Below are 56,240 nucleotides of genomic sequence, written 5' to 3' on the forward strand. Positions count from 1 at the left end.
GGGTGGGCGCACCCGGGTGGCGGGTCCCGCCCGCCGCGCTGTCTCCATGGTGTCCGGCGGTTTCCGACGCGCCCGGACCGGGACCGAGTGCCGACGCTGCTGAACCGGGGCCGAGTGCCGACGCAGCGGAACCGGGGCTGAGGCCCGGGGCACCCCCACCGGGACCAAAGGCCCGGATGCCGCGGGGACCTTTGTCATCCCTTGCTGCAAAAGGTCCCTCTTCTGCCGTCCGCGTGGTTTCACCTCGTGTGACGGGGAAAGCCGGAGAAAGCTCCGGCCACCGCCGGGGTGCTTTCGCACGGAGGTTGAATCACTGTGGGCATCATTGCTTGGATCCTGATCGGACTGCTCGCCGGAGCCATCGCGAAGGCTCTGATGCCGGGCAAGGACCCCGGTGGGTGTCTGATCACCATGCTGATCGGCATCGTCGGCGGTCTGCTGGGCGGCTGGCTGGGAAAGGTGATCTTCGGGGTCGATTCCATCGACGGCTTCTTCTCGCTGTCGACCTGGATCGCCGCGGTCGTGGGCTCGGTCATCGTGCTGCTCCTCTACCGGCTGGTCAGCGGACGCAGGGCCTGATCGAGGCCCGGCGGGCCCGGTTCCGTATCCCTCCGGGGGTGCGGAGCCGGGCCCGTCGGCGTGCGAGGGCCCGACGGGAGGGATTCCGGTCTCGTCGCCACACCTGTCGCCTGGGCCCGGCCTGCACGGTATGGCGGGGGCGGATGGGCATGATGAGCGGTTCCGGTTGCCCGATTCGTCCCCGGAGGACGCTGTGCATCTTTCCGCCACCAGGACGGGGGGCGTCGCGGCGTCCACCGCCCTCCTCCTCCTTCTCGCCCCGCTCCCCCATGCGACGGCGGCACGGGAGGTGCCTCCCCGCGGCCTCCAGGAAGAGTTCGCCGCTGCCGCCGCCGACTACCGGGTGCCGCCGAGCGTGCTGCTGGGGGTGTCGTACCTCCAGTCGCGTTGGGACACGCACGGCGGTGCGCCGAGCGTGATCGGCGGGTACGGGCCGATGCACCTCACCGACGCGAGGACCAGGTCACCTCAACTCGCCGCGGGCATGGGCATGGTGGCGCAGGCGGCCGCGCTGACCGGACTGTCCGAGGAACGGTTGCGCACCGATCCGTCGGCCAATGTGCGCGGCGGGGCCGCTCTGCTGGCGGCAGCCCAGCAGCGCCTCGGCCGGAGCCCGAGCAGTGATCCCGCCGACTGGTACGAAGCGGTCGCCGGGTTCTCGGGCAGCGCCGACCCGGCGGCGGCCAGGGCGTACGCGGAGGAGGTGTACGCGGTCATCCGCTCGGGCCTGCGTCGTACCACCGACAGCGGCGACCCGGTCGTCCTGCCCGCCCGGCCGGCCGTGACCGCACCGGCCTCCACCCGGACGGCCACCCCCGCCACGGCACGCGGCGGGCCGCCCGCCGCCCGGGGCGCGGCCGACTGCCCGGCCGCCCTGTCCTGCTCGTGGGTCCCCGCCCCGTACCAGAGGATCCCCGGCAGCGAGGACGGCGACTACGGCAACCACGACCTCGGGGAGCGCCCCGAGGAGCCGGGCATCGACTACATCGTGATCCACGACACCGAGGGGTACTGGGAGTCCGCGCTGCACACGGTGCAGAACCCCAGGTCGGTGTCCTGGCACTACACGCTGCGCCCCTCCGACGGCGCGGTCGCCCAGCACGTGCCGGTGAAGGACGTCGCCTGGCACGCCGGCAACTGGTACACCAACGCGAAGTCGATCGGCCTGGAGCACCAGGGTTTCCTGACCGCCCCCGACACCTGGTTCACCGAGGCGTTGTACCGTGCGTCGGCCCGCCTGGTGCGTCACCTCGCCGCCAAGTACGGCATCCCGCTGGACCGGCAGCACATCATCGGTCACGACAACGTGCCCGGCGCGCTCGCGGGCTCGGTGCGCGGCATGCACACCGACCCCGGCCCGTACTGGGACTGGGCACACTACTTCGAACTGCTGGGCAAGCCCCTGACGGCGACGGCCGGGCCGGACAGCGCGGTGGTAACGATCCGCCCCGAGTACGCGGCACACCGGCCGCCGTACACCCGCTGCAAGAAGAAGCCCGCGAACGCACCGTGCCCCGCGCACGGCTCCGGCGCGGTCCGCCTGCACACCGCTCCGGACCCGGAGGCGCCGCTCGTCGCGGACATCGGCCTGCGCCCCGGCGGCCAGGAATCGACGACCGGGGTGAACGACACGGGGGCGCGGGCCTCGACAGGGCAGAGCTTCGCGGTGGCGCAGCGGAAGGGCGACTGGACGGCGATCTGGTACCTCGGCCGTCAGGCCTGGTTCCACGACCCGGCCGGCCGCCGGACCGCGGTCCCCACCAGGGGCACCCTGGCCACCCCGCGCGAGGGGGTGACCGGCATCCCGGTGTACGGGAGGGCCTATCCGGAGGCGTCCGCGTACCCCGCGGGGGTGCCCGTCCAGCCGGTGGAGCCGCTGCCGTACCGGGTCCCGGCCGGGCAGCGGTACGTCGTCGGGGAGCGGACGCCCGGCGAGTACTTCTACGCGGCGAAGTTCGGCGAGCCGGGGCGGGTGGTGCGCGGCAAGGAGATCTACTACGAGATCCAGTACGGGCACCGCATCGGGTACGTGAAGGCGTCCGACGTGCGGCTGCTGGAGCGGGGGCCGGGGCTCAGCCCTGGAACATCTCCGCCGGCAGCGGCTTCAGCAGCGCGTAGAGGTCGTCCGTGATCGGACGGTCCCAACTGGCGATGGTGACAAGGACGTTGTCGCTGCGGTCGAACTGCACGCAGGAGATCCGGCTCTCGGAGAGCTTGAGGCGGCGCACGATCAGCAGGTTGTCGCCCTGCATGACGGGCATGTCCTCGGTGGAGACGACCTCGACCTCCTCGTCGTTCTCCAGTGCCAGCAGGAGCTGGGCGACCTCGAAGGGGACCTGGCCCTCGCCGAGGTCGCGGGCCGGGGAGCCCTCGGGCAGGTTGCCGATGACCATCGCGGGGCCGCGCCCGCCGAACAGGTCGTACCGGAGGAAGACGCCCTGGCAGCTGCCGTCGGGGGCGGGCAGCAGCCCGGCCCCGAGGTTGCCCGGCCAGTCGCCCGGGTCCATGGCGAGGACGTCGAATTCCGGGCCCGCGGGGGTGGCGGAGGGGCGGCGGCGGAGGAAGGACATGCCGACATGGTACGTGGCTCGGGTGGGCCGCGGAAAAGTGGTGGGCGGTTCGCGGGCGGGCACTTGTGTGCCGTGGGTGGGCGGGGGTGCGGGGCTAGCGGGGGCGGGGCGGGGGTGCGGTGTTCGGCTCCGCCGGGGGCCGCCCCCTTGCCCGCCCTTCCCCAAGCTCTCGGCTTCGCTCGATCAGGGGAGACCCCACACGCCCGGGGGGGGGCGGCCCCGCCGCCCAAGGGGGCGGGGGGGGTGGAGGGGCAGGGGTTGGAGCGGCCCCGCCGCCCGAGGGGGCTGGCGAGTAGAGGGTGCGGGGCCTTGCCGTCAGGCGTCCGTCCGCAGCAGGCCTCGTGCGTAGGCGGCCTGGCCCGCGTGCTGGAGGTCGTCGGACAGTACGCTGATCAGCCGTACGCCCAGGGTGACCGGCGGGTTCCAGGCCTTGTCGACCACCCGGTCGAGGTCCTTCTCGCCGAGCGTGGCCAGGTGGGCGAGGGTGCGCGCCTGGACCGCGTCGTAGTAGCCGAGCAGTTCGGCCGCCGAGGGCACCCGTACCGACGCCATCTGCTCGGCGGTGTGCCCGTAACCCGTGTCGGCCGTGTCCAGCGGCAGGCCGAACCGGTCGGCCCAGCCGTCCGCGGTCCAGGCTTGTTCGCGGTCCGCCACCTCGCTGATGTGGTCGTCCTGCACTCGGGTGAGGTGCCAGACCAGCCATCCGACCGTGTTCGCCCCCACCCGCGGCTGCTGCGCGAGCTGCTCGGGGGACAGACCGTCGACGGCTTCGTGGACCACTTCCCCGATCCGCCCGAATCCCTCGGCAAGCAGGTCGTGGGTACGCATCGGCAGCCTCCGTCGTCTCGGCGCGGCCGGCCGGGTCCGGCCGGCCCCACCCTCAGGTTAGGTCGAAGGCCCCGCTGCGCGCGTTGAGGACGAAGGCGCGCCATTCGGCCGGGTTGAAGATCAGGGACGGGCCGCCGGGGCTTCCTCCGTGGCGCATCGCGATGAAGCCTTCCACGAAGGCCACCTGCGCCCCGCCGGTGGCCCTCCCGCCGGACTGCCAGTCCGCCTTGCTGAGATCGAGTTCCGGCCTGGCCCGTCCCCCCGGCCCCTGCTGCGTGCTTGTCGCCACGTCGCGTTCCTCCCCTTGCCTCGTCGTCCCCGAGCCACATTAGCGAGCACACCCGGGGACCGACAGGCCGCGGCGGAAGTCATCGGACCGGCGGTTCGGCCCCCACCACCCACATCGCGAAGAACTGCGAGCCGCCGCCGTAGGCGTGCCCCAGTGCGGTGCGCGCCCCGTCCACCTGGTGCTCCCCGGCGCGGCCGCGTACCTGGAGGGCCGCCTCGGCGAAGCGGATCATGCCGGAGGCGCCGATGGGGTTGGTGGACAGGACGCCGCCGGAGGGGTTGACGGGGAGGTCGCCGTCGAGCTCGGTGACACCGGCCTCGGTGAGCTTCCAGCCCTCGCCCTCGGCGGCGAAGCCGAGGTTCTCCAGCCACATGGGCTCGTACCAGGAGAAGGGGACGTAGATCTCGGCCGCGTCGATCTGACGGCGCGGGTCGGTGATGCCCGCCTGGTGGTAGACGTCGGCGGCACAGTCCTTGCCCGCCTGCGGGGAGACGAAGTCCTTGCCGGCGAAAAGGGTGGGTTCGCTGCGCATGGCACCGCCGTGCACCCAGGCGGGCGGGTGCGGGGAGCGGGCGGCGCCCGTGCGGTCGGTGAGGATCATCGCGCACGCGCCGTCGGAGGAGGGGCAGGTCTCGGAGTAGCGGACGGGGTCCCAGAGCATGGGCGCTGCCTGGACCTTCGCCAGGGTGAGGGTGGGGTCCTGGAGGTGGGCGTACGGGTTCAGAAGCGCGTTGCGCCGGTCCTTGTACGCGACGAGGGAGCCGATGGTGTCGGGGGCGCCGGTGCGGCGCATGTAGGCGCGGATGTGCGGGGCGAAGAAGCCGCCGGCCCCGGCGAGCAGGGGCTGCTGGAAGGGGACGGGCAGCGAGAGGCCCCACATGGCGTTGGACTCGGACTGCTTCTCGAAGGCGAGGGTGAGGACCGTGCCGTGGATGCGGGCCGCGATCAGGTTGGCGGCGACCAGGGCCGTGGACCCGCCGACCGATCCGGCGGTGTGGACGCGCAGCATCGGCTTGCCGACCGCGCCGAGGGCGTCGGCGAGGTAGAGCTCGGGCATCATGACGCCCTCGAAGAAGTCGGGGGCCTTGCCGATCACCACGGCGTCGATGTCCTGCCAGGTCAACTGGGCGTCGGCGAGTGCGCGCCCGGCGGCCTCGCGGACGAGTCCGGCGATCGAGACGTCGTGGCGTGCGGAGACGTGTTTGGTCTGGCCGATGCCGACGACCGCCACGGGCTCCTTGGTGCGCGCGGTGCTGCTACTCACTTTCCTCCCCCTCCAGGACTGCTACGAGGTTCTGCTGCAAGCACGGACCCGACGTGGCATGTGCCAGTGCCCGACTGGACTCGCCGCGATGGATCCGGGCGGCGGCCTCGCCGATCCTGATGAGCCCGGCGGCCATCACCGGGTTGGCGGCGAGCGCCCCGCCCGACGGGTTGACGACGACCTCGTCGCCGAGCCTCAGGGCCCTGCGCAGGACCACCTCCTGCGAGGTGAAGGGTGCGTGCAGCTCGGCCGTGTCGACGGGGTGTTCGAAGGCTCCGGCCCGCTCGGCGGCCTGCCGGGCGGACGGCGAGTCGGTGAGGTCGCGCACCCCGAGGGAGTGTGCCTCGATGCGGTGGTCCATGCCCCGGATCCAGGCGGGGCGCGCGCAGAGTTCGCGGGCCCTGTCCCCGGCGGCGAGGACGACGGCGGCGGCTCCGTCACCGATCGGCGGACAGTCGCCGGTGCGCAGGGGGTGCACGAGGTACTCGCCCGACGGGACGTCACCGTGCAGTTGGGCGTGCGGGTTGGCCGCCGCGTCGTGCCGGCTGCGGGCCGCGATCCCGGCGAGGCCGCTCTCGTCCACGGCCCCGGCGTCGATCAGTGCCTGGGCCTGGAGTGCGGCCAGGGACACGGAGTCCGGCCAGAGCGGGGCGAGGTAGTACGGGTCGAGCTGGCGGGTCAGCACGTCGCGGACCCGGCCCGCCGAGGACTTGCCGTACGCGTAGACGAGTGCGGTGTCCGCCTCCCCGGTGAGGATCTTCACCCAGGCCTCGTACAGCGCCCAGGCCCCGTCCATCTCCACGTGCGACTCGGAGATCGGCGGCCAGGCGCCGACCCCGTCCAGGGCCATGGTGAAGGAGAAGGCGCGGCCGGCCAGGTAGTCGCTGGATCCGGAACAGGTGAAGTCGATGTCGCTGGTCCGCAGGCCGGTGTCGGCGAGGACCCGGTGCAGGACGGGCATCAGCATCTCGACCTCGGAGAGGTCGTCGGAACGGCGGCGGTGAACGGTCTGGGCGAAGGCGACGACTGCCACGTCACGCACCGGCCGTGCCGCCTGCACCGGCTGCACCGGCTCTGTTGCCTCTGCCTGCTGTACTGTCCGCGGCTGTGTCACCGGGGCCGGTTCGGGCTGCGGTCCCATGTCAGATCAGCTCCTTGTACGCGTCGTAGTCCGCGTCCGGTGCGCCGGTCGGGCGGTAGTGGTCGGGGTAGCGGCCGTCCCCGGTCCACACGGGTTCGACGCGCAGGCCCATCCGGACCTGGTCGTACGGGATGCCGGCGATGCGCCCGTGCAGGGCGAGGTCGGCGCCGTCGAGAGCGATGTGTCCGTAGACGTACGGCACCTCGATGTCGAGATTGCGTGCCTTGATGTTGACGATGCAGAAGGTGGTGACGGTGCCGTGGGGGCCGACCTCGACCTGTTCGTCGGTGGCGACTCCGCAGGTGGGGCAGGCGCCGCGCGGCGGGACGTACACCTTGCGGCAGGAGGGGCAGCGTTCGCCCACGGTGCGGTGGTCGGCGAGGGCGGTGAGGTAGTCGGTGGGGGCGCGGCCGGGGCTGTAGGTGTAGTCGAGGCGGGCGGGGGCGGTGAGGAGGGTGACCATGTCGTCGAAGCGGCCGGTGTGCGGTCCGGTTTCGTGGTGCGGAGTGCTCTCGTGCGGCTCGAAGCAGGCGATGTCGGTGATCGCACCGGTGCGTTCTGCTGCCCAGCGGATCCGGACCCGCATCCCGGTGCCGACGTCGCCGGGCCCCGGTGCGTCGAGGGCGTGCAGGAGTGCGGCGTCGGCCCCGTCCAGCTTGACGAGCACCCAGGCGAAGGGGGTGGCCAGGGGCTGGTAGGGGCGGGGGGCCGGGTTCCACGCCCAGGTGGTCACCGTCCCGGTGGGCGCCACTTCCACGAGGTCGCGGATCTCCTCCGCGGTACGGGGGTCGTACTCGGTGGGCGGCACGAGTATCCGTCCGTCCGCCGCCCGTACGCCGAGAACGGTGCGGTGGCGCAGCCCGGTCAGGAAGGCGGACTGGACCGGTCCGAGGGAGCGGGTGAAGGGGAACTCGACGGTGAGCGGGGCCTGGAGGGGGGCGAGGGGGGTGGGGGCCATGGGCGGAACTCCGATTCGGTGGAGGGGGTGGGGGGCTGGACGAGGGGGTGCCTGGTTCCGCCGGCCGCGTGAGTGGCTCGTGTGCGCGCCGGGCGAGCGGCTCTACGCGCGCCGGTAGACCGGGTCCCGCTTGTCCGCGAACGCGCGCGCCCCTTCCTTCGCGTCGTCCGTGTCGAAGATCGGCCAGCCCCTCTTCAGCTCCGCCGCCAACCCCTCCGCCTCGCTTATGTCCGCCGTCTCGTAGACCGACGCCTTGACCGCCTCCACCGCCAGCGGGGCGCACGCGTTGACCTGTTCGGCGATCGACAGCGCCTTGTCCAGGGCGGTGCCGTCGGGCACCACGTGCCCGATCAGACCGATGCGGGCCGCTTCCCGGGCCCCGTAGCGCCGTCCCGTCAGCAGCATCTCCAGGGCGTGGGTCCTGGCGATCTGCCTCGGCAGGCGCACCGTCGACCCGCCGATCGGGAAGAGCCCCCGGCGCACTTCGAAGAGTCCGAAGGCCGCCGACTCCCCCGCGACGCGGATGTCCGTTCCCTGGAGGATTTCGGTACCGCCCGCCACGCAGTACCCCTCCACCGCCGCGATCACCGGTTTGCGGGGCCGGTAGTGCCGCAGCATCGCCTTCCAGTGCAGGTCGGGATCGGCCTTGAGCCGCGCGCGGTGCGCGTCGTCGTCGCCCATGCCGCGGCGGCCCGCCAGTGCCTTCAGGTCCATGCCGGCGCAGAAGCTGCCGCCCGCCCCGGTCAGGACGACGGAGCGGACCGAGTCGTCCGCGTCGGCGGCCACCCAGCCGTCGTACAGCCCGACGAGCATCGGCAGGGAGAGCGCGTTCTTCGCCTCGGGCCTGTTCAGGGTGAGCACCAGCGTGGCGCCCTCGCGCCGCACGCGGAGATGTTCCGTATCAGCGGACATGACCGTCCTCCCGTCGTGGGACCTGCCGTCGGACCTGGAACAGGTTGCAGGAGAGCCGTCACCACTTCAAGGCTTTTCTGACAGGCCATCAGATTTCTTCGGCGCACACCCTTCCCACTTGACGCGCCCTTTGCTGTGATGACCGGCACACCCACGACAGCACCACCACTCGCCGGACAGCACCTCAACTCACGTACATCCAACCGGGGTTCAGGAGGAACGGTGGAGTACAACCTTGCCGACCTGTTCGAGTCGGTCGTCGACGTGGTCCCCGACCGCGAGGCACTCGTGTACATCGACCACCCCGGAACGGGCGCGGAGCGGCGCCTCACCTATGCCGAGCTCGACGCCGCCGCGAACCGGGTCGCCCACCACCTGCTGGACTCGGGGCTTCGGCCGGGCGAGCATCTGGGACTGCACCTGTACAACGGCATCGAGTACCTCCAGACGGTGCTCGGCTGCCTCAAGGCACGTCTCGTACCGGTCAATGTCAACTACCGCTACGTGGAGGAGGAGTTGGTCTACCTCTACCGCGACGCCGACCTGGCCGCGCTGGTCTTCGACGCCGAGTTCACCGAGCGGGTGGCGGCGGCCCTGCCGCACGCACCGAAACTGCGCCACCTGCTGCGGGTCGGCACGGCGCCGGCCGGAGCGGTGCACCCGGACTGCACCGCCTTCAGCGACGCGGAGGCCGGGGCCTCCGCCGAGCGGGGCTTCGCATCGCGCTCCGGGGACGACCAGTTCATCATCTACACGGGCGGCACGACCGGCATGCCCAAGGGTGTGATGTGGCGTCAGGAGGACTTGTTCTTCGCAGGGTTGTTCGGCGGCGACCCGGCGGGCGAGCCGGTGAAGCGGCCCGAGGAGCTGGCCGAGCGGGTCGCCGCCGGGGGTGCGGGGCTGACCTTCTTTCCCACTCCCCCGCTGATGCACGGCACGTCCACGCTCACCTCGTTCATCGCCTTCCACTACGGCCAGCGGGTGGTGATCCACCGCAAGTACGCGCCCGAGGAGGTGCTCCGTACGATCGAGCGGGAGAAGGTCTCCAGCGTCTCCCTGGTCGGTGACGCCATGCTGCGCCCGCTCGTCGACGCACTGCACGGGCCGCTCCGCGGCACCGACCTGTCGTCGCTGTTCAGCGTCTCCTCGTCCGGCGCGATCATGTCGGACACGGTCCGCGCCCAGTTCCAGGAGCTGGTGCCGAACGTGCTCATCCTGAACAACTTCGGTTCCTCCGAGTCGGGTTCCAACGGCAGGGCGACGGACGACTCGGGCCCGGAGAAGGGTTTCCGGCTGGAGGTCAACGAGCGGACGCGGGTGGTCGATCCAGCCACGTACGCGCAGGTCCCGGTCGGCGAGGTGGGCCGGCTCGCCCAGCGGGGGCACGTGCCGCTCGGCTACTACAACGACCCGGGAAAGACCGCGGAGACCTTCTTCCAGCGCGACGGCGAGCGCTGGGTCCTGCTCGGCGACATGGCGACCGTCGACGCGCAAGGCATCGTCACCGTCCTGGGACGCGGGTCCCAGTGCATCAACACCGGAGGCGAGAAGGTCTACCCGGAGGAGGTCGAGCAGGCACTGAAGTCGCACCCCGAGGTGTACGACGCCCTGGTCACCGGGGTGCCCGACGACAGGTGGGGCAATCGGGTGGCAGCCGTGGTGCAACTGCGCGAGGGAGCACGCGCACCGGACCTGACCACCATTCAGGAGCACTGCCGGACCCGGCTCGCCGGTTACAAGATCCCCCGGAAGCTGGTGCTCACCGACCGGATCCGGCGCTCGCCGAGCGGCAAGGCGGACTACCGCTGGGCCAAGGAGGCCGCTGCCCGGGAGGAGTAGCTTTCCCCCCGGCGGGGCGGGGCGGCCGGGAGGACTGGCTTCCACGGGCCGGGCGGCGGACGGTGCGGTCCGGGCGGCTGCGGGGCGGGACGGTGCGGTCCGGGTGGCTGCGGGGCGGCCGCTCCGGGTTCTCAGCCCCGGAGCAGTGCGCGCATCGCCCGCCCGAACACCACCCGCCCGGCCCCCGCCAGCACCGGGTCGCACCACCGGGGCAGGCCCCACAGCCGCAGGTCCTCGGTCCACACCACACGCGATCCGGTTCCGCCTTCCGGGTCCTCGCGCACGTCGATCTCGGCCCAGCCCCTCACCACCCGGCCGTGCTTCTCCAGCCGGCAGTGGTACGGGGGCTCCCAGGCGGCCACCTCCATCGGGTCATCGAAGCCGAGCCGGCCCAGCTTGGTACGGGCGACGAAACGGGTGCCCTGCCGGGTCGGAGGCGGAGTGGTGACGGTGATGCGGGTGAAGGGCACCTGGGCGGCGTGCCGCTCCCAGGCGGTGAGCCTGAGCCAGGCGTCGGCGGGCGCGAGCGGTGTGCGGGCGGTGATGCGGAAGAGGGCCACAGGGCGACTGTACGAAGACACCTGCGGGTTCTCCCGTAGAAAGTGCCGTGCCGGGGCATGCGTTGCAGGATGGACCGCATGCTCCTGGAGACCCTCGCCCGTGTCTCGCGGGACGTCGCCTCGACGTCCGCGCGCTCGAAGAAGACGGCCCTGCTCGCGGAGCTGTTCCGGGCCGCCGCGCCCGAGGACGTGCCGGTCGTCGTGCCCTACCTCTCCGGGCGGCTCCCGCAGGGCCGGATCGGCATCGGCTGGAACCTGCTGCGCGATCCCGTGCCGCCCGCCGCGGAGGCCACGCTCACGGTGGCCGGGGTCGATGCCGCGCTCACCCGGTTCGCCGAGGTCACCGGGCGCGGCTCCCAGGCCGAGCGGGCCCGGCTGGTGCGGGAGCTCATGGCCGCGGCTACCGAGGAGGAGCAGCGCTTCCTGACGGGCCTGCTCACCGGGGAGGTCCGGCAGGGGGCGCTGGACGCGCTGGCCGCGGAAGGGCTCGCCGCGGCGGCGGGCGCCGCTTCCGCGGACGTCCGGCGGGCGGTGATGCTCGGGGGTTCGCTGACCGCCGTGGGCCGGGCGCTGCTGGCCGAGGGGCCCGGCGCGCTGTCGGGGTTCACGCTTCAGGTGGGGCGGGCGGTGCCTCCGATGCTGGCGAGTCCGGGCAAGACCCTCGATGAGGCGCTGGAGAAGCTGGGCCCGTGCGCGGTGGAGGAGAAGCTGGACGGCATCCGGGTGCAGGTGCACCGGGCCGGGACCGAGGTGCGGGTGTTCACCAGGACCATGGAGGACGTCACCGACCGGATTCCCGAGCTCGTCGAGCTGGTCCGGGAGCTGCCCGGGGACGGGTTCGTGCTGGACGGTGAGGTGATCGCCTTCGCCGAGGACGGCCGGCCGCTGCCGTTCCAGGACGTGGCGGGCCGGGTGGGCTCCCGGCTGGACGTGGCGGCTGCCAGGCAGGCACTGCCGCTGTCGCCGGTGTTCTTCGACGTGCTGGCCGCCGGTGGGGATTCCCTGCTCGACCTGCCCTACCGGGAGCGGCGGCTGCGGCTCGAGCGGCTGGTGCCCGCGCCCCAGTGCGTGCGCCGCGCCGGGGAGGGGGCGGGCGCGGCGCGGGACTTTCTGGCGCGGACCCTGGAGCGGGGGCACGAGGGAGTGGTGCTGAAGGCGCTGGACGCCCCGTACCAGACGGGGCGGCGCGGTGCCTCCTGGCTGAAGGTGAAGCCGGTGCACACCCTGGACCTGGTGGTGCTCGCCGCGGAGTGGGGGCACGGGCGGCGCACCGGCAAGCTGTCGAACCTGCATCTGGGGGCGCTGCGGCCCGACGGCTCGTTCGCGATGCTGGGAAAGACGTTCAAGGGGCTCACCGACGCGATGCTGGAGTGGCAGACGGAGCGGCTGGGGGCGCTGAAGGTGTCCGAGGACGGCTATGTGGTGCACGTGCGTCCTGAGCTGATGGTGGAGATCGCCTTCGACGGGATCCAGCGCTCCACCCGCTATCCGGAGGGGGTGACGCTCCGGTTCGCACGGGTGGTGCGTTACCGGGAGGACAAACGTGCGTCGGACGCCAGCACGGTGGCCGACGTACTCGCGTCGGGGCCGCTTCGGGCGGACGATTGACCCATGCATACGCACCAGCGCCTCTCCGCCGCGGCTGCCGCGGCCGCCGCCCTCCTCCTCACCGCCCCGGCCGCCGCGTCGGCCGTGCCCGTCGTGGACGCCCGTGCACTGCCGCGCTGCGCGGAGCGGGACCTGTCCGTCCGGGTGACCGCGGCGCCCACCCCGGACGTCCTGCACCTGCGCTTCACCCACCATGGCTCCCGCGCCTGCGCGGTGGAACGCATCCCTACCGTCACCTTCGGCAACCTGGACGGTGCCGCGCACACGGAGCCCCCGGTGGGCAGCGGCCCGTACCGGGTGGCGGCGGGCGCCACCGCGTACGCCACGGTCCGAGCGGTGCTTGCGCCGCCCACCCCGGGTGATGTGCGGACCGTCCGGGACATCCGGGTCGCCGCGCATCCCGCGCACCACGGGGTGAAGGTCACGGCCGCCGCCCTGGGACTGCCGAAGGGCGTACGGGTGTACGACCCGGTGACCTCGCTCTGGCAGCCGAAGGCACCCTGATCCGGCCGGTCCGCGCACGGGCGCGGCCGGACCGGCCGGGGGCGCCGCGGGGTCAGCGGCCGGCGTCGCGCGCCACCTTCGCCGCCCAGAGCACCAGCGGCACCTGGAGCGGGATGCGCGCGTAGGCGCCCGCCCGCAGCGCCGTCGGCTTGTCGCGCCAGTCGTACGCCATCTTGAAGTGCGCGGGCAGGATTCCCGCGAAGAATCCGGCCGCGGCGAGGCCGCCCGCCTTCCTGGTCCGCGGGACGGCCACGGCCGCGGCCAGCAGCAGTTCGGCGACGCCGCTGGCGTGGGTCCAGGTGCGCTGCTCGCCCGGCAGGAACTCCGGGACCATGGCGTCGAACAGCTTGGGTGCCACCACGTGGGCGGCCCCCGCCCCGGCGAGCAGGCCGACGAGCAGACGGGCGGATCGGTCGTTCGCGGTCAACGCGGGCCTCCGTGGGGGCAGCTGGGTGTCCTCACCGCCGGACGGGGGTGCGGCTTGTCCGTCCGGGGCGGTGAAGATCGGCACGAGGGCCATCCAAACAGGTGAACGCCTTGCACGCACTCCTCGTTCCCGTCCCGGAGCCCCGGCCGCGCGCATGCGTTCCGCCCGCACGAGGTCCGGGGGCTCGGGTACTCGGAGCCCCGAACCCCGGCACCCCGGTATGTGATCGCCGAACCCCCGTGCTACATCTCCTCACCGCTCTCGTTGGCGGCTTCGACCGCCGCGACGCCGGCCGGGGTCCAGCCGCCGCCGGGGGCGATGTAGCCCTTGCTCAGCCATCTGTCGAACTGCTGGAGCGTGGTCACCGGGTCGTCCGAGTACTCGATCTTGTCCGGGTTCCACCAGCCGGTCTTCTTCAGCCGGGCCAGTTCCTTCACCGCCGCGGCGGGGTCCCCGGTCAGCTCGACGGTGGGCCTGCCGCCGTTCTGCTCCTGCGGTGCGGTGGTCCGCGCGGCGGGCGGCGCCGTGGTCGGGGTGGGGGCGGGGGCGACGGTGGGGGTCGTGGTCACCGTGACGGTCGGGCCCGGGGCGGTCACGGTGGTGGTGACGGCCGGGGCCGCCCCGTCGCCGGCGTCGCACGCGGGCAGCACCACCGATCCGGTCACCGTCAGCAGCACGGCCAGTGCGGTCCTACGGGTTCGACGCTGCATCTATGACGTCCTTGCCTCTGATCCGGTTGTGCGTTGATCAACCGATACCCCATGATTCGCGGTAGTTCGCCCCGACAGGGGCGTAGAGCCACCCGAAAGAGCGCTCGCACACCTCGTACGCCCCCTTGTCAGAGACCCTCGCGCCCTGAATTACTGGCCTCTGGCGAAGATCTACCGAATGATCGGTTGTCCGCTTTGGCTGTGCGCCTCGTGCGCCCGGCCCGGGGCGAGGAACGGGAGAGTGACCCATGACGGCTCTGCTCGACGCGGCGGAGCGGCTCGGCCGCGAGGAGCTCCGGGTGCTGCAGCTGGAGCGTCTGCGCGCCAGCCTGCACCACGCGTACTCGCAGGTGCCGCACTACCGGGCCGCCTTCGACAGGGCGGGGCTGAAGCCCGACGACTGCCGTTCACTGGCCGATCTGGCCCAATTCCCCTTCACCACCAAGGCGGATCTGCGGGAGAACTACCCCTTCGGGATGTTCGCCGTACCGCAGGAGGACATCCGCCGCGTCCATGCCTCCAGTGGTACGACCGGCCGCCCGACCGTCGTCGGCTACACCGAGAACGACCTGTCGATGTGGGCCGACGTGGTGGCCCGCTCGCTGCGCGCCGCGGGCGCCCGCCCGGGCCACAAGGTCCATGTGGCCTACGGGTACGGGCTGTTCACCGGCGGGCTCGGCGCGCACTACGGTGCCGAGCGGCTCGGCTGCACGGTCGTCCCGGCGTCCGGCGGGATGACCGTGCGCCAGGTCCAGCTGATCCAGGACTTCCGGCCCGAGATCATCATGGTGACGCCGACGTACATGCTGACGCTGCTGGACGAGTTCGAGCGCCAGGGCGTCGACCCGCGCTCGACCTCGCTGCGGGTGGGCGTCTTCGGCGCGGAGCCGTGGACCGAGGAGATGCGCGCGGAGATCGAGGAGCGGTTCGCGATCGACGCGGTGGACATATACGGGCTGTCGGAGGTGATCGGCCCCGGGGTGGCGCAGGAGTGCGTGGAGACCAAGGACGGTCTGCACATCTGGGAGGACCACTTCTATCCGGAGGTCGTCGACCCGCTGACCGGTGAGGTGCTGCCGGAAGGCGAGGAGGGCGAGCTGGTCTTCACCTCGCTCACCAAGGAGGCCATGCCGGTGGTCCGCTACCGGACCAGGGACCTGACCAGGCTGCTGCCGGGCACGGCACGCGTGTTCCGCCGGATGGAGCGGATCACCGGGCGCAGCGACGATCTGGTCATTTTGCGCGGGGTGAACCTCTTTCCCACGCAGATCGAGGAGATCGTGCTGCGCACCCCCGCGCTGTCCCCGCACTTCCAGCTGCTGCTGACCCGCGAGGGCCGGATGGACTGTCTGACGGTACGGGCGGAGGCGCGGGCCGGGGCGGACGCGCGGCAGCGGGACGCCGCCGCGTCGCAGGTCGCTGCGGCGGTCAAGGAGGGCATCGGGGTGACGGTCGGGGTCGAGGTGGTCGATCCGGGGACGCTGGAGCGGTCGGTGGGGAAGTTCAAGCGGATCGTGGACCGGCGGCGGGGCTGAGCGCCCGTGGGGCCCGGCCGCCGGTGAGCCGACGCGCCGGTGAGCCGGTGGCGGCCCCGCTCGGAGCCCCGGTGGCTGCCCGGCCCCCGGGAGCCCCGGAGGCGGCCCGGCTCGGGACCCCGGCTGCGGCCCCGCCCCGGCGGCCTGGCCGCTATGCGGTGGGCGGCGGATCGCCGTAGCGGTCGCGCAGTTCCCGCTTGAGGATCTTCCCACTGGCGTTGCGGGGCAGCGCGTCCACCAACAGCACCCGTTTGGGCGCCTGGAAGTGCGCCAGCTTCTCCCGTGCGTACGCCAGGAGACCGGCCTCGGAGACCTCGGAGCCGCGCGGTACGACGAATGCGGTGACCGCCTCGATCCAGCGCGGGTCGGGCAGTCCGACGACGGCCGCCTCCGCGACACCGGGGTGCGTGTAGAGGACGTCCTCCACCTTGCGCGAGGCGACCAGTACTCCCCCGGAGTTGATGACGTCCTTCACCCGGTCGACGATGGTGAAGTACCCCTCGCTGTCGCGCACCGCCAGGTCGCCGGAGCGGAACCAGCCGTCCCGGAAACCGTCCGCCGGGTCCCTCCCCCAGTAGCCCTCGCACAACTGCGGTGAGCGATAAACGATTTCGCCCGCCGTGCCGTCCGGCACGTCCCCGCCGTCCTCGTCGACGACACGGGCCTCGACGTGCCGCACCGGCCTGCCGCACGAGGCCGGCCGCTCCTCGTGCTCCTCGGGGCGCAGCACGGTGGCGAGCGGCCCGATCTCGCTCTGGCCGAAGCAGTTGTAGAAGGCGAGGCGCGGCAGCCGGGCGCGCAGCCGCTGGAGTACGGGTACGGGCATGATCGAGGCGCCGTAGAACGCCTTGCGCAGGCCGCCCAGTTCACGCTTCTCGAGCCCGGGATGGTCGGCCAGTGCGATCCACACCGTCGGCGGTGCGAAGAAGCCGTCCGCGCGGCCCGCCTCCACCAGGTCGAGGACGGCGGTGAGGTCCGGCCCGTCGAGCAGGGTGTTGCGCGCGCCGACGGCGAGGCAGGGCAGCAGGAAGACGTGCATCTGTGCCGAGTGGTAGAGCGGCAGCGCGTGGACGGGCAGATCTGTCTCGGCGAGGTCCAGGGCCTCGACGGCGCTGGCGTACTCGTGCACCAGGGCGCGGTGCGTCATGATCGCGCCCTTGGGGTCGGCGGTGGTGCCGGAGGTGTAGAGGAGCTGGACGGGTTCGCGCGGGTCCCGGGCTGCTTCGTCGTACGGGAGGGGTTCGCCCAGAGCTTCGAGGAGCGAGCCGGGTGCGTCCCGCAGCGGCCACGTCGCGAGGTCCGCCGGTACGTGGCCGGCGAGGTCCGGGTCGGCCAGCACCAGCGAGGCGCCGGACTGCCTGAGGATGTGGGCCAGGTCGGCGCCGGTGAGGTTCTGGTTGACCGGCACGTGGATCAGTCCGGCGCGGGCGCAGGCGAGGTAGGCGATCAGGTAGGTGTCGGAGTTGTGCCCGTAGGCGGCGACCCGGTCGCCCGCGGCGAGGTTCCGGTCGCGGCGCAGCAGGGCGGCCGCGGTGCCGACCGCGGCGTCCAGTTCCGCGTAGGTCCAGGTGCGGTCCCGGTAGCGGAGGGCCGTGCGGTCCGGGACCCGCAGGGCGGTGTGCCGCAGGAGTCCGTCGACGGTGCTGTCGAGGAACGCTGCCGTGCGCTCGGGCGCCCCGGGCCCCGGTGTGTCCGGGCCGGCTGCCCCTGGTGTCCCTGGTGTGGTCATGGCGTGATCCTGCGCGGGGGTGACGAATGCGGTCAAGAGTGGCGCACGACATGTGCGTACCGTGCGGGATGTTGACAGGTACCGGACGGTAATGACTGAGTGGCACGTGACATCACGGAGAATCCTCACAACTGCTGTGTTGTGACGCCCTGTTGGGAGGCACGTTGTCCCTCCGGACCCGTACGAGAACCGTCGCCGTCGCCTGCATCGCCCTGCTCACCGCCGTGAGCACCGTCGCCCCCGTCGCTTCCGCCGACCCCCGCGGGCAGGAGAAGCGGCCTTCGCACGGCGGCCTGTCGGCCGTCGTCCGCTACACCGAGTACGGCATTCCGCACATCCTCGCCAAGGACTACGCGAACCTCGGGTTCGGCAACGGCTGGGCCCAGGCGAACGACCAGGTGTGCACACTGGCCGAGGGCTTCGCGACCGTACGCGGCGAACGGTCGCGGTACTTCGGTGCGGACGGCCGTCCGGACGGCTCACTGTCGTCCGCCTCCACCAACCTGGCGAACGACCTCTGGTTCCGGGGCGTGCGCGAGAGCGGCACGGTCGCGAAGCTGATGGCCAGGTACGCCCCGGTGGGCCCGAGCCGGCAGGTCAAGGAGCTGATGCGGGGATTCGTCGCCGGTTACAACGCCTGGCTGAAGCAGAACCGGGTGAGCGATCCGGCCTGCCAGGGCGCTCCCTGGGTGCGCCCCGCCGCCGTCGCGGACATCCACGCCCTGAGCTACGCGTTCGCGGTGCTGGGCGGGCAGGGGCGCGGCGTGGACGGCATCACGTCCGCCCAGCCGCCCGCCGCGGGGAGCCGTCCGGGGGCAGGCCAGGGAACCGGCCCGGGCCGGGCAGCCGGTGCGGGCGAGGCGGCCCGGCGGTTCTTCGACACCTCGGACGCCGCGATGGGCTCGAACGCGGTCGCGTTCAGCGGGCGCACGACGGCGAACGGGCGGGGGCTGCTGCTCGGGAACCCGCACTACCCGTGGTCGGGCGGGCGCCGCTTCTGGCAGTCGCAGCAGACCGTGCCGGGTGAGCTCAACGTGATGGGCGGCTCGCTGCTCGGCGCCGTGACGGTGTCGATCGGCCACACCTCACGCGTCGCCTGGTCCCACACGGTCGCCACCGGCGTTCCCATGAACCTCCACCAGCTCACCCTCGACCCGGCCGATCCGACGGTGTACGTGGTCGACGGCAAGCGGGAGCCGATGACCAGGCGGACGGTGAGCGTTCCGGTCAAGGACGGCACGCCGGTGACCCGCACCCAGTGGTGGACCCGGTACGGGCCCGTCGTCAGCGGGCTCGGCGCGCAGCTGCCGCTGCCCTGGACGGCGACGACCGCCTTCGCCCTGAACGACCCGAACGCGACGAACCTGCGGGCCGGCGACACCGCGCTCGGCTTCAGCAGGGCGCGCGACGTCGCGGGGATCCAGGGCGCCCTGCGCCGCAGCCAGGGGCTGCCGTGGGTGAACACGGTCGCCGCCGACTCCCGGGGCGGCACGCTCTTCACCCAGTCGCAGGTGCTGCCGCGCCTCACCGACGAGCTGGTGCGGCGCTGTTCGACCCCGCTGGGCGAGGTCACCTATCCGGCGGCGGGAATGGCGGTCCTGGACGGCGGACGGGGCGACTGCACTCTCGGCCGGGACAGGGACGCGGTGGAGGCGGGCATCTTCGGCCCGTCACGGATGCCGACGCTGCGGGACGCACCGTATGCCGAGAACTCCAACGACAGCGCCTGGCTGGCCAATCCGGACCGTCCCCTGACCGGGTACGAGCGGGTCTTCGGCAACATCGCCGCCTCGCGTACGATGCGCACCCGGGGCGCGGTCGAGGACGTGGCGGCGATGGCCGCGCAGCGCGGGCTGACGGTGGCCGACCTCCAGAAGCAGCAGTTCGCGAACCGGGTTCCGGCAGCCGATCTGGTGCTTCCCGAGCTCCTGCGGACCTGCGGCGCCGGTGAACTGGCCGCAGCTTGCGCAGTGTTGGCCAAGTGGGACCGAAAGGCGGACACCGGGAGCCGGGGTGCCCTGCTCTTCGACCGGTTCTGGCGCAAGGCAACCACCGCGGTGCCGCCCGACCAGCGGTGGAAGGTTCCGTTCGACGCGGCCGACCCGGTGCGCACGCCGCGCACCTTCAACACGGCGGCGCCCGGCGTCACTTCGTCGCTTGCTGCCGCGGTGGCCGAGCTGCGGGCGGCGGGCATCGCGCTGGACGCGCCGCTGGGCGAGCACCAGTGGGTGCTGCGCAACGGCACGCGCATCCCCGTCCACGGCGGCACCGAGTCCCTCGGCGTCTGGAACAAGGTCGAGCCGGTGTGGAACCCGGCGGCCGGGGGCTACACCGAGGTGACGTCGGGCTCCAGTTACCTCCAGGCGGTCGGCTGGGACGGCGGGCCCTGCCCGGTGGCCAGGACGCTGCTGACGTACAGCCAGTCGTCGAACCCGGCATCTGCGCACTACCGCGACCAGACCGAGTTGTACTCGGGCGAGAGGTGGGTGACTTCCCGGTTCTGCGAGCGGGACATCCTCACGTCGCCGAAGCTCAAGGTCGTGTGGGCCCGGGAGCGCTGACCGGCCCCTGGCCCACTCACAAGATCGTTAACCGGCTCCGGGCGTGAATTCACCACTTCGGTGATGATCGTCCGGGGCCGGGCTCCTTTCCCGGTCTCCCTGCCTAGCGTGAAGAGGATCCACGCGCGGGTCCCTCTTCCGGGTCCGTGCTGCCGAGCAGGGAAGGCGAATTCCGGAACCATGCCCCAACCTTTCACGCTGCCCGAGTTCTACATGCCGTATCCGGCCCGGCTCAATCCCCATCTGGAGCACGCGCGGGTGCATTCCAAGGCCTGGGCGCGCGAGATGGTGATGATCGAGGGCTCGCAGATCTGGGACGAGCACGATTTCGACAGCCATGACTACGCGCTGCTGTGCGCGTACACCCACCCCGACTGCACGGCGGAGCAGTTGGCGCTGGTCACCGACTGGTACGTGTGGGTGTTCTTCTTCGACGACCATTTCGTGGAGCTGTTCAAGCGCAGCCCCGACCTGAAGGGCGCCAAGGCCTATCTGGACAGGCTGCCGGCGTTCATGCCGGTGGAGGCGGGCGCGGCGGTTCCGGAGCCGACGAACGCGGTCGAGGCGGGGCTCGCCGACCTCTGGGCCCGGACCTGCCCGTCGATGTCCGAGGCGTGGCGGCGGCGGTTCGCGGTGGCCACCGAGCATCTGCTGGAAGAGTCGATGTGGGAGCTGATGAACATCAGCGAGGGGCGTGTCTCCAACCCCGTCGAGTACATCGAGATGCGCCGCAAGGTGGGCGGCGCCCCGTGGTCGGCGGGTCTCGTCGAGTACGCGGCGGGCGCCGAGGTCCCGGCGGCGATCGCCGCGTCCCGGCCGATGTGCGTGCTGCGCGACGCCTTCTCGGACGGCGTCCATCTGCGCAACGACCTCTTCAGTTACGAGCGCGAGATCCTCGACGAGGGCGAACTCTCCAACGGTGTCCTGGTGATGGAGACCTTCCTCGGCGTCCCGACGCAGGAGGCGGCAGAAACCGTCAACGATCTGCTCACCTCGCGGCTCCAGCAGTTCGAGACGACCGTCTTCACCGAACTGGAGCCGCTGTTCGCGGAGTTCGCCGTCGGGCCGCAGGAGCGGCTCGACGTATTGGCGTACGTGAAGGGCCTGCAGGACTGGCAGTCCGGCGGCCACGAGTGGCACATGCGCTCCAGCCGGTACATGAACGGCGCGGGCGACGAGGCGCACGACTCCGCGTCGTACGCCCTCGGCGGGCCGACCGGGCTGGGGACCGCGGCCTCCCAACTGCTCGCCTCCCTCGCGGTCGGTGTCCCCGCACGGGCGAGGAACGTGGCGGTGCACCGCTTCGAGAAGGTCGGGCATCTCGAACTCCCCGATCTGTACATGCCGTACACCACCACCCTGAGTCCGCATCTGGACGCGGCCAGGGAGAACGTGGTGCGCTGGGCGGACAGCATGGGCATTCTGGCGGGCGTCCCCGGCATTCCGCACTCCGGTGTCTGGGACGAGGCCAAGATCCGGGACTACGACCTGCCGTTGTGCGCCGCCGGCATCCACCCGGACGCCACGCTCGCCGAGCTGGACATCAGCTCGGGCTGGCTGGCCTGGGGTACGTACGGTGACGACCTCTTTCCCGTCATCTACGGGCGGACGCTGGATCTGGCCGGGGCGAAGGCGGCCAATGACAGGCTGTCGCTGTTCATGCCGGTGGAGGACGAGCCGATGCCGCCGTCCTTGACCCCGCTGGAGCGGGGGCTCGCCGATCTGTGGGCGCGGACGGCGGGGCCGCTGCCGGCGGAAGCGCGACGGGCGTTCCGCAAGTCGGTCGAGGACATGACGGCGAGCTGGCTGTGGGAGCTGGCGAACCAGGCGCAGGACCGGGTGCCCGACCCGGTCGACTACATCGAGATGCGTCGCTTCACCTTCGGCTCCGACATGACGATGAGCCTGGCGCGGCTCTCGCACGCGAACACGCTCCCGCCGGGGATCTCCGGGTCCCGCCCCTTCCTGTCGATGGAGCGGTCAGCGATGGACTACGCGGCGCTGCTGAACGACCTCTTCTCGTACCAGAAGGAGATCGAGTTCGAGGGCGAGATGCACAACGGGGTGCTGGTCGTGCAGCACTTCCTTGGGTGCGGGCCGGAGCAGGCGCGGGACGTGGTGGTCGATCTGATGAAGGCGCGGATGACCGAGTTCCAGCACGTGGTGGACAGCGAACTGCCGGATCTGTGCAGTGATCTGGGGCTCGACGCGGCGGCCAAGAAGGCGGTGGCGCATTACGCGCAGGAGCTCAAGCACTGGATGGCGGGCATCCTGATCTGGCACGAGGGCTGTGTCCGGTACAAGGAGGCGGACCTGCTGCGGCACCAAGCGGCCCCGGTGCCCGTACTGTCGCCCGGCGCGCCGGCCGTTCCCACGGCCCGGCCGCACGGACCGGGAGCCCCGGGTCCGACCGGCATCGGCACCTCCGCGGCGCGCATCGCGGAGCTGTGGTCGCCACGGGCCCCTGCCTCTCCGGGTGCGGGGGCGACGGCGCTCGTCGGGTAGCGGGGGCCGCGGGGGTTTTCCCTCCGGAAGCGGGGGCAGGCGCTCGTACGTCAAGGAAACGCCTCAACACGCAAGGGAGTGCGAACCCCATGACCGCGCAGAAGAAGACGAAGGCCAAGTCCGACCAGGCGGTCGGTGCCGCCAAGGAGACCGTGGGTCGCGTGGTGGGCAACGAACGGCTGACTGCGGAGGGACGCGCCCAGCGCGCCAAGGGCGACGGCCGGCAGTCCGTGGAGAAGGCCAAGGACGCCTTCAAACGCTGACCGCCCCCCTGCGGAAGCCCGGGTGACCGCCACGGTCACTCAGGGCCGCCGCAGCAAGACAACAGGACGCCGCGTCCAGCGCAACGCGGCTGCACAAGGGCCGCGGCCCGGCGGGTGATCCCCTTCCCCGCCGGGCCGCGGTCCTGTCCGCATGCCGTCACAGCGCGCTGTCGCGCCCTTCCCAGTAGGGCTCGCGCAGACGGCGTTTGTAGAGCTTTCCGTTGGGGTCGCGGGGCATGACCGCGATGAAGTCCAGGGTCCTCGGGCGTTTGTAGCCGGCCAGGCGGTGGGCGCAGTGGGCGAGGATCTCGGCGGCCAGGGCGTCCGAGGGGGCGTGGCCGGGCGCCGGTTCGACGACGGCCTTGACCTCTTCGCCCCGGTCGGTGTGCGGGATGCCGAAGGCAGCCGCGTCCGCGACGGCCGGGTGGGTCAGCAGAGCGGCCTCGATCTCGGCCGGGTAGATGTTGACGCCACCAGAGATGATCATGTCGATCTTGCGGTCCCGGAGGAAGAGGTAGCCGTCCTCGTCGAGGATGCCGAGGTCTCCGACGGTGAAGAAGTCACCGATGCGGTTCTTCCGGGTCTTGTCCTCGTCCTTGTGGTAGCTGAATCCACCGGTGCTCATATGCAGGTAGACCGTGCCGAGTTCGCCCGGCGGGAGCCGGTTGCCGTCGTCGTCGAAGACGGCGAGCTCACTGATGGGCCAGGCCTTGCCGACGGTGCCTGGCTTCTTCAGCCAGTCCTCGGCGGTGGCGAACGCGCCGCCGCCCTCGCTCGCCGCGTAGTACTCCTCGATGCAGTTCCCCCACCAGTCGATCATGGCTCGTTTGACGTGCTCCGGGCAGGGTGCGGCCCCGTGGATCGCATGCCGCATCGTGCTCACGTCGTACGCCCGCTTGATGTCGTCGGGGAGCGCGAGCAGGCGGTGGAACTGGGTCGGGACCATGTGGGTGTGGGTGCAGCGGTGACTGTCGATGAGGCGCAGCATGTCCTCGGGTGCCCATTTGTCCATCAGGACGAGGGGGTGTCCGATGTGCAGGGCGGCGCCCGCGAACTGGAGTACGGCGGTGTGGTAGAGCGGTGAGCAGACCAGGTGGACGTTGTCGTCGAAGGGCCTGATGCCGAAGATGCCGAGGAATCCGCCGAGGTGGGACTCCTCGGGGAGCCTGCCGGAGAGCGGGCGGCGGATGCCGCGCGGGCGCCCCGTCGTGCCCGAGGTGTAGTTCATGACCCAGCCCAGCGCCCGGCCTTCGGGGGCCGACTCAGGCTGCCCGTGGAGGAGTTGGGCGTAGGGGCGGAAGCCGGGTACGGCGCCGACGGCGTAGCGGTGGGAGGCGGGGAGGCCCGCTTCGGCGGCGGCGGCGGTGGCCCCTTCGGCGAAGCGTTCGTGGGCGATCAGGACCTTGGCCGCGGAGTCGGAGACGATCCAGGCGATCTCGGGTCCGGTGAGGTGGTGGTTGACGGGCACCAGGTAGAGGCCGGCCTGCACGGCGGCGAGGTAGGCGGTGAAGAACTCGACGCCGTTGGGCAGGACCACGGCGAAGGAGTCTCCCTCGGTCAGCCCTGCGGCCCGCAGCCCGTGCACCAGCTTGTTGCACGCCGCGTGGAGCGCTCCGGCGGTCCACTGCTCGCCGTCGGGGGCGACGAGGACGGTGCGGACCGGGTCGGCGGCGGCCTGGGCCCAGAAGCCGTTGGGGGGCGTCTCGCTCATGACTGTCCCTGCTCCCTTCCCGCGATGCGGTTGATGCGGCTCACCGCGCGCTCGAAGTCGCGGGTGAGCTCGTCGAAGACTGCCTGGACGCCGCGCCGGGAGTTCATCCGGCCGACGATCTGCCCGACCGGGGTGCCGAGCAGCGGTTCCACCTCGTACTTCTGGATGCGGGAGTTGGCCTCGGCGACCAGCAGGCCCTGGAGGGGCATCGGGAGGGCGCCGGGGCCGTTCGGGTCGTCCCAGGCGTCGGTCCACCCGGTGCGCAGCTGACGGGCCGGCTTGCCGGTGAGGGCCCGGGAGCGGACGGTGTCGCCGGAGCCTGCGGCGAGAAGTTTCGCGGTGAGTGCGGCGGAGTGGAGTTCGGCCTCCTCGGTGGTGAGCCAGAGCGAGCCGAGCCAGGCGCCCTGCGCGCCGAGGGCGAACGCGGCGGCGATCTGCGCACCGCTGCCGATGCCCCCGGCGGCCAGCACCGGCAGCGGGTCCACCGCGTCGACCACCTCCGGCACCAGGACCATGGAGGCGATCTCGCCGGTGTGTCCGCCGGCCTCGTACCCCTGGGCGACGACGATGTCGATGCCCGCCTCGGCGTGCCGACGGGCGTGCTTGGCGCTGCCGGCGAGGGCCGCGACCAGCACGCCGTGCTCGTGGGCCCGGGTGACGACGTCGGCGGGCGGCGAGCCGAGGGCGTTGGCCAGCAGCTTGATCGGGTAGTCGAAGGCGACGTCGAGCTGGCCGCGGGCGACCTGCTCCATCCAGCCGGTGATGCGCCAGCCCGACACCTCGCCCTCGGCGAGTGCGGGCACACCGTGCTTGGCGAGGATCTCCGCCACGTATCTGCGGTGGCCGGCCGGGATCATGGCCTCCACCTCGGCCTCGGTCACACCCTCCACCTTCTTCGCGGGCATGACGACGTCCAGGCCGTACGGCTTGCCGTCGGTGTGCTCCTGCATCCAGTCCAGGTCACGGGCGAGGTCGCCGGGGGCGGTGTAGCGCACCGCGCCCAGGACGCCGAACCCGCCCGCCCTGGTGAGCGCGGCGGCCACCGCGGGGAACGGCGTGAAGCCGAAGAGGGCGTGCTCGACTCCCAGTTGCTGGCTCAGCTCCGTCTGCATGGGCGGCAGGATGCCGCAGGGCGGCTGCGAGGGGAAGAGTTTTTCTGATGATGCGTCAGTTATTTGGCGGCGGGCGGGGTGGTTGACACCGGCGGTGCGCTTTGGCCTGCTGGGGTCATGACTGAGGACGGTGCGCACCGAGGTATGGGCCGAAGGCACTTCGCGGGCGGGGTTCTCGCGCTGGGAGGTGCGCTGATGCTGGGTCCGGTACCCGTCGCGGGTGCGGCGGAGGGCGGCGGCTCCGCCGGCGGCGGCCGGCATCCGACGCTGCGTTACGGTTCCCCCGCGCGGGCCGGGCTGCTCCCCGGCCCGCTGGACCAGCTCGTCGCGGACGCGGAGAAGTTCCTGGGCCCCTCCCCCAAGTACCCCTGGTACGCCGGTGCGGTGCTGCTCGCCGGGCGCGGCGGTACGGTCGCCCTGCACGAGCCGATCGGCATGGCCGTGCGGTACGCGGCGTACGACGAGACGAGGGACACGGCGGTGGAGTTCCCGCCGGAGCAGCAGATCGCCGCCGCTCGGGACACCGTCTTCGACCTGGCGTCGGTGTCGAAGCTGTTCACCTCGATGCTGGCCGTGCAGCAGATCGAGCGGGGTGCGCTGGAGCTGGAGGCGAAGGTGGCCTCCTACCTCCCGGAGTTCGGGGCCTCGGGCAAGCACGGCATCACGGTGCGCCAGCTGCTGACGCACACCTCGGGCTTCCGCGCCTGGATTCCGCTGTACTCGCAGCCGACCCGGGAGGGGAAGCTGAAGATGCTGTGGAACGAGAAACCGGCCACCGAGCCCGGCACGGCGTATCTGTACTCGGACCTCAATCTGATCTCGCTCCAGCTCGTCCTGGAGAAGATCACCGCACAGCCGCTGGACACGCTGCTCAGGGACGGGATCACCGCCCCGCTCGGCATGCACCGCACCCGCTTCAACCCGCCTGCCTCCTGGAAACCGGAGATCGCCGCGACCGAGGACGCCCGCAAGCCCTGGTCGGGGATCGACCGCGGGCTGGTCTGGGGCGAGGTGCACGACGAGAACGCGTACGCCCTCGACGGTGTCGCGGGCCACGCCGGGGTGTTCTCCACCGCCTGGGACCTGGCGGTGCTCGCCCGTACGCTGCTGAACGGCGGGGTGTACGGGCGCGCCAGGATCCTGGAGCCGGAGTCCGTGGAGCTGATGTTCACCGACTTCAACACCGCGTTCCCCGGCGACGAGCACGGTCTCGGCTTCGAGCTCTACCAGCACTGGTACATGGGCGCGATGGCCACGCCGCGCACCGCGGGCCACACCGGGTTCACCGGCACCAGCATGGTCATCGATCCGACGACGGATTCGTTCCTGATCGTGCTGGGCAACTCCGTGCACCCGGTGCGCAGTTGGCGCTCTGGCTCGGCGCCCCGGGTGGCGACGGCCAACGACATGGCGCGCGCGGTCGCGGTGCGGCCGGCGCGGAGCAGGACGGCCTGGTTCTCGGGGATGTCCTCCCCGGCGGCGGCCACCCTGACGCTTCCCGCGCTGCCGGTCGGCTCGGACCGGGCGGTGTTCCACTGCGATCTGTGGTGGGACACCGAGCCCGCCGCCGACACGCTGACTCTGGAGGCGTCGGCGGACGCGGGGGCGAACTGGGCGGCCGTGCCGTTCACGACCGTACGAGGGGGCGAGGCACCGCGACCGCGTGCCGGAGGCGTCGTGAGCGGGTTCTCCGGGCGGGTCTGGCACCGGGTGGGCGCGGACCTCGCCGCGTTCCGGGGGAAGGAGATCGCCCTGCGCTGGCGGTACACGACGGACGCACGCCATGTGGGGCGCGGGGTGTACGTCGACGGGCTGCGGGTGCGGGACCGGGGCCGGACGGTGTTCGACGAGGCCAGGCCGCGGGACGCGGCCCGCATCACGGCGGCGGGGTGGACGGCGTCCGCGGACTGACCTCCCGGCGGCGCGGGACCTCGGGTCCGCCTACCGGCGACTGGCACCCGCAGCCGCTACCGGCTACGGCTACCGGTCCAGCAGGGCCATCGCCGCGTTGTGGCCCGGCACGCCGCTGACGCCGCCGCCCCGGACCGCCCCCGCCCCGCACAGCAGGACATGGGGGTGGGCGGTCGCCACGCCCCATCGCTCGGCCGCGGTGGGCACGGCTCCCGCACCGCCCGTACTTTCCCGGGAGGCCGCGGTCTCCTCGGCGTACGGGAAGGACAGGTCGCCGTGGAAGATGTGCCCGCCGGGCATGCGCAGGTCGCGCTCCAGGTCCAGCGGGGTCCTGGCCTCGATGCAGGGGCGGCCCCCGGCATCCAGGGCGAGGCACTCGGCGATCGGTTCGGCCAGGTGCGCGTCGAGCTGTCCCAGGGTGCTGCGCAGCAGCTCCGCCCGGACCGCGTCGTGGTCGGCGGCGAAGAGCCGGGCGGGGGTGTGCAGTCCGAACAGGGTGAGGGTCTGGTAGCCCTGCGCCACCAGCTCCTGGCCGAGGATCGTGGGGTCGGTCAGCGAGTGGCAGTAGAGCTCCGAGGGCGGAGCAGCGGGCAGCCGGCCGGCCGCCGCCTGCCGGTACGCGTCGGCCAGCGCGTCGTACCCCTGCGCCACGTGGAAGGTGCCGGCGAAGGCCTGGCGCGGGTCGACGGTGCGGTCCCGCAGCCGCGGCAGCCGGTGCAGGAGCATGTTGACCTTGAACTGGGCACCCTCGGGGGCGGGTCCCGGCGCCGGCTCGCCGAGGAGCCCGGCCAGATGGTGGGGTGCGGCGTTGACGAGGACGTCGCGGGCGGCGACGTCGGCCTGGCCGCTCTCCGTACGGAACGAGACCTCGACGCGTGGTCCGCCGGTGCCGATGCGGGTGGCCTCGCACCCGGTGAGGATCTCGGCGCCCGCCGCCCGGGCGGCCGCCGCGAGGGCGTCGGTGAGTGCGCCCATGCCGCCGACGGGGACGTCCCAGTCGCCGGTGCCGCCGCCGATCACGTGGTAGAGGAAGCACCGGTTCTGCACCAGCGACGGGTCGTGGGCGTCGGCGAAGGTGCCGATCAGCGCATCCGTCAGGGCCACGCCGCGTACCAGATCGTGGTCGAAGGTCTCCTCGATCGCGGCACCGATCGGCTCCTCGAAGAGCATCCGCCAGGCGACCGCGTCGTCGATGCGGCGGCGCAGGCCCTCTCGGGTGGGCAGGGGTTCGGTGAGGGTCGGGAAGACCCGCTCGGCGACCTGGCGCAGCCGTCCGTAGAAGTCCTCCCAGGCCCGGAACTCCTTCTCTCCCCCGGTGAGTTCCGCGAAGGAGTGCCGGGTCCCGGAACCGCCGACCAGCAGCCCACCGTCTCCCTTGGGGGTGTACGAGGAAATTGTCCGCTTCCGTACGGCGAAGGACAGACCGAGGTCCCGCACAATAGTGCGAGGGAGTAGTGACACGAGATACGAGTACCGCGACAGCCTGGCGTCGGTACCGGCGAAGGGGCGCGTGGAGACCGCCGCTCCCCCGGTGCCGGCGAGCCGCTCCAGCAGCAGCACCGAGCGGCCGGCCCGGGCGAGATAGGCGGCGGCCACCAGTCCGTTGTGGCCGCCGCCGACGATGACGGCGTCGTACGAGGAACGCTTCGGCACTGCCGGGGCAACAGTTTCGGGCATGGCGGGACCCTACGCGTCGCGCCGCGGGTCCGACAGGGGGAAGACGGAAGCATGGCGACCGAGTGGAGAAGCGCGGACCGGGCGCGCGGGGACGGGGGGCGGCAGGAAGAAGGGGGTCGCTTTGTGCCGTCTCGTCCGTATAGGGAGAATCGGGAGGTGACCTATCCGGAGCCCGCCATCCGCCCGGCCCCCGTCGACGGGCCGCCCGACCCGCCGCGCGCCGACGACGACCGGCCCGAGCGGTCCCCCTCCGGCGCGCCGCACCTGAACCCGCCGCACCCGAGTCCTTCGCACCTGGACCCGCCGCACCCGGGTTCTTCGCACCTGGACCCGCCGTACGCGAGTCCTTCGCACCTGGACCCCCCGCACCCGGGTCCTTCGCGCCTGGACCCGCCGTACCCGGGCCGTGCGGCGCTGAACCCGCCGCATCAGGGCCCGCCGCAGCTCGGTACGCCGTACCCGGGCCCTGCGCACGCCGGCCCGTTCGAGACCGGCCCCGACGGCACCGGTTCCTCGCATCCCGGCGCACCTCACGGCGGGCGCTCCGGCGGTGCCGGGCTCTGGCGGCGGCGCGCGAAGGCGTACACCACTCCGGCGGCGGCGGTGGCCGTGCTCGTGGTGGTCGCCCTGGTCGGCATGGGCATCGTGTCCCGGGACACGGGCGAGCTGCACATACCCGGGGCCGGGACCACGACGCTGCTGCGTTCGGTGTTCCTGGCCGTGCTCTTCCTGCACCTCGGCGAGATCTTCGGGCACCGGCTGGCGCGGACGGTGCCGGGTGCCCCTGCGGTACGGCCGGCCGAGTGGGGGATCGCGCTGTCGCTGGCCGGGGCGGCGGCCTCGTTCGGGCAGATCGTCCAGCTGGCCGACCTGGGCGGCATGACCCTCACCGAGACGTACGCGACGGACCCCGGGGGGATGCTCCTCCTCCAAGCCAACGCCTTCCTCTCGGCGGCCGCGTGCGCGTGGCTGAAGCGGCCGTCCTGGGCGGTGCTGCCGCTCGCGGTGGTCATCCTCTCCGAGGCGGTACGGGCGCACCCCGAGCTGGACACCCCGGAGATCGGCATCGCGCTGACGACCGTTCACCTGACGGCGTCGGCACTGTGGACGGGCGGACTGGTGTACGCGCTGCGGGCCATGCACGTGTGGCGGGGGCGCCAGGGGGACGGGGGCGACGGTCCCGCCGGGCCGCCGGGCGAGGGCGCTGCGGGCCGGACGCTGCTCGCGAGGTATGCGCGGATGGCCGCGTTCCTGTACGTGGCGCTGGCCGTCACGGGGACGTTCAGCACACTGCGCAGGCTGCCCCTGGACGACGTCCTCGTGACGGCGTACGGGCGGACCCTGCTGGTGAAGCTGGCACTGTTCGCGGTGGTGAGCGTGCTGGCGCTGGTGGCCAGGGCGCGGCTGCACCGGGCGCGGCGCCGGCACTCGGCCCGCGGCCGGAGGGACCCGGAGGGGGCTGTCCGGGCGGCAAGGGCGGAGGTCGTGATGCTGGTGGGAGTGGTGGCGGTCTCCGCCCTGCTGACGGTCGTGCCGACGCCGACCTGGTAGACGGGGCACGGGCGCGCCCGCCGGGACGGCTGTGCCCCACCCCCTTGCTGCGCGCCCCCTGCCCCTCGGGCGGGGCACGCACCACGACCACCCGCGCGGGGCCGTAAGGCGGGCTTCAGCTCCGCCCCCTCCGCAGGGCCGCCACCCGGCGGTAGATCTCCGCCGCTTCCGCGCCCCGCCCCAGCTGCTCCAGACACTGCGCCTCGTCGTTGCGGCTGGCCAGGGCGTCCGGGTGGCCCACGCCGAGCACCCGCTCCCGCTCACGGGCCACCTGCCGGTAGACGGCCAGCGCGTCCGCCCACCTGCCCAGCCATCCGAGCCCCACAGCGACCTCGCGGCGCGAGACCAGGGTGTCCGGATGGCCGGGACCCAGCACCCGCTCCCGGATCGCGCACACGTCCCGCGCCTCCGCCAGCGCTTCCTCCCAGCGGGCCAGCCGGCCGAGGTTGACGCCGAGCCCGTGCCGGGCACGCAGCGTCTCGGCGTCGGCGGGCCCGCCCGTCCGCGTGCGGTCGTCGACCAGGTCCCGGTACAGCTCCAGCGCCTCCGCGCTGCGTCCCAGCCGGCCGAGGCAGATGCCGACCTCGTAGCGGGCGGACAGGGTGTCCGGGTGGTCGGCGCCCAGTGCCGCGGCCCGGGCCCCGGCCACGTCGCGGTACGTCTGGAGGGCTTCGGTCCACCGCCCGAGCTGCCCGAGTGCGTACGCCACCTCGTACTGGGTGACCAGCGTGTCCGGGTGGCCCGCGCCGAGCACCCTGGCCCGGGCGGCCGCGACGTCCCGCGCCATCCGGTAGGAGTCCTCCAGCCGGCCCAGCCTGCTCAGGTTGAAGGCGAGGTTGTGGCGGCAGCGCAGGGTGTCCACGTGCTCGGCGCCCATCGTCCGCTCGCGGGCGGCCAGCACCGCCGAGTACACCTGGTGTGCCTCGAAGTGCCGCCCGAGCTGGCCCAGTACGTAAGCGGTCTCCTGCTGGGCTGCGAGGGTCTCGGGGTGTTCGGCGCCCATGGTGCGCGCCCGTCCCTCGGCGACCCGGGTGAACTCGCGCAGCGCGTCGGCGGCGCGGCCGGTGCGGCTGAGGGTGAAGCCGACCTCGTAGTGGCTGGCGAGGGTGTCGGGGTGGTCGGGGCCGAGCGCGTGCTCGCGTTCGGCGGCGACCGCGCGGTGCACCTCGCCGGCCTCCTCCCAGCGGCCGAGGCGGCCCAGGCTGAGGCCCGCGTTGTGCCGGCCGTCCAGGACGTCGAGGACCTCGGGTGCGGGTGTCGGCCGCTCCGTGGCCGCGGGTACGGGGGCACCTGCAATGCGCAGTCCGGACCCGCTGGTCCACTCGCCGGTCAGCCCCGCGACCGGTTCGCCGTGCGCCGGGACCAGGGTCCCGGTGCCGCCCGCCTTGTGGCCGGTGGTCATGCCGCGTGTCCAGGACGGCAGCCGGGGCGATCGGCCGGCCGGCTGCTCGGTGCGCCCGTGGGGCCGGCGCGGCCCCGGGGCGGCGGCGAGCACCGTCGCGGGGTGCCCCGGTACGGCCGGGAACAGCCGGCCGCTCGCCGGGGTGAGCCGTCCGTCGGTGAGCCTGCGGCCGAGGTCCTTGGCGTCGGTGGGCCTTTCGTCGGGGGTCTTGGCGAGCAGGTCCAGCACTATCCGGTCGAAGAACTCCGGGAGTTCGGCCCGGTGGGTGCGCGGCGGCCGGGGCATGGTGTCCCGGTGTCCGACGAGCACCGCCCAGGCGTCGTCGAGGTCGAAGGGCGGCACGCCGGTGGCGATTTCGTACAGGACGCAGCCCAGCGAGTAGAGGTCGCTGCGGTGGTCGACATTGACGCCGCTGATCTGCTCGGGCGACATGTAGTGCGGGGTGCCCATGGCGATGCCGGTGCCGGTGAGGCGAGAGGTGAAGCCGATGTCGTGGCCGAGGCGTGCGATGCCGAAGTCGCAGATCTTCACGGTGCCGTCGGTGAGCCGCATGATGTTGGCGGGCTTCAGGTCGCGGTGGACGATGCCCTGTTCGTGGGTGTAGGCGAGTGCCCAGGCAACTTGCTCGGCGATGTCGACGACGTCGTGGACGGGCAGCGGGTGCTGCTTGTTGTCCTCCAGGAGCTGGCTGAGGTTGCGTCCCTCCAGGAGTTCCATCACCAGGTAGAGCACGCCTTCATACTCGCCGAAGTCGTGCACCACGGTGACGCCCCGGTGCTGGAGCGCCGCGGCCACCCGCGCCTCGCGGCGGAAGCGTTCGCGCAGCACCCCCGAGATCGACTGGTCGTGCTGGGCCCCCATCGGCTTGAGGCACTTGACGGCGACCCGTCTGCCGAGCGACTCGTCACGGGCCTGCCACACCTCGCCCATGCCCCCGCGCCCGATCAGATCGAGCAGCCGGTACCGGCCTTGGATCAGCCTGGTGTCCGCCATCTCGTACTGTCGCCCCCGTCATTCAGCTGCGCCCTCCCCGGCCCGTCCAGTATGGCCGCCCCCCGGTCGCGTGTGTACGGGGCCGCGCAGCAGCAGGGCGGCCAGTGCCAGAGCGCTGGCGCGCGCGGAGGCGATGTCGAGGCCGGTGAGCCCGGTGATTCTGCCCAGCCGGTTGTCCACGGTGTTGGGGTGCAGGCCGAGGTGGCGTGCGGTGGCACGCCGGTCGTGCCGGTGTTCGAGGTGGACGCGCAGGGTCTCGATGAGCTCGGGCCGGTCGCCGACCGGGTCGAGCAGGGCGGCGATGCGGTCGCTGCTCGCGTCGCGGCGGGAGAGGTGGTACTCCAGCAGGACGTCGTCCATGCGGTGCGATCCGGCGGGGAGCCCGCAGGCACGGGCGACGCGGACGATCTCGCCGGCGGTGCGGGCGGCGACCGGTACGTCCCCGGCGGTGGCGGCGACGACCCCGGCCAGCCGGACCTCGTCCCCGCAGACCTGCCGCAGCCGGGTGCACAGTTCCTCGCAGGTACGGACTCCGTCGGGGTCAACACTGGATCAATCGCAGGCAGTTCGGCGTCCCGTGCCTGGAATGGCCGACGGAGTACCGCTACCCGGACACGACGTACCGTGACCACCTCTCGCTCCAGCGCGGGGAGTTGACCTTCGAGCTGGTGCACGCCCGGGATGAGACCGACGACCACACCTACGTGTGGATACCTGGACTGCGGACCCTCTGTACGGGCGACCTCTTCATCTGGAACTCGCCCAACGCGGGCAACCCGCAGAAGGTGGAGCGCTATCCGGTCGAGTGGGCGCGGGCGCTGCGCGACATGCAGGAACTGGGAGCGGAGGTGCTGCTCCCAGGGCACGGTGTGCCGATCCTGGGCGGCGACCGGATCCGTCAAGCCCTCGGCGACACGGCGGAGCTGCTGGAGTCCCTGTGCGGCCAGACGCGCGACCTGATGAACGCGGGCGCGCGCCTCGACGAGGTACTGCACGGGGTGAAGGTTCCGCCGGGCCTCCTGGAGAAGCCGTACCTTCACCCGGCGTACGACGAGCCGGAGTTCGCCGTACGCAACCTGTGGCGGCTGTGGGGCGGCTGGTACGACCAGAACCCGGCGCACCTCAAGCCCGCCCCCGAAGCCGCGCCGGCCGCCGAACTCGCCGAGGCCGCCGGCGGCGCGCGGGCGCCGGCGGACCGGGCGCAGAAGCTGCTCGGCCGCGGGGAGCTGCGCCTGGCGTCGCATCTGGCCGAGACCGCCGCGCTGGCCGCACCGACCGACCGTGACGTGGCCCGGATCCGGGCCGAGGTCTTCGGCCGCCGGGCCGGGAGCGAGACCTCGACGATGGCGCGCGGCGTCTTCCACTGGGCGGCCGCGGAGTCCGCAGCCGTGGCGGCGGGCACGGACGTCGCCACCGAGCTGACGCGCAGTGAGGGGGCGGCGGCGGGCGGCGGGATCCATCGGCGTGGGTGTCGTCGACGACGACAGCTGCGGGTGCGGCGCCCCGGGGACGAGGGCGCGGAGCAAGGGGCGCGCCCGTGGGAGCGGTGAGGGCGGCGCCCGGGCGCCCGGTGCGCTCGCACGCACCGGCATCCGGCTCCGGCGGGCGCGGTACGTCAACGCCGTACGCGCGGCATGCCGAGGCCGATCCACGAGATGATCTCGCGCTGGATCTCGTTGTTGCCGCCGCCGAAGGTGAAGATGACGGCTGAGCGGTAGCCGCGTTCCAGTTCGCCGTGCAGGACGGCACCCGCCGAGCCCTCCTTGAGGGGGCCTGCCGCGCCGACGATCTCCATCAGCCAGCCGTAGGCGTCCCGGCGTGCCTCCGAGCCGTAGACCTTGACGGCGGAGGCGTCCTGGGGGGTGAGGGTGCCGTTCTGCACGGCGTTCACCATCTGCCAGTTGAGAAGCTTCAGCGCGTGCAGTTTGACGTGGGTCCGGGCGAGGCGGCCGCGCACCCAGCCGAGGTCGGCGACCCGGCGGCCGTCGGCCAGCTCGGTGTCCATGGCCCAGCGCTGTACGTCGTGCAGGGCGCGCACCGCCATGGTGCCGTGGGCGGCGAGGGTGACGCGTTCGTGGTTGAGCTGGTTGGTGATGAGCCGCCAGCCCTTGTTCTCCTCGCCGACCCGGCGGGAGACGGGCACCCGGACGTTCTCGTAGTAGCTGGCGGTGGTGTCGTGCGAGGCGAGGGTGTTGATCAGGGTGCAGGAGTAGCCGGGGTCGCTGGTGGGGACCAGGAGCATGGTGATGCCCTTGTGGGGCGGGGCGTCCGGGTCGGTGCGCACCGCGAGCCAGACCCAGTCGGCGGTGTCGCCGTTGGTGGTCCAGATCTTCTGGCCGTTCACGACGTACTCGTCCCCCTCGCGCACCGCGCGGGTCCTGAGGGCGGCGAGGTCGGTGCCCGCGTCGGGTTCGCTGTAGCCGATGGCGAAGTCGAGCTCGCCGGAGAGGATCTTCGGCAGGAAGTACGCCTTCTGCTCGTCGGTGCCGTACTGCATGATCGTCGGCCCGACGGTGTTGAGCGCCATCAGCGGCAGCGGCACGTTCGCCTGCGCGGCCTCGTCGAAGAAGACGAACTGCTCCATGGGGGTGAGCCCTTGGCCGCCGTACTCCTTCGGCCAGCCCATGCCGAGCCGGCCGTCCGCGCCGAGGCGGCGGATCGTCTCGCGGTAGAAGCGCTTCTGGGCGGCCGGTTCGGCGTACCGGGCGGAGGCGTCGTGGGGGACGAGGCCGGCGAAGTAGGCGCGCAGCTCGGTGCGCAACTGCTGCTGCTCGGGCGTGTATGCGAGGTGCACGGGACCTCCAGGCATCGTGCGGCGGGTCGCTGTGGGCTGGTCGCCATGGGGTGGTTGCTGCGGGCGGGTCGCGGTGGCGGTGGCGGCGCACAGAGTAGAACGTGTTGCAGGAATGGGGAAGGGGTGCGTGGGCCGGCCGGCCCGATAGGGGGCCGAGGGCGCCGCATCAAGGGGCTGCCCCGGCCGGACAACGTCCGGGAGCGCTACGTGGGCAGCTGCCCCCGGGGGTCCCGCACGTCCTGGCGCAGCAGCGTGTCCATCATGTGCGCCGCGTTCACCGAGGCGTCCGCGCAGCAGTTGTTGAACAGGACGTGCACCCGCGCCGACCGTTCGGCGAGCGCCCGGATGCGCGGGACCCAGGGCCGCAGTTCGTCCTCCGTGTAGCGGTGCCGGTAGCTGTCCTCCTTGCTGCCCGTCCCCCACTGCGGGCTGCGCCCGTGGAACCGTACGACCGCCAACTCGGACGAGGTCGTCTCGGCGACCGGCGGCATCGATCCCGGCAGGCCCTGCGCCGTGTCGACGGCGACCAGCGGAATGCCGCGCTCCCGCAGCAGGGCGAGCGTGCCGGGGAGGCGCTCGGGGGTGAACCAGCCGGGATGGCGGAACTCCACACTGATCGGCACTTCGGCGCGTTCGGCGCACTCCGCGACGTACTCCGTGGCGCGCGCCTCGGGCCGGAACCACGGCGAGAACTGGAACAGCACGCTGCCCAGGCGCCCGGTGTCGCGGAGCGGAGCGATGCCCTCGTGGAAGAGCTCCCACACCTCGGTGACCATGGCGGGCGTCAGGTCGCGTTTGCGCAGCCGGTTGCGGCCCTCCGCCGCCGGGCGCAGTTGCGGCGGGAGCGCGGCGGTGCGGGCGCTGTGCCCGGTGAGCAGCGCGAACGCCTTGATGTCGAAGACGAATCCGTCCGGGGTGCGCTGGGCCCACAGCTTGGCGACGCGCTCGGACGGCAGTGCGTAGAAGGTGCTGTCGGCCTCGACGACGGGGAACCGGCGGGCGTAGTGCCGCAGCCGGCCTTCGGCGTCCTTGGCGCCCGGCGGGTACCACCCGCTGGCGACCAGGGCGGGGTCCGTCCAGGAGCAGGTGCCCACCCGGATGCCGGATCCCGGTCCGGCGGGGAGGGCGGAGGCGGTGGCTTCGCAGTGGTCGCTGATGGCGCTTCCTTACGGTGGCGGGCCTTCGCGACGCGGGTACCTCGCAGCACTGGGGACGAAACGCTCCTCTGGAGGAGTGACGTGGGAGTGGACACGCGTTCGGCACACCGCGGTGCCTCGCCCGACGCGGTCGACCCGGCGCCTCACCCGTGCGGCACACCGCAGTGCCTCACCCGACGCGGTCGACCCCGTTCCTCGCCCGACGCAGCCGCCCCGGCGCCTCACCCCTGGCGGCCGGTCCAGTGCCTCGCCCGGTGCGGCCCCGGCCCCTCACCCGGACGGTGCCGCCTCGATGATGCGCAGGGCCGCCGCCAGGTCGCGCGGCCGGTGCACGCCCTCGCTCGGGGAGGTGCGGGCCCAGCCGGGTCCCGCGGCCAGCACCACCGGCCGGGTGCGGGCTCCGCGGACGCCGCGCGCCGTGGAGCGCACCCCGGCCACGACGGAGCGGTCCGCGGTGGGGCGGGTCTGGGACCAGAGCACGACGGCGCGCGGGCCGGTGCGGCGGACCGCTTCGGAGAGGGCGCGCAGGGGCACGGCCGCACCGAACATCCGGGTGGGCAGGCCCCGTTCGGCAAGGGCGGCGGCCAGGGCCTCCAGCGCGAGGGTGTGCAGTTCGCCCGGGAGGCAGGCCAGCAGCACGGGCTGGTCGTCGTCCGCCTCCCTGGGGCGGGTGCCGCACCGCAGGGCGGTGGAGACGTGCCAGGAGAGCAGGTGTTCGGCCTCGACGTACCGCTCGCCCGCCGCGTCCCCCGAGGCGGCCCAGGTACGGCCGATGGCGCGCAGCGCCGGTGCCATCGCCTCGTGCCAGCCGTCGACGAGGCCGTGCGTGCGGACCGTGCCGCCGAGCAGCCGGTCGAGGGTCGGCGAGTCGAGCCGGACGGCGGCATTGCGCAGGCCCCGTACCGTGCGGGCCGGGACGCCGGACTCCGGGGGACGCGGGCCGGGCACGGGGAGCGACGGCGCCCAAGCCCCGTACCCCGGTACCTGATCCGCTCCCTGGGTCGCCCCCGCCCGGTCGGCGGGGACCCTGGCCAGCCGGGCGGCCTCCGCCGGGGGGACACCGCGCGCGGTCAGGGCGCACATCCGCTCCAGCAGTGCCACGTCGGCGGCGGTCCAGCGGCGGTGCCTGCCGTCGCCGCGGACGGCGGGGCCGATACCGTAGCGGCGGTCCCAGGAGCGCAGGGTGGTCGGTGCGACGCCCAGACGGCGGGCGACGGCGCCGGTGCTCAGCCCGGCGGAGGCGGTGTGCCGGGGCTCCCCCGGCCGGTCGCGCGGCAGGCCCTGCGGGTGACCCTCGGTGCTGTCCTGGCGGAGGCCGCTCGCGCTTTCCCGCCGCCGCTCGCCGGCAGTGGCCGTGCTCCGGAAGCTCTCCGGGTTCCCGTTCATGGGCCGACGATACGACGCACGACCGACGCGGGTTGCCGGGTTCGCGCAACTCGTCACAGAGTGGTCGGCGCAGGATGAGCGGCAGGGGCGCGGGCCCGGGCCTCCTCCCCCGTAGGCGTGCGGAGGCCGTAGGGCGACGGAACGGACAGCGGTCGATCGTTTCGGCCCGCGCCCCGTCGTACGGGCGTCACGGACAGCTGAAAGGCAGTCCGTGACGCCCGGACACAGCCAGTCGCCCGGTCCACCACAGGTGGCTCCCCCGGGCCGGGCGGCTTCCCGCGCGGACGTCCTGCGGACCTCCCGCGGGCGACCGGCCCCCGCGCAGTGGCGGCCCGGACCCCGCTGCCGCTGCCCGGGGGGGCGTCGGCGGTGCGGGGCAGGAGCAATGGCTCTGCGCAGATCCCGTACCCCCGCACCGGTTACCCGGCTGAGCGGCGCGCCCTCACCCGTACGACCTTGTGCGCTCGCCGCCGCGCTCCGGCGCGCCCAGCATGACGGTGGCCGCATCCGCAGATTCCGGAGGACCCCCATGACCACCGTCCGTGACCTGATGACCCCCGACGTCCGCTGCATCCCGGCGTCCGAAACCCTCGACCGGGCCGCCCAGCTCATGCGCGAGCACCACATCGGCGCCCTGCCGGTGGAGAGCAGCGACCGGGAACTGACCGGCATCATCACCGACCGCGACATCGTCGTGAAGTGCATCGCCGCGGGTCACGACCCGGCGAAGAAGACCGCGGGCGAGCTGGCCGAGGGCGAGCCGCTGTCGGTCGAGGTGTCCGCCGACGCCGACGAGGCGGTGCGCGTGATGAGCGACGCCCGCATCCGCCGTCTGCTGGTCCTGGACAACGGTGCCCCGGTCGGCATGGTGACCGAGGCGGACCTGGCCCGGGCACTGCCCGCCGACCAGCTGGTGGCCTTCGTCAGCGCCGTGTACGCGGGCCGCTGAACATACCCGCACCCCCCGCACGCAGGTGCCCCGCCCGGTCGTCGATCCGGGCGGGGCAGCTGTGTGCGGTACGGGGAGAGATCACCTGGCGAGGCACCTGTGCGTGCGGTACGGGTAGAGGTCACCTGGCGGCCGCACGGCGGGAGGTCACGGCAGCTGGGACTCGATGGCGCCGCGCCCCTCCTTCTCCAGCCGCTTGCGCGCCCACTCCAGGGTTTCCGGCGTCACGTCGCGGCCCGAGGCCAGCACGAGGTCCTCGGGGGTCACGTCGTCGCTGCCGCCACTGTGCAGTTCGCTGTCCGGGGTCACTTCGGACGGGTCCGGTCGCTGGTCGCTCATGCCGCCTCCTCGGTTCGTCCGGTGGTTTCCGGCTCGTCCCGCAATTCTTGTGCCCGCCCGTGCGGACCGCACCTCCGGCGCGGCGCCCGGCTCCGGGATGCGTGTGCGGCCCGCATGCGGCAGCGTGTGGTCATGAGTGACAACTACGGCGACACCGGCGATCTGCCCGAGGACGACGGCGTCCTGGACGCCGAGGACACCCTGATCACGGACGACCTGAGCTACGACCCCCTGGATTCCGGCATCGACCCGCCGGACCACTGGTCACCCGCCGAATCCTTCGGTACGACGGCGGAGGAGGCCCGGCGCGGCGAGTCCCTGGACCAGCTGCTCGCCGAGGAGGAACCGGAGGCCGACGAGCCCGCCGGGGACGAGACCGGCGAGGAATACGCGGACGATCTCGACCTGGACCCGACGGACGACTTGTAGCGGCCTTTCCCGGCCGTGACCGGGATACGGGACACCCGGCCCCTCGGTGGATCCGGCACATTCGGAACTTCGGCACGGAGGAGAGACGGCTTCGCGGCCGGCGTGGAAGGTCACTCACCGCGCCGGCCCGGTCGATCCACTGTGGCCCGCCGCTGCGAGGAAGTGCTGGAGCGCGCGCCGCGGCGCCGCTGCGACGGAGTACTGGAGCGCGGCCGCGGCGCCGCTACGACGGAGTACTGGAGAGCGCGGTGCCGGGTGCGCGCCGGGCACGGTCCTCCACGTCACGCCCCCGTGTCAGTGCGTGTTCTCCGTCGGCCGGAGGTCGCGCGGGATCCACGCCCAGGCGACCGCCGCCGCGCCCAGCGTCAGCACCGCGCCGGCCAGGAAGGCCGGGGTGATCGCCGTCGTGTAGGCGGTCGAGACGGTGTCCATCAGGGCCCGGCCGACGTCGCCCCCCACCCCCTGTGCCAGGTGTGCCGCCTCACCCACGGAGCTGCGTACGGACGCGGCGGCCGCTGCGTCCAAGTCGAGCGCCGGCAGGTTCGACCGGTACAGCGCGGTCGCCAGACTGCCCAGGATGGCGACGCCGAGTGCCGCGCCCAGTTCGTAGCAGGTCTCCTCCACGGCCGCGGCACCGCCGACGTCATGGGCGGGGGTCGCCGCCATCAGCGTCACCGAAGCGACCGTCGTCGCGATGCCGACGCCCATGCCGAGGACGGCCAGGGCGAGGGCGACCGCCGGGTAGCCGATGCCCGCGAACTGCTGGACGGTCCACGGCAGGGCCAGACCGGCCGTCATGACCACCAGGCCGAACCCGAGGAGGTGCCGGATCTCGAAGCGCTGCATCAGCGAAGGCGTCAGCATGGAGGTGAGTACGAGACCCAGTGACGCGGGCAGCAGCCGGATGCCCGCATCCAGCGGGCTGTACCCCTGTCCGTACTGGAACCACTGCGTGACCAGGAACAGCACGGCGCCCATGCCGACCATGCCGAGGAAGATCGACACTGCCGCGATGGAGAAGGACCGGTTGGCGAACAGGCGGACCTGGAGCAGCGGACTCTCCAGCCGGAGCTGGCGGCGTACGAACACCGTCAGCGCCACCGCGGCCAGTACGAGCAGCGCCCACGGCAGCGGGTCGGCGAATCCGCTCTTGCCGAGCTGCTTGATGCCGCCCGCGAGGGCGAGCATGCCGACGATCGACTGCCCCACGCCCCACCAGTCCCAGCGGCCGCTGCGGGGCGAGTGCGACTCCGGCAGGAACCACGCACCGAGCGCGATCACCACGGCGGCCACCGGCAGGTTCAGCAGGAAGGCCGAGTGCCAGCCGAAGTCCTCCACCAGGAGCCCGCCGATCACCGGGCCGAGCGCCATGCCGCCACCGAACACCGCTGCCCACACCGCGAAGGCGAAGGCCCGCTCGCGTGCGTCGGTGAACACGTGCCGCAGGATTGACAGGGTGGAGGGCATGATCGCCGCGCCGCCGACGCCGAGGAGCGCGCGGGCGGCGATCACGTGCCACGCCTCGGTGGCGAGCACCGCGAGCAGTGAGGCCAGGGCGAACACCGCGAATCCGGTCAGCAGCATCCGCTTGCGGCCGAGCCGGTCGCCCAGGGCGCCCGCCGTGACGAGCAGGCCGGACAGGGCGAGCGCGTAGACGTCGATGATCCACAGCTGTTCGACGGAGCCCGGATTCAGGTCGGAGACCAGCGAAGGGAACGCGACGTTCAGGATCGTGGTGTCCATCGCGATCAGCAGCAGGCTGCCCGACAGGATCGCCAGCACGATCCAACGACGGGGATCCAGGGCCTGGACGCCCGACCCGGCGTCGGGCCGGGTGGCGGCGGGGGAGGACATGGGACATCCATTCCGAGACTAGTGAGACTCAACTGAGACATCAGTGTCTCACAAGAAGAGTCTATGTCCCACCCCTGTGGTGCGTCAGGTACAGCGGGGTCAGGAAAAAGGAGTGGTGTCCGGGGGTCGGAAGCCCCACTCTGTCCGGATGCTGATCAGAGAAGCCACCGCCGACGACTGGGCTGCCATCTGGCCCTTCTTCCACCGGATCACCGCGGCGGGCGACACCTTCACGTTCCCCCTGGACCTGGATGAGGAGACCGGCCGGGGCTGGTGGATGTACTGCGCACCGCAGCGCACGGTCGTCGCTGTCGCCGCCGACGGCACCGTCCTCGGCACGGCCAAGATGAACAACAACCAGAACGGCAACGGCGCCCACGTCGCCAGCGCCAGCTACATGGTCGACCCCGCGCACGGCGGCCGGGGGGTGGGCCGCGCCCTCGTCGAGTACACCCTCGACTGGGCGCGCGCCGAGGGCTTCCGCGCGATGCAGTTCAACGCCGTCGCGGCCTCCAACACGCACGCGGTACGCCTCTACGAGCGGCTCGGGTTCGCCGTCATCGGCACCGTCCCCGACGGCTTCCGCCACCCGGAGCAGGGGTACGTGGGACTGCACGTCATGCACCGCGCGCTCTGACCGCGCGCGGCAGGCCCCCCGGGCCCCCGGCCGGGACGTCCCTGCGACGCCCCGGCCGGGCCGGAGGGGCTCAGCCCAGGTCGCGGCCCTTGCCGCGGCCGAGGTGCAGGCCCCGGTCGCGGTCGCGGTGCAGGCCCCGGTCGCGGGCCGGGGCCGCCGCCTGCCGCTCCCCCGCGGGGGCGGCCGGGTCCGGCGACTCGCGGCGGGCGGGGGGCTGCGCATCCGGCTCCGCGGAGCGGGCCACCTCGGCGCGGATCATCGCGTTCAGGGCGAGGAAGGGGTCGATCGGCATGGCTTTGACGTCCTTTGCGGTACGGAGAGACCCCGCGCGCACCGGTGCGGGCAGGGGACGGGCGCGGCGCTCCGGCGGGGAACCGGGGCGGGGCCTCTCAGCAGCGCAGGACCGCACTGCGCGCCGCGTGCGGGGCGGGGCCCCGGGCCGGTGCGGTGCGGGCGGGGACCGCGGGCCGGGTGCGGTCCGGCCGGCCGGTGGGCGGGGTCTTCGCGTGGGGCGGGCAGGCCGACGAGCGGCGGGCCGGTCCTGGCGGGAGCCGCAGCTCCGTCTCCGTGGAGGCGTCGGGAACGCCCTCGGCCTCGCCGGGCGGGCCGGGCATCCCCGAGGACAGGGCGCCGGTCCTGACCTCCGTGCCCGGCCCGCCTTCCGCGCCCGCCGACAGCACCAGCACCGCGGCGAGGCTCAGCAGTGCGGCGAGGAGGCGCGGGAGCACCGTGCGGTGCGGGTGGGGCGCGGCGGGCATGGGGCACAGGTGCCCGGAACCGGGGCGCACGGCTGCCGTCCGCCCCGGGATTCCCCCCACCGTGGTAACCCATTCGGCAGCACGGACACCCGTCGGCCGGGGAGAAGCCCAGGGGGCGACCGGCGGCACGACCGGCCCTGTGCGGCCCCGTCGGCCCTACGGCGCTCCGCCCCACATCCCACACCCCACACCCACACCCGGGCCCCCGCCCCGACGGCAGCCGCCCGGCTCCCCCTGCCTACCCTGACGGTTCAGCAACGCGGCAGGCCGTCCGGCTGCCCGGGTCCGACTGCCCGTCGCCGTCCCGCGCGCCGTCCGCCCGTATCCCGCCACCCCCCACCCGCCGCCGGCACGAAGGACTGACCATGCACCCCCAGCACTCCGACGACCCGGTACTGGTACGGACCGAGGGCCGTGCCGGACACCTCGTCCTCAACCGCCCCCGCGCGCTCAACTCCCTCACCCACCCCATGGTCCGCACCCTCGACGCCACCCTCGCCGCCTGGGAGTGCGACCCGTCCGTCGCCACCGTGGTGATCTCCGGTGCGGGCGGGCGCGGGCTGTGCGCGGGCGGTGACATCCGGGCCATCCACGACGACGCCCGGGACGGCGACGGGCGGGCGACGGAGGCGTTCTGGCGGGACGAGTACCGGCTGAACGCGCGGATCGCCGGTTACCCGAAGCCGTACGTCGCCCTCATGGACGGCATCGTGATGGGTGGCGGCGTCGGGGTGAGCGCGCACGGCGGCGTCCGGGTCGTCACCGAGCGGTCCCGGATCGCCATGCCCGAGACGGGCATCGGCTTCGTACCGGATGTGGGCGGTACGCATCTGCTCGCCCGCGCCCCGGGTGAGCTGGGCACTTATCTCGCGCTGACCGGTGCGGCGGTGGGAGCCGCCGACGCCCTGCTGTGCGGGCTCGCCGACCACTTCGTGCCGTCCCAGGGTCTGCCGGCGCTCCTCGCGGACCTGGCCGGCCTGCCGGCCGGGGAGGCCGTACGACGGTACGACGCCGAGCCGGGGCCCGGCGACCTCGCCGCCGCGCGCGAATGGATCGACGCCTGCTTCTCGGCGGAGACGGCCGAGGAGATCGTGGACCGGCTCAACGGCACCGGGGCGCAGGCGGCGAAGGAAGCCGCCGAGACGCTCCTCACCAGGTCGCCGACCGCCGTGAAAGTGACCCTGGAGGCAGTGCGCAGGGCGCGTGCGCTCGGCTCGCTGGAGGAGGTGCTGGTGCAGGAGTACCGGGTGTCCTGCGCGGCGCTGCGCGGCCCCGACCTGGTGGAGGGCGTACGCGCGCAGATCGTCGACAAGGACCGCAATCCGCGCTGGTCACCGGCGACGCTCGCCGAGGTGCCCGCGGGGGCCGTCGGCCGGTGGTTCGTCGCTCCCGACGAAGGGGACCTCACCTTCCAGGGCGGCGGCACGGGTGCCGTCGGCGGTGTGGACGGTGGCACAGCCACCGGTGTCCGCGGCGAGGAGCGGCACCTGCCGTAGCAGGCCGAGGAAGGCCCGCGCGGCGGGCCCGGCAGGCCCCGCCGCCGGCCAGACGAGGCCGATCCGGCCGCGTGCCCGGGGCTCGGTGATCTCCAGGGCGCGCAGTCCGTGCGCCCCGAGCGTGGCGGCCGGGATCCCGGGGAGCACCGCCACCCCGAGACCGCGCGCGGCCAGTTGCACGAGCACCGGCGGCGCCGCGGCCTCGAACGCGACCCGGGGGCGGAATCCTGCCTCCGCGCAGACGCGTTCGAGCACGCCGCGCAGGCCGGTGCCGCGCGGCAGGCTGATCAGCGGCAGCTCGCGGAGCTCGGCCAGGGCGACGGTGGACCGGGTCGGTGCATCGCCGGATCCGGCTCGTGCCCCGGACCCGCGCTGCCCCGCCCCGGCGCCCCCGGCCAGGGCATGTCCGGCCGGAACCACCGCGACCAGGGGCTCGTCGACCACCACCTGGACGGCGACTCCCGGCGGGGCGTCCTGCGCCAGACCGACCAGGGCAACGTCCAGTTCGCCCCGGCGCAGGGCGGCGAGCATCCGGTCCGAGCTGTCCTCGGTGAGGGAGATCTCGACGCCGGGGTGGGCGTCGTGGAAATCGGCCAGGACGGACGCCACGTCGAATGCGTCCGGCGGGGCGCCCGAGACCATGCCGAACCTGACCCTGCCGCGCAGCAGCCCGGTGAACTCGTCCGCGGTGTGCCGGACCGCATCGGCGGCGGCCAGCGCGGCCCTGGCGTAGGGCAGTACGGCCTCGCCCGCCTCGGTGGTGGTCACCGTGCGGCCGCTGCGGTCCAACAGGCGCTGGCCCAGCTCCCGTTCGAGCTGCCGCACCTGGGCACTCACCCCGGGCTGGGCCAGATGGAGCCGGGCCGCGGCCCGGGTGAAGTTGGCTTCTTCGACGACCGTGACGAAGTACTGGAGCTGCCGGAGTTCCATAACTGATCATGCTAGTGGCGAGAAGAACCCGCTCTTGGACTTGTGGTCGGGCCGCCCACACCCTTGTGCCCATGGGGAAGACGAGGAATGCGACGGGTACGGGGGCGGACGCGGCGGGCGTCAACAGGGCAGCGGTCAGGGCCGCCGTGGCGGCGGAGCGGTGCGAGCTGGCGGACCTGCTGGACGCGCTGCCCGCCGAGCGGTGGGACGAGCCGACGCTGTGCGCGGGGTGGCGGGTGCGCGAGGTGGCGGCCCACCTGTCCTTCGGTTTCCGGTACCCGCTGCCCAAGGTGCTGAAGGAGCTGGTGAAGGCGCGCGGCAGCCTGGACCGGATGACCGACCGGGTCGCCCGCCGGGAGGCTTCCGTGCTGTCCACGCGGGAGCTGACCGCCGCCCTGCGGGACAACGCGCACCATCCGTGGACGCCGCCCGTCGGCGGGTACCCGGCGGCGCTCGGCCACGACGTGGTGCACGGCCTGGACATCTCGATCCCGCTGGGCCTGGACCGCCGGATACCGCAGGAGCGGCTGCGCATCGTGCTGGGCACGGCCAGCCCCTTCGGCACCCGGTTCTTCGGGGCGAAGCTGGACGGCGTGCGGCTGGAGGCGGACGACCTGGACTGGTCGTACGGCACGGGGAGCGTGCTGAGCGGTGCGGCGCAGGACCTCGTGGTGCTGCTGTTCGGGCGGCAGGTGCCGCCGGGGCGGCTGCGCGGCGCGGCGGCCGCCCGGTTCACCAGCCCCTGAACGGACCGCCCCGCGCGGGCTTTCCCGGTCTTTCGTGCCCCGGGTGCCCCGGCGGCGTTTCCCGGCCGCTTGCGGGTAACCGTCGTCACGAGGCGCCGTAGGGCGGCGCGCACTGCGGCAGCGAAGGCGGGACAGAGTCATGGCGGTGGAGAAGCGGAGCGTACTGGTACTGGACTGCGCGGAGGCCGAGGAACTGGCGGACTTCTACGCCCAGCTCTTCAACGCGGAGACACGCCGGGGCGAGGACATGGATTTCGTCGAGATCGTCGGCCACGAAGGGGTGCACCTCGCGATCCGCCGCGACCACGGCTATGCCCCGCCGAGCTGGCCGCGCCCGGACGACTCCCAGCAGGCACATCTGCGGATCCTGGTCGCCCAGGACGACATGGACGAGGCGGAACGCGAGGTGATCGGTCTGGGCGCCCGCCCGCTGGAGACCCAGAACAACTCCGTCGGCACCCGGGACATCCGCCGCTACTCCGACCCGGCGGGGCACCCCTTCTCCCTGGTGGGGACCCCGATCGGCAGCGACGGGGACCGCTCCCCGGGCGAACTGCGGCTCGCCTGAGTGCCGTTCGGCCCACTCGCCGCTCCGTACCCGCGGGACGTGCTCAGTAGAAGAAGCCGACCACTCCCGCCCCTTCCTTCTCCTGCGCCCGCTCCAGCCACTCCACGACCGACTCGACGGCGGCCAGCACGTCCGGGTCCAGCGTGTCCCGCTGCTCCGGCGTGCTCGCCCGCCACTGGGTGAGCGCGGTACGGCACTCCTCGGCACTCCACTCGCCGTAACCGGGTACGAAGTCGGGCCGGGGCAGCGGTCCGGGCAACGAGCCACAACTGAACTCGGAGACCTCCACGGCCGTGATGCCCAGCTCCGCCAGCCCCTTGTCGACCTCCTCCAGCCAGCCGCTGCGGAACGGCGAGAAGTGGTTGTTGCAGAGGTGGCGTCCGAAGAACCGGCAGACCATCTCGTACGCGTAGCCGTACTGCCAGGCGAACTCCTCGGCGAACGGGCCGCCCGCGACGACCGCGCACAGCGCGTCGTACCGCTGGGGCGCGCCCCGCTCGATCTCGTCGGCGAAGTAGTCGTCGTCGCGCGGGAATTCGGCCTTGTAGGCGCCGCCCATCATCCGGCGCAGCTTGTCGTCGCCGGAGCCGATGACGGACCGGACCCTGGACGGGTCCACCAGGTAGAGGCTCAGTGAATAGCTCATGCCCCGAGGCTAGGGGGCGGCACTGACAGCGCCGCGGGGCCGTCGTCCCGGCCCGCGTAGGTTACGCGCCAGTAGGGCATCCGGGTGAAGGGATCAAGGCAGGTCAGGAGAGGTTAAGGTCACAGCGATTACCCCTGCTGCACCTTTGGCGCACTGCCCTAGCATCTGAGCATGACGGTCCTGCCTGACGACGGGCTCTCCCTGGCCGCCGAGTTCCCTGATGCGACCCATGAGCAGTGGCAGCGCCTGGTGGAAGGCGTGCTGCGCAAATCGGGTAAAGACGTCACGGGAGCTGCGGCGGAAGACGCCCTCTCCACTTCCCTCGACGACGGGCTGACGACGCGCCCGCTGTACACCGCCGATGACGGCGGCGTTCCTCCGGACGGTGCCGGGCTGCCCGGTTTCGCCCCGTACACCCGGGGCTCCTCGCCCGCGGGTGCGACGGCGGCCGGCGGCTGGGACGTACGGCAGCGGCACGAGCGCCCCGACCCCGCCCTCACCAACGAAGCCGTTCTGGGCGACCTGGAGAACGGCGTGTCCTCGCTGTGGCTCGCGGTCGGCGGTGCGGGGCTCCCGGTGTCCGGCCTGGAGCGGGCCCTGGACGGGGTCTATCTGGACCTGGCCGCGGTGGCGCTGGAGGCGGGGGCGGACGTGGACGCCGCCGCCCGGGAGTTGCTCCGGCTGTACGAGGCCCGAGGGGTGGCCCCCGAGGACGCCCGGGGCAACCTGGGCGCCGACCCGCTGGGACACGCCGCCCGCACCGGCACCCACGACCCCGCGCTCGACGCGTCGGCCGTGGCCCTCGCCCAGTTGACGTCCCGTCAGTACCCCGGCGTGCGCGCGCTGGTGGTGGACGCGCTCCCGTACCACGAGGCCGGCGGCTCGGCCGCGCAGGAACTGGGGTGCTCCCTGGCGACCGGCGTGGCGTACCTCCGTCTCCTCACCGGGGCCGAGGCCGCTGCGGACTCCGGCTCCGGCCTGGACGTCGGCGCGGCTCTGCGCCAGCTCGAATTCCGCTACGCGGCCACCGCCGACCAGTTCCTCACCATCGCCAAGCTGCGTGCGGCCCGCCGGCTGTGGGCCCGCGTCGCCGAGGCGTGCGGGGCCGCCGACGCGGGCGGGCAGCGGCAGCACGCGGTCACGTCGTCGGTGATGATGACGCGCCGCGACCCGTGGGTGAACATGCTGCGCACCACGATCGCCTGCATGGCGGCCGGAGTGGGCGGCGCGGACGCGGTGACGGTCCTCCCCTTCGACCAGGCCATCGGCCTGCCCGATGCCTTCGCGCGGCGTATCGCCCGCAACACCTCCACCATCCTCGTCGAGGAGTCCCACCTGTCCCGGGTGGTCGACCCGGCGGGCGGCTCCTGGTACGTCGAGCAGCTGACGGACGAGCTGGCCGCGGCGGCCTGGGAGTGGTTCCAGGAGATCGAACGGGCGGGCGGCCAGGCGGACGCCCTGCGCACCGGCCTGATCGGCGACCGGATCGCCGCCACCTGGGAGCGGCGCGGCAGGGCGCTGGCCAAGCGGCGCGAGCCCATCACCGGCGTCAGCGAGTTCCCGCAGCTCACCGAGCGGACCGTGGAACGCGACCCGGCCCCGCAGCGGCCGTCCGGGGGCCTGCCCCGGGTGCGCCGCGACGAGGCGTACGAGGCGCTGCGCGCCCGCTCGGACGCACATCTGGCCGCGGCCGGCGCCCGGCCGAAGGTCTTCCTCGCCGCGCTCGGCCCGGCCGCCGCGCACACCGGGCGGGTCACCTTCGCCGCGAACCTCTTCCAGGCGGGCGGCGTGGAGCCGGTGCACGACCCCGTGACGATCGGCCCGGACACGGTGGCCGAGGCCTTCTCGGCGAGCGGTGCGAGTGTCGCCTGCATCTGTTCCAGCGACGCGCTCTACGCCGAGCAGGCGGCGGACGTGGCGGCCGCCCTGAAGCAGGCGGGTGCGCGCACCGTGTTCCTGGCGGGCCGCCCCGGGGAAGCCGAAGAGTCGTACCGGAGTGCCGGGGTGGACGAGTTCGTCTTCGCCGGCTCGGACGCGGTGGCCACCCTCACCTCCGTCCTCGACCGTATGGAAGTGAAGTGATGGGCAGCATTCCCGACTTCTCGCAGATCGAGCTGGGCACCCCGGCCGGCGGGGGCTCCGAGGAGCAGTGGCGGGCGGCCGTGAAGGAGTCGACCGGCCGCAGCACCGAGGACCTGGCCTGGGACACCCCCGAGGGCATCCCGGTGAAGCCGCTCTACACCGGCAGGGACACCGAGGGCCTGGACTTCCTCGCCACGTACCCGGGTGTGGCGCCCTACCTGCGCGGCCCGTACCCGACGATGTACGTCAACCAGCCGTGGACGATCCGCCAGTACGCGGGCTTCTCCACCGCCGAGGAGTCCAACGCCTTCTACCGGCGCAATCTGGCGGCCGGCCAGAAGGGTCTGTCCGTCGCTTTCGACCTGCCCACGCACCGCGGGTACGACAGCGACCACCCGCGGGTGACCGGCGACGTCGGCATGGCGGGCGTGGCGATCGACTCGATTCTCGACATGCGCCAGCTCTTCGACGGCATCCCGCTGGACAGGATGTCGGTGTCGATGACCATGAACGGCGCCGTGCTGCCGGTGCTGGCGCTCTACATCGTGGCGGCCGAGGAGCAGGGGGTTCCGCCGGAAAAGCTGGCCGGGACCATCCAGAACGACATCCTCAAGGAGTTCATGGTCCGCAACACCTACATCTATCCGCCGAAGCCCTCGATGCGGATCATCTCCGACATCTTCGCGTACACCTCGCAGAAGATGCCGCGCTACAACTCCATCTCGATCTCCGGCTACCACATCCAGGAGGCCGGTGCGACGGCGGACCTTGAGCTGGCGTACACCCTCGCGGACGGTGTGGAGTACCTGCGGGCAGGGCTCGAAGTGGGCCTGGACGTGGACGCGTTCGCACCCCGGTTGTCCTTCTTCTGGGCGATCGGCATGAACTTCTTCATGGAGGTCGCCAAGCTGCGGGCGGCCCGGCTGCTGTGGGCGAAGCTGGTCAGGCAGTTCGATCCCAAGAACCCCAAGTCCCTCTCGCTGCGCACCCACTCGCAGACCTCGGGCTGGTCGCTGACCGCGCAGGACGTCTTCAACAACGTGCCGCGGACCTGCATCGAGGCGATGGCCGCGACCCAGGGCCACACCCAGTCGCTGCACACCAACGCCCTGGACGAAGCCCTCGCGCTGCCCACGGACTTCTCGGCCCGCATCGCCCGCAACACCCAGCTGCTGCTCCAGCAGGAGTCGGGCACCGGCCGGGTCATCGACCCGTGGGGCGGCTCGGCGTACGTGGAGAAGCTGACGTACGACCTGGCGCGGCGCGCCTGGCAGCACATCGAGGAGGTGGAGGCGGCCGGCGGCATGGCGAAGGCGATCGACGCGGGCATCCCCAAGCTCCGTATCGAGGAGGCCGCCGCACGCACCCAGGCCCGGATCGACTCCGGCCGCCAGCCCGTCATCGGCGTGAACAAGTACCGGGTGGGGACGGACGAGAAGATCGACGTCCTGAAGGTCGACAACTCGTCCGTGCGCACGCAGCAGATCGCCAAGCTGAAGCGGCTGCGCGAGGAGCGCGACGAGGCGGCCTGCCAGGAAGCGCTGCGGGCGCTGACGGCGTCCGCCGAGCGCGGCAGCTCCCAGGGCCTGGACGACAACCTGCTCGCGCTGGCCGTGAACGCCGCGCGGGCGAAGGCGACCGTCGGGGAGATCTCGGACGCGCTGGAGACGGTGTACGGGCGGCACGCGGGCCAGATCCGTACGATCGCCGGTGTGTACCGCAACGAGGCAGGAGAGTCCCCTTCCGTGGAGCGCACCCGCGCGCTGGTCGACGCCTTCGAGGTGGCGGAGGGACGCCGTCCGCGCATCCTGGTCGCCAAGATGGGCCAGGACGGGCACGACCGCGGCCAGAAGGTGATCGCGACCGCCTTCGCCGACCTGGGCTTCGACGTGGACGTCGGCCCGCTGTTCCAGACGCCGGCGGAGGTGGCGCGGCAGGCCGTGGAGGCGGACGTGCACATCGTCGGTGTCTCCTCCCTCGCCGCCGGGCACCTCACGCTGGTGCCGGCGCTGCGGGCGGAGCTGGCGGCGGAGGGCCGGGAGGACGTGATGATCGTCGTCGGCGGAGTGATCCCGCCGCAGGACGTTCCCGCGCTGCACGAGGCGGGTGCCACGGCAGTCTTCCCGCCCGGCACGGTCATCCCGGACGCCGCCCACGACCTGGTGACGCGGCTCGCGGCGGACCTGGGGCACGAGCTCGCCGCAGCGGCCGACGCCACGGAGGACTGACGGCACATGCCCGCGAAGATCGACCTCGATGCGTACGTCAAGGGTGTGCTCGACGGCAAGCGGGCCTTCGTGGCCCGGGCGATCACGCTCGTCGAGTCGTCCCGCCCGGACCACCGCAGGCTGGCCCAGAAGCTGCTGACCGAGCTGCTGCCGCACGCGGGTGCGGCACGCAGGATCGGGATCAGCGGGGTGCCGGGGGTCGGCAAGTCGACGTTCATCGACGCGTTCGGCACGATGCTGACGGGGCTGGGGCACCGGGTCGCGGTGCTCGCCGTCGATCCGTCGTCGAGCCTGACGGGCGGCTCCATCCTGGGTGACAAGACCCGGATGGAGCGGCTGTCCACCGACCGCGCCGCCTTCGTCCGCCCCTCCCCCTCGGCAGGCACCCTGGGCGGCGTGGCACGGGCGACGCGTGAGGCGATGGTGGTGGTGGAGGCCGCCGGGTACGACGTGGTCCTGGTGGAGACGGTGGGGGTCGGCCAGTCGGAGACGGCCGTCGCCCAGATGGTCGACTCCTTCCTGCTGCTCACCCTGGCCCGCACCGGTGACCAGCTCCAGGGCATCAAGAAGGGCGTCCTGGAGCTGGCGGACGTCGTCGCGGTCAACAAGGCGGACGGCCCGCACGAGCGCGATGCCCGTTCGGCCGCCCGCGAGCTGGCGGGCGCCCTGCGTCTGATGCATCCTCCGGCCCCCCACTCCGGCCGGACAGGAAAGGCCCCGTCCGCCGACGCGGTATGGACTCCCCCGGTGCTGAGCTGCAGCGCCCGCGAATCGGCCGGCCTCGACACGGTGTGGGAGCGCCTGGAGCAGCATCGCGCGCTCCTCGAATCGGCGGGCCGTCTCGCCGGCAAGCGGGCGGATCAGCAGATCGACTGGGCGTGGGCGATGGTCCGCGACGAGCTCCTGGACAGGCTGCGCGCGCACCCGGGGGTGCGCGGGGTGACTCCGGAGGTCGAACGCGCTCTGCGCGAGGGGGAGTTGACGGCGACGCTGGCGGCGGAAAAGATCCTCGAGGCGTTCGGCGACCAGCTCGGCCGGTGACCTGGCGCGCGCCTGATATCCGGGCCATCGGTGACTACGCCGTGCGGCCCGGCGCACTTCGCGCCGGGTCGCACGCTGCTTCGACGGTCTCGAACTGCTCGCCCCGGCCCGGCCTTCTTCTGCAACCGCCGGCGGCCCGAGGGAGCGGACGCGGCCCCGCCGCCACCCAGGTCGCGGTGTACGGCGGCGTGGGACGCGAGCCGTAGCCGTCGGGCCGGCGGGCGGGCCGGCCCGACGCCCTACGCCAGTTCCAGGTGCAGCCGCAGGACGAGCCCGCGCTCCGTCGCCCGGATCTCCACCAGGTCGCAGAGCTGGTGCATGATCCACACCCCCCGGCCGCCGCTCGCCGCGAAGGGGTCGGGGCGGCGGCGGCCCGTCAGGGGGTCGGCGAGCAGGCCCTGGTCGCTGATCTCCGCGATCGCCGCACGCCCCTCCCGCCACATGCGCAGGCGCCCCCGGCCGCCTCCGTGGCGTACCGAATTGCTGAGGGCCTCACCGATGGCGAGCAGCCAGTCCGCGCGCCGGGACGCCGTCAGCCCGGCGGCCGCCGCCCAGTCGTCGGCCCGGTCGCGCGCCTGGGCCAGGGCGTCCTCGTCGAAGACGAACTCCTCGGCGTCGGCGCCGGGCTCGGGCAGCGGAAGGTCGCAGTCGCGGCAGACCTCGTGCGGGTCGCTGTAGAGATCGCTGGCCCGGTAGGGCTCGGGGCCGCCGACGACGGGGTGCGTGCGGTACGCCTGGGCCAGCACGTCCTTGGGCAGCGCCGTGTCGTACGGGCACAGGATGCCGACCTCGCGGCCCTCGAAGGCCAGGTTGATCAGCGCCTCGTGCCGGGTCGCCTCCAGGGCCTCGGCCTCGGTGCGGCCGACCCAGATCGGTTCGCCCACGATCGAGACCCGGGTGCCGGTCCCTTCCGTGCGGTCGGCGAATTCCTGGAGCATCGACAGGATGCGCCCCGGGTTGCGTCCCGCCAGGGTCATGTCGACCCAGGTGACGTCCGCGGCGGCGGCGCCGATGAGCTCGCGCAGCAGTGCGAGGCGGACGGCGGGCACCGCCACCAGCACGGGCTGCCCGTCGGCCAGGGCGTCGCTGATGAAGCCTCCGACGCCGGCGAGGTATTCGTCCGGGGTGCCGTAGAAGAGGGCCGGGTGGAAGAAGGGGGCCCGGCTGCCGGGTTCGGCGGCCGTGCGCGGCTGAGTGGTCATCGTGCGACGACCTCCATCGAGGAGCTGAGCTCCGGGAACAGATCCAGCAGCCGCCGCAGGGTGGGCGGTGCCTCCCGGATCCGTAGGGGGACGTTCCCCGGGCGGCTCGCGGCCGCCTGCGCGAGAGTGACCAGCGAATCCGCGTCGAGGTGGTGCAGGGTGGAGAAATCCAGTTCCAGGTGGGTGCCCGGCGCCGTCGCGACCGCGGCGGCGGTGGCGGCGACGATGCGCCGCGTGTCGTAACCGGCCGAGCCGCGCAGCAGGAAGCCGGGGGATCCGGACAGCGGCGCCACCTGCAGGGTGGGTTGGGCGACGGTGTTGCCCCGGTGCGTCAGATGGGCGCCCGCCAGCACGTTCACTCCCTCGTCGGACACCAGTCTGCGGTCGTAGAAGCACCACGCCGTCAGCGGCAGCCGTTCGAAAACTTCGTGGTGTATCCGCAGTTCGTACTCCAGCAGGCGGTCGACGCCCGCGTTCTCCCGCATGCCCCAGGACATTTCCTCGATCACCCGCAGTCCGCGGTGGCCGCGGCCGAGGGCCGTGTCGACCGCTTCGTACCACAGGGCGATCATGGCGTCCGGGTCGAAGCCGGAGTCCGCGAGGTGCGTCCGGGCCTCCGGCAAGGACAGCTGGCCCCGCCGGACGGCGCCCTGTGCGTCGATCCCGGCGTCGGTGAGCGTGCGCAGCACCCGGGCGGGATCCGTGGCGTCCGCGAAGTAGAGCATCGCCTCGTCCCGTTCCAGTCCCTCCCGGACGAACGCGCGCAGGTGCCCGGCCCACTGGTGGTCGTCGGAATAGACGATGCTGGAGTGCCGCTCCGTGCGCTCGGGAAACACTCCCCCCATCGGCACTTTCTCCACGCTTTTCGTCCCCTGCCCGCCCTGTCCGGCTACCGCCACTTCCTTCATGTAAGCACACAGTCCGCACAACCGTGGAGTCCCCTCCGTCCGGCGTCTGGGCCGAGGGCTCCGACTCGCGTCGGCGCGAGAGCGATATCAAGATGTTTGTGGGGCACTGGTACACCGTCACGCCGCTGTCACCCCGAGCCGCCGTCCTGCGACGGCGGAGCGGTGCAGCGGTCCGAGCGGCGGAGCAGAGAGGAAGCCACCTGTGGGCGGCCCCGGAAAAGAACCGGCCAGGAAGACACCGGCAAGGGAGTCGGGGGACGCGCACCTGTCCCCCGCGGCGGAGGAGCTGCTGGCCGGCCTCCAGGTGGATGAGCAGCGGCCGGAACAGCCGGTGCTGTTGGACGAGGACGGCAAGCCGCTGCGGACCTGGCAGGAGAACTATCCGTACCCGGCGAAGCTGCGGCGCGACGCGTACGAGCGGCAGAAGCGCATCCTCCAGATCGAACTGCTCAAGCTGCAGAAATGGGTCCGCGACACCGGGCAGCGGGTCGTCGTGCTGTGCGAGGGCCGGGACGCGGCCGGCAAGGGCGGCACCATCAAGCGCTTCACCGAACGCCTCAACCCGCGCGGCGCGCGCGTCGTGGCACTGGACAAGCCCACGGACCGGGAGAAGGGCCAGTGGTACTTCCAGCGGTACGTGACGCAGCTGCCGGCCGCGGGGGAGATCGTCTTCTTCGACAGGTCCTGGTACAACCGGGCCGGCGTCGAGCGCGTCATGGGCTTCTGCACACCGGCCGAGTACCGGCACTTCTACTCGCAGGCGCCGGTCTTCGAGAAGATGCTCGTGGACGACGGGGTCGTGCTGGTGAAGTTCTGGTTCTCGGTCTCGCAGAGCGAGCAGCGCACCCGGTTCGCGATCCGCCAGGTCGATCCCGTACGGCAGTGGAAGCTGTCCCCCACCGATGTGGCGTCACTGGACCTGTGGGACGCCTACACCGCGGCAAAGGTCGA

Annotated in this window: 48 protein-coding genes and 1 pseudogene (1 of these 49 running past the window's edge); 22 read left to right on the forward strand and 27 right to left on the reverse strand. The window is 72.8% G+C overall.

Going from position 1 to position 56,240, the window contains the following annotated elements; all coding sequences use genetic code 11:
• The first annotated feature begins 315 nt into the window (after positions 1-315).
• Positions 316-579, forward strand: coding sequence for a GlsB/YeaQ/YmgE family stress response membrane protein (locus ACFWVV_RS06765; RefSeq protein WP_384359142.1), 264 nt, complete (start codon positions 316-318; stop codon positions 577-579).
• A 193-nt stretch (positions 580-772) separates the two neighbouring features.
• Positions 773-2,710 carry an N-acetylmuramoyl-L-alanine amidase gene (locus tag ACFWVV_RS06770; RefSeq protein WP_384359144.1) on the forward strand — a complete coding sequence of 646 codons (1,938 nt, stop codon included), beginning with the start codon at positions 773-775 and terminating at the stop codon, positions 2,708-2,710.
• Here the strand turns inward: ACFWVV_RS06770 and ACFWVV_RS06775 are convergent.
• From ACFWVV_RS06775 to ACFWVV_RS06805, 7 genes are all read right to left on the reverse strand, one after another.
• Positions 2,652-3,149: a hypothetical protein gene (locus ACFWVV_RS06775; protein ID WP_384359146.1), complete on the reverse strand. Its 498-nt coding sequence runs from the start codon at positions 3,147-3,149 to the stop codon at positions 2,652-2,654. The two genes, ACFWVV_RS06770 and ACFWVV_RS06775, sit on opposite strands and share 59 nt — an antisense overlap.
• Before the next feature lie 315 nt (positions 3,150-3,464).
• The gene (locus ACFWVV_RS06780; protein WP_384349075.1) at positions 3,465-3,977 is read right to left on the reverse strand and encodes a DUF664 domain-containing protein; all 513 of its coding nucleotides are present in this window, start codon (positions 3,975-3,977) and stop codon (positions 3,465-3,467) included.
• Positions 3,978-4,029: 52 nt separating this feature from the next.
• A complete protein-coding gene (locus ACFWVV_RS06785) occupies positions 4,030-4,266 on the reverse strand; it encodes a DUF397 domain-containing protein (RefSeq protein WP_384349072.1) in 237 nt (78 codons plus the stop codon).
• A gap of 79 nt (positions 4,267-4,345) precedes the next feature.
• The gene (locus ACFWVV_RS06790) at positions 4,346-5,497 is read right to left on the reverse strand and encodes a thiolase domain-containing protein (protein ID WP_384349101.1); all 1,152 of its coding nucleotides are present in this window, start codon (positions 5,495-5,497) and stop codon (positions 4,346-4,348) included.
• Positions 5,498-5,522: 25 nt separating this feature from the next.
• Positions 5,523-6,572 (reverse strand): thiolase domain-containing protein, encoded by a 1,050-nt coding sequence (locus ACFWVV_RS06795; RefSeq protein ID WP_384349069.1) that lies wholly within the window; start codon positions 6,570-6,572, stop codon positions 5,523-5,525.
• Positions 6,573-6,672: 100 nt separating this feature from the next.
• Positions 6,673-7,629: a Zn-ribbon domain-containing OB-fold protein gene (locus ACFWVV_RS06800; RefSeq protein ID WP_384349067.1), complete on the reverse strand. Its 957-nt coding sequence runs from the start codon at positions 7,627-7,629 to the stop codon at positions 6,673-6,675.
• Positions 7,630-7,731: 102 nt separating this feature from the next.
• Positions 7,732-8,541 (reverse strand): crotonase/enoyl-CoA hydratase family protein, encoded by an 810-nt coding sequence (locus tag ACFWVV_RS06805; protein ID WP_384349064.1) that lies wholly within the window; start codon positions 8,539-8,541, stop codon positions 7,732-7,734.
• A 222-nt stretch (positions 8,542-8,763) separates the two neighbouring features.
• Between ACFWVV_RS06805 and ACFWVV_RS06810 the strand changes: the two genes are divergently transcribed.
• Positions 8,764-10,380, forward strand: a complete 1,617-nt coding sequence (locus ACFWVV_RS06810) for an acyl-CoA synthetase (protein WP_384349062.1) — start codon at positions 8,764-8,766, stop codon at positions 10,378-10,380.
• Positions 10,381-10,511: 131 nt separating this feature from the next.
• Here ACFWVV_RS06810 and ACFWVV_RS06815 read toward each other — a convergent pair whose 3' ends face one another.
• Complete coding sequence (locus ACFWVV_RS06815; protein WP_384349059.1) at positions 10,512-10,940, reverse strand: SRPBCC family protein; 429 nt, start codon at positions 10,938-10,940, stop codon at positions 10,512-10,514.
• Positions 10,941-11,018: 78 nt separating this feature from the next.
• On the opposite strand from ACFWVV_RS06815, the gene ACFWVV_RS06820 reads away from it, so the two are divergent.
• Together ACFWVV_RS06820 and ACFWVV_RS06825 are read left to right on the forward strand one after the other, a co-directional pair.
• Positions 11,019-12,548, forward strand: coding sequence for an ATP-dependent DNA ligase (locus ACFWVV_RS06820; RefSeq protein WP_384349056.1), 1,530 nt, complete (start codon positions 11,019-11,021; stop codon positions 12,546-12,548).
• Between the two features lie 3 nt (positions 12,549-12,551).
• Complete coding sequence (locus ACFWVV_RS06825) at positions 12,552-13,052, forward strand: DUF4232 domain-containing protein (RefSeq protein ID WP_384349053.1); 501 nt, start codon at positions 12,552-12,554, stop codon at positions 13,050-13,052.
• A 52-nt stretch (positions 13,053-13,104) separates the two neighbouring features.
• Here ACFWVV_RS06825 and ACFWVV_RS06830 read toward each other — a convergent pair whose 3' ends face one another.
• Positions 13,105-13,572 (reverse strand): hypothetical protein, encoded by a 468-nt coding sequence (locus ACFWVV_RS06830; RefSeq protein WP_384349050.1) that lies wholly within the window; start codon positions 13,570-13,572, stop codon positions 13,105-13,107.
• A 149-nt stretch (positions 13,573-13,721) separates the two neighbouring features.
• A complete protein-coding gene (locus ACFWVV_RS06835) occupies positions 13,722-14,189 on the reverse strand; it encodes a hypothetical protein (RefSeq protein ID WP_384349048.1) in 468 nt (155 codons plus the stop codon).
• A 248-nt stretch (positions 14,190-14,437) separates the two neighbouring features.
• On the opposite strand from ACFWVV_RS06835, the gene paaK reads away from it, so the two are divergent.
• Positions 14,438-15,724: a phenylacetate--CoA ligase PaaK gene (gene paaK / locus ACFWVV_RS06840; RefSeq protein ID WP_384349045.1), complete on the forward strand. Its 1,287-nt coding sequence runs from the start codon at positions 14,438-14,440 to the stop codon at positions 15,722-15,724.
• A gap of 151 nt (positions 15,725-15,875) precedes the next feature.
• Here the strand turns inward: paaK and ACFWVV_RS06845 are convergent, their stop codons facing one another.
• Entirely contained in the window at positions 15,876-17,453 is a 1,578-nt protein-coding gene (locus tag ACFWVV_RS06845; RefSeq protein ID WP_384349042.1) for a fatty acyl-CoA synthetase, read from the reverse strand.
• Between the two features lie 164 nt (positions 17,454-17,617).
• Here ACFWVV_RS06845 and ACFWVV_RS06850 point away from each other — a divergent pair, with 164 nt between their 5' ends.
• The 3 genes from ACFWVV_RS06850 to ACFWVV_RS06860 all read left to right on the forward strand — a co-directional run bounded on the left by ACFWVV_RS06850 (position 17,618) and on the right by ACFWVV_RS06860 (position 22,782).
• Positions 17,618-20,014, forward strand: coding sequence for a penicillin acylase family protein (locus ACFWVV_RS06850; protein ID WP_384349039.1), 2,397 nt, complete (start codon positions 17,618-17,620; stop codon positions 20,012-20,014).
• A 180-nt stretch (positions 20,015-20,194) separates the two neighbouring features.
• Positions 20,195-22,519, forward strand: coding sequence for a germacradienol/geosmin synthase (locus ACFWVV_RS06855; RefSeq protein WP_384349036.1), 2,325 nt, complete (start codon positions 20,195-20,197; stop codon positions 22,517-22,519).
• Positions 22,520-22,608: 89 nt separating this feature from the next.
• Positions 22,609-22,782 carry a CsbD family protein gene (locus ACFWVV_RS06860; protein ID WP_384349033.1) on the forward strand — a complete coding sequence of 58 codons (174 nt, stop codon included), beginning with the start codon at positions 22,609-22,611 and terminating at the stop codon, positions 22,780-22,782.
• A gap of 157 nt (positions 22,783-22,939) precedes the next feature.
• Here the strand turns inward: ACFWVV_RS06860 and ACFWVV_RS06865 are convergent, their stop codons facing one another.
• Both ACFWVV_RS06865 and ACFWVV_RS06870 read right to left on the reverse strand, forming a co-directional pair.
• Complete coding sequence (locus ACFWVV_RS06865; protein ID WP_384349030.1) at positions 22,940-24,493, reverse strand: acyl-CoA synthetase; 1,554 nt, start codon at positions 24,491-24,493, stop codon at positions 22,940-22,942.
• The gene (locus tag ACFWVV_RS06870) at positions 24,490-25,605 is read right to left on the reverse strand and encodes an NAD(P)H-dependent flavin oxidoreductase (protein WP_384349027.1); all 1,116 of its coding nucleotides are present in this window, start codon (positions 25,603-25,605) and stop codon (positions 24,490-24,492) included. Before ACFWVV_RS06870 ends, ACFWVV_RS06865 begins: the two co-directional genes overlap by 4 nt.
• 117 nt (positions 25,606-25,722) lie before the next feature.
• Between ACFWVV_RS06870 and ACFWVV_RS06875 the strand changes: the two genes are divergently transcribed.
• Positions 25,723-27,516, forward strand: a complete 1,794-nt coding sequence (locus ACFWVV_RS06875) for a serine hydrolase (protein WP_384349024.1) — start codon at positions 25,723-25,725, stop codon at positions 27,514-27,516.
• Positions 27,517-27,585: 69 nt separating this feature from the next.
• On the opposite strand, the gene ACFWVV_RS06880 is transcribed toward ACFWVV_RS06875, so the two are convergent.
• On the reverse strand, positions 27,586-29,193 hold the full coding sequence (locus ACFWVV_RS06880; RefSeq protein WP_384349022.1) for a phytoene desaturase family protein: 1,608 nt from the start codon (positions 29,191-29,193) through the stop codon (positions 27,586-27,588).
• A gap of 156 nt (positions 29,194-29,349) precedes the next feature.
• On the opposite strand from ACFWVV_RS06880, the gene ACFWVV_RS06885 reads away from it, so the two are divergent.
• Entirely contained in the window at positions 29,350-30,744 is a 1,395-nt protein-coding gene (locus ACFWVV_RS06885) for a CopD family protein (RefSeq protein ID WP_384349020.1), read from the forward strand.
• Positions 30,745-30,859: 115 nt separating this feature from the next.
• Here ACFWVV_RS06885 and ACFWVV_RS06890 read toward each other — a convergent pair whose 3' ends face one another.
• Both ACFWVV_RS06890 and ACFWVV_RS06895 read right to left on the reverse strand, forming a co-directional pair.
• Positions 30,860-33,139: a tetratricopeptide repeat protein gene (locus ACFWVV_RS06890; protein ID WP_384349017.1), complete on the reverse strand. Its 2,280-nt coding sequence runs from the start codon at positions 33,137-33,139 to the stop codon at positions 30,860-30,862.
• An 18-nt stretch (positions 33,140-33,157) separates the two neighbouring features.
• Complete coding sequence (locus ACFWVV_RS06895) at positions 33,158-33,499, reverse strand: helix-turn-helix domain-containing protein (RefSeq protein ID WP_384349015.1); 342 nt, start codon at positions 33,497-33,499, stop codon at positions 33,158-33,160.
• Between the two features lie 308 nt (positions 33,500-33,807).
• On the opposite strand from ACFWVV_RS06895, the gene ACFWVV_RS06900 reads away from it, so the two are divergent.
• The gene (locus ACFWVV_RS06900; protein WP_384422630.1) at positions 33,808-34,689 is read left to right on the forward strand and encodes an alkyl sulfatase dimerization domain-containing protein; all 882 of its coding nucleotides are present in this window, start codon (positions 33,808-33,810) and stop codon (positions 34,687-34,689) included.
• 65 nt (positions 34,690-34,754) lie between these two features.
• Here ACFWVV_RS06900 and ACFWVV_RS06905 read toward each other — a convergent pair whose 3' ends face one another.
• The 3 genes from ACFWVV_RS06905 to ACFWVV_RS06915 all read right to left on the reverse strand — a co-directional run bounded on the left by ACFWVV_RS06905 (position 34,755) and on the right by ACFWVV_RS06915 (position 38,476).
• The gene (locus ACFWVV_RS06905) at positions 34,755-35,933 is read right to left on the reverse strand and encodes an acyl-CoA dehydrogenase family protein (RefSeq protein WP_384349010.1); all 1,179 of its coding nucleotides are present in this window, start codon (positions 35,931-35,933) and stop codon (positions 34,755-34,757) included.
• Between the two features lie 203 nt (positions 35,934-36,136).
• Entirely contained in the window at positions 36,137-37,033 is an 897-nt protein-coding gene (locus ACFWVV_RS06910; protein WP_384349098.1) for a DUF72 domain-containing protein, read from the reverse strand.
• Positions 37,034-37,360: 327 nt separating this feature from the next.
• Positions 37,361-38,476 carry a MerR family transcriptional regulator gene (locus ACFWVV_RS06915; protein WP_384349007.1) on the reverse strand — a complete coding sequence of 372 codons (1,116 nt, stop codon included), beginning with the start codon at positions 38,474-38,476 and terminating at the stop codon, positions 37,361-37,363.
• A 529-nt stretch (positions 38,477-39,005) separates the two neighbouring features.
• On the opposite strand from ACFWVV_RS06915, the gene ACFWVV_RS06920 reads away from it, so the two are divergent.
• Positions 39,006-39,425, forward strand: coding sequence for a CBS domain-containing protein (locus ACFWVV_RS06920; RefSeq protein ID WP_384349004.1), 420 nt, complete (start codon positions 39,006-39,008; stop codon positions 39,423-39,425).
• 147 nt (positions 39,426-39,572) lie between these two features.
• Here ACFWVV_RS06920 and ACFWVV_RS06925 read toward each other — a convergent pair whose 3' ends face one another.
• Positions 39,573-39,764: a hypothetical protein gene (locus ACFWVV_RS06925; RefSeq protein WP_384349001.1), complete on the reverse strand. Its 192-nt coding sequence runs from the start codon at positions 39,762-39,764 to the stop codon at positions 39,573-39,575.
• Positions 39,765-39,896: 132 nt separating this feature from the next.
• Between ACFWVV_RS06925 and ACFWVV_RS06930 the strand changes: the two genes are divergently transcribed.
• Positions 39,897-40,193 (forward strand): hypothetical protein, encoded by a 297-nt coding sequence (locus ACFWVV_RS06930; RefSeq protein ID WP_384348999.1) that lies wholly within the window; start codon positions 39,897-39,899, stop codon positions 40,191-40,193.
• Between the two features lie 294 nt (positions 40,194-40,487).
• Here ACFWVV_RS06930 and ACFWVV_RS06935 read toward each other — a convergent pair whose 3' ends face one another.
• Positions 40,488-42,047: an MFS transporter gene (locus ACFWVV_RS06935; RefSeq protein WP_384348996.1), complete on the reverse strand. Its 1,560-nt coding sequence runs from the start codon at positions 42,045-42,047 to the stop codon at positions 40,488-40,490.
• A gap of 148 nt (positions 42,048-42,195) precedes the next feature.
• Between ACFWVV_RS06935 and ACFWVV_RS06940 the strand changes: the two genes are divergently transcribed.
• Positions 42,196-42,684, forward strand: coding sequence for a GNAT family N-acetyltransferase (locus ACFWVV_RS06940; RefSeq protein ID WP_384348993.1), 489 nt, complete (start codon positions 42,196-42,198; stop codon positions 42,682-42,684).
• A gap of 70 nt (positions 42,685-42,754) precedes the next feature.
• On the opposite strand, the gene ACFWVV_RS06945 is transcribed toward ACFWVV_RS06940, so the two are convergent.
• Both ACFWVV_RS06945 and ACFWVV_RS06950 read right to left on the reverse strand, forming a co-directional pair.
• Positions 42,755-42,976 carry a hypothetical protein gene (locus ACFWVV_RS06945; protein ID WP_384348991.1) on the reverse strand — a complete coding sequence of 74 codons (222 nt, stop codon included), beginning with the start codon at positions 42,974-42,976 and terminating at the stop codon, positions 42,755-42,757.
• A gap of 97 nt (positions 42,977-43,073) precedes the next feature.
• On the reverse strand, positions 43,074-43,442 hold the full coding sequence (locus ACFWVV_RS06950) for a hypothetical protein (protein WP_384348989.1): 369 nt from the start codon (positions 43,440-43,442) through the stop codon (positions 43,074-43,076).
• Between the two features lie 365 nt (positions 43,443-43,807).
• Here ACFWVV_RS06950 and ACFWVV_RS06955 point away from each other — a divergent pair, with 365 nt between their 5' ends.
• The gene (locus ACFWVV_RS06955; protein ID WP_384348986.1) at positions 43,808-44,938 is read left to right on the forward strand and encodes an enoyl-CoA hydratase/isomerase family protein; all 1,131 of its coding nucleotides are present in this window, start codon (positions 43,808-43,810) and stop codon (positions 44,936-44,938) included.
• Here the strand turns inward: ACFWVV_RS06955 and ACFWVV_RS06960 are convergent.
• Positions 44,927-45,868: pseudogene (locus ACFWVV_RS06960) on the reverse strand (LysR family transcriptional regulator); the annotation flags it as partial. The gene ACFWVV_RS06955 and the pseudogene ACFWVV_RS06960 overlap by 12 nt on opposite strands.
• Before the next feature lie 71 nt (positions 45,869-45,939).
• Between ACFWVV_RS06960 and ACFWVV_RS06965 the strand changes: the two are divergent.
• Positions 45,940-46,614: a maleylpyruvate isomerase family mycothiol-dependent enzyme gene (locus ACFWVV_RS06965; RefSeq protein ID WP_384348983.1), complete on the forward strand. Its 675-nt coding sequence runs from the start codon at positions 45,940-45,942 to the stop codon at positions 46,612-46,614.
• 139 nt (positions 46,615-46,753) lie between these two features.
• A complete protein-coding gene (locus ACFWVV_RS06970) occupies positions 46,754-47,182 on the forward strand; it encodes a VOC family protein (protein ID WP_384348981.1) in 429 nt (142 codons plus the stop codon).
• A 43-nt stretch (positions 47,183-47,225) separates the two neighbouring features.
• On the opposite strand, the gene ACFWVV_RS06975 is transcribed toward ACFWVV_RS06970, so the two are convergent.
• Positions 47,226-47,828 carry a hypothetical protein gene (locus ACFWVV_RS06975; RefSeq protein WP_384348979.1) on the reverse strand — a complete coding sequence of 201 codons (603 nt, stop codon included), beginning with the start codon at positions 47,826-47,828 and terminating at the stop codon, positions 47,226-47,228.
• A 171-nt stretch (positions 47,829-47,999) separates the two neighbouring features.
• Here ACFWVV_RS06975 and ACFWVV_RS06980 point away from each other — a divergent pair, with 171 nt between their 5' ends.
• The 3 genes from ACFWVV_RS06980 to meaB are packed head-to-tail and all read left to right on the forward strand — an operon-like array spanning position 48,000 to position 53,179.
• On the forward strand, positions 48,000-49,910 hold the full coding sequence (locus ACFWVV_RS06980) for a methylmalonyl-CoA mutase family protein (RefSeq protein ID WP_384348976.1): 1,911 nt from the start codon (positions 48,000-48,002) through the stop codon (positions 49,908-49,910).
• Positions 49,910-52,138, forward strand: a complete 2,229-nt coding sequence (gene scpA, locus ACFWVV_RS06985) for a methylmalonyl-CoA mutase (protein ID WP_384348973.1) — start codon at positions 49,910-49,912, stop codon at positions 52,136-52,138. Before ACFWVV_RS06980 ends, scpA begins: the two co-directional genes overlap by 1 nt.
• Before the next feature lie 6 nt (positions 52,139-52,144).
• The gene (gene meaB, locus ACFWVV_RS06990; protein WP_384348970.1) at positions 52,145-53,179 is read left to right on the forward strand and encodes a methylmalonyl Co-A mutase-associated GTPase MeaB; all 1,035 of its coding nucleotides are present in this window, start codon (positions 52,145-52,147) and stop codon (positions 53,177-53,179) included.
• 239 nt (positions 53,180-53,418) lie between these two features.
• Here the strand turns inward: meaB and ACFWVV_RS06995 are convergent, their stop codons facing one another.
• Both ACFWVV_RS06995 and ACFWVV_RS07000 read right to left on the reverse strand, forming a co-directional pair.
• Positions 53,419-54,381: an anti-sigma factor RsbA family regulatory protein gene (locus tag ACFWVV_RS06995; RefSeq protein ID WP_384348968.1), complete on the reverse strand. Its 963-nt coding sequence runs from the start codon at positions 54,379-54,381 to the stop codon at positions 53,419-53,421.
• A complete protein-coding gene (locus ACFWVV_RS07000) occupies positions 54,378-55,226 on the reverse strand; it encodes an MEDS domain-containing protein (RefSeq protein WP_384348965.1) in 849 nt (282 codons plus the stop codon). Before ACFWVV_RS07000 ends, ACFWVV_RS06995 begins: the two co-directional genes overlap by 4 nt.
• A gap of 328 nt (positions 55,227-55,554) precedes the next feature.
• Here ACFWVV_RS07000 and ppk2 point away from each other — a divergent pair, with 328 nt between their 5' ends.
• On the forward strand, positions 55,555-56,240 hold the 5' portion of the coding sequence (ppk2, locus tag ACFWVV_RS07005; protein WP_384349095.1) for a polyphosphate kinase 2. It continues 361 nt past the right edge of the window; only the first 686 of its 1,047 coding nucleotides appear in the window; the start codon lies at positions 55,555-55,557; its stop codon lies off the right edge, out of view.

The sequence above is a fragment of the Streptomyces sp. NPDC058663 genome (assembly GCF_042716745.1).
Classification (GTDB): domain Bacteria; phylum Actinomycetota; class Actinomycetes; order Streptomycetales; family Streptomycetaceae; genus Streptomyces.

Bases quoted from the DNA above. Each gene is read 5' to 3' on its own strand.
- ACFWVV_RS06775 (WP_384359146.1), bottom strand. From the start codon at position 3,149: ATGTCCTTCCTCCGCCGCCGCCCCTCCGCCACCCCCGCGGGCCCGGAA.
- ACFWVV_RS06780 (WP_384349075.1), bottom strand. From the start codon at position 3,977: ATGCGTACCCACGACCTGCTTGCCGAGGGATTCGGGCGGATCGGGGAA.
- ACFWVV_RS06800 (WP_384349067.1), bottom strand. From the start codon at position 7,629: ATGGCCCCCACCCCCCTCGCCCCCCTCCAGGCCCCGCTCACCGTCGAG.
- ACFWVV_RS06805 (WP_384349064.1), bottom strand. From the start codon at position 8,541: ATGTCCGCTGATACGGAACATCTCCGCGTGCGGCGCGAGGGCGCCACG.
- ACFWVV_RS06820 (WP_384349056.1), top strand. From the start codon at position 11,019: ATGCTCCTGGAGACCCTCGCCCGTGTCTCGCGGGACGTCGCCTCGACG.
- ACFWVV_RS06825 (WP_384349053.1), top strand. From the start codon at position 12,552: ATGCATACGCACCAGCGCCTCTCCGCCGCGGCTGCCGCGGCCGCCGCC.
- ACFWVV_RS06830 (WP_384349050.1), bottom strand. From the start codon at position 13,572: ATGGCCCTCGTGCCGATCTTCACCGCCCCGGACGGACAAGCCGCACCC.
- ACFWVV_RS06835 (WP_384349048.1), bottom strand. From the start codon at position 14,189: ATGCAGCGTCGAACCCGTAGGACCGCACTGGCCGTGCTGCTGACGGTG.
- paaK (WP_384349045.1), top strand. From the start codon at position 14,438: ATGACGGCTCTGCTCGACGCGGCGGAGCGGCTCGGCCGCGAGGAGCTC.
- ACFWVV_RS06845 (WP_384349042.1), bottom strand. From the start codon at position 17,453: ATGACCACACCAGGGACACCAGGGGCAGCCGGCCCGGACACACCGGGG.
- ACFWVV_RS06855 (WP_384349036.1), top strand. From the start codon at position 20,195: ATGCCCCAACCTTTCACGCTGCCCGAGTTCTACATGCCGTATCCGGCC.
- ACFWVV_RS06860 (WP_384349033.1), top strand. From the start codon at position 22,609: ATGACCGCGCAGAAGAAGACGAAGGCCAAGTCCGACCAGGCGGTCGGT.
- ACFWVV_RS06865 (WP_384349030.1), bottom strand. From the start codon at position 24,493: ATGAGCGAGACGCCCCCCAACGGCTTCTGGGCCCAGGCCGCCGCCGAC.
- ACFWVV_RS06870 (WP_384349027.1), bottom strand. From the start codon at position 25,605: ATGCAGACGGAGCTGAGCCAGCAACTGGGAGTCGAGCACGCCCTCTTC.
- ACFWVV_RS06875 (WP_384349024.1), top strand. From the start codon at position 25,723: ATGACTGAGGACGGTGCGCACCGAGGTATGGGCCGAAGGCACTTCGCG.
- ACFWVV_RS06880 (WP_384349022.1), bottom strand. From the start codon at position 29,193: ATGCCCGAAACTGTTGCCCCGGCAGTGCCGAAGCGTTCCTCGTACGAC.
- ACFWVV_RS06890 (WP_384349017.1), bottom strand. From the start codon at position 33,139: ATGGCGGACACCAGGCTGATCCAAGGCCGGTACCGGCTGCTCGATCTG.
- ACFWVV_RS06895 (WP_384349015.1), bottom strand. From the start codon at position 33,499: ATGGACGACGTCCTGCTGGAGTACCACCTCTCCCGCCGCGACGCGAGC.
- ACFWVV_RS06915 (WP_384349007.1), bottom strand. From the start codon at position 38,476: ATGAACGGGAACCCGGAGAGCTTCCGGAGCACGGCCACTGCCGGCGAG.
- ACFWVV_RS06920 (WP_384349004.1), top strand. From the start codon at position 39,006: ATGACCACCGTCCGTGACCTGATGACCCCCGACGTCCGCTGCATCCCG.
- ACFWVV_RS06925 (WP_384349001.1), bottom strand. From the start codon at position 39,764: ATGAGCGACCAGCGACCGGACCCGTCCGAAGTGACCCCGGACAGCGAA.
- ACFWVV_RS06930 (WP_384348999.1), top strand. From the start codon at position 39,897: ATGAGTGACAACTACGGCGACACCGGCGATCTGCCCGAGGACGACGGC.
- ACFWVV_RS06935 (WP_384348996.1), bottom strand. From the start codon at position 42,047: ATGTCCTCCCCCGCCGCCACCCGGCCCGACGCCGGGTCGGGCGTCCAG.
- ACFWVV_RS06940 (WP_384348993.1), top strand. From the start codon at position 42,196: ATGCTGATCAGAGAAGCCACCGCCGACGACTGGGCTGCCATCTGGCCC.
- ACFWVV_RS06945 (WP_384348991.1), bottom strand. From the start codon at position 42,976: ATGCCGATCGACCCCTTCCTCGCCCTGAACGCGATGATCCGCGCCGAG.
- ACFWVV_RS06950 (WP_384348989.1), bottom strand. From the start codon at position 43,442: ATGCCCGCCGCGCCCCACCCGCACCGCACGGTGCTCCCGCGCCTCCTC.
- ACFWVV_RS06955 (WP_384348986.1), top strand. From the start codon at position 43,808: ATGCACCCCCAGCACTCCGACGACCCGGTACTGGTACGGACCGAGGGC.
- ACFWVV_RS06965 (WP_384348983.1), top strand. From the start codon at position 45,940: ATGGGGAAGACGAGGAATGCGACGGGTACGGGGGCGGACGCGGCGGGC.
- ACFWVV_RS06970 (WP_384348981.1), top strand. From the start codon at position 46,754: ATGGCGGTGGAGAAGCGGAGCGTACTGGTACTGGACTGCGCGGAGGCC.
- ACFWVV_RS06975 (WP_384348979.1), bottom strand. From the start codon at position 47,828: ATGAGCTATTCACTGAGCCTCTACCTGGTGGACCCGTCCAGGGTCCGG.
- ACFWVV_RS06980 (WP_384348976.1), top strand. From the start codon at position 48,000: ATGACGGTCCTGCCTGACGACGGGCTCTCCCTGGCCGCCGAGTTCCCT.
- scpA (WP_384348973.1), top strand. From the start codon at position 49,910: ATGGGCAGCATTCCCGACTTCTCGCAGATCGAGCTGGGCACCCCGGCC.
- meaB (WP_384348970.1), top strand. From the start codon at position 52,145: ATGCCCGCGAAGATCGACCTCGATGCGTACGTCAAGGGTGTGCTCGAC.
- ACFWVV_RS06995 (WP_384348968.1), bottom strand. From the start codon at position 54,381: ATGACCACTCAGCCGCGCACGGCCGCCGAACCCGGCAGCCGGGCCCCC.
- ACFWVV_RS07000 (WP_384348965.1), bottom strand. From the start codon at position 55,226: ATGGGGGGAGTGTTTCCCGAGCGCACGGAGCGGCACTCCAGCATCGTC.